Origin of the sequence: Cupriavidus yeoncheonensis, assembly GCF_905397275.1 — a bacterium.
GTDB lineage: Bacteria > Pseudomonadota > Gammaproteobacteria > Burkholderiales > Burkholderiaceae > Cupriavidus > Cupriavidus yeoncheonensis.
The window spans coordinates 171256-227396 of record NZ_CAJPUY010000007.1; the positions used below are offsets into that span (position 1 = coordinate 171256).

52 protein-coding genes (1 of these 52 running past the window's edge) are annotated in these 56141 nt (G+C 66.2%); 26 read left to right on the forward strand and 26 right to left on the reverse strand.

Annotation, left to right across the window (positions count from 1 at the left end; translation table 11 throughout):
• The 3 genes from KHO22_RS11635 to mltB all read right to left on the reverse strand — a co-directional run.
• Positions 1-825: the 5' portion of a glycosyltransferase family 8 protein gene (locus KHO22_RS11635; RefSeq protein WP_211947289.1), read on the reverse strand. It extends 171 nt beyond the left edge of the window; only the first 825 of its 996 coding nucleotides appear in the window; its start codon is at positions 823-825; its stop codon lies beyond the left edge, outside the window.
• Entirely contained in the window at positions 822-1931 is a 1110-nt protein-coding gene (locus tag KHO22_RS11640) for a glycosyltransferase family 9 protein (protein ID WP_211947290.1), read from the reverse strand. Before KHO22_RS11640 ends, KHO22_RS11635 begins: the two co-directional genes overlap by 4 nt.
• A 165-nt stretch (positions 1932-2096) precedes the next feature.
• Positions 2097-3203, reverse strand: a complete 1107-nt coding sequence (mltB, locus tag KHO22_RS11645) for a lytic murein transglycosylase B (protein WP_211947291.1) — start codon at positions 3201-3203, stop codon at positions 2097-2099.
• A 167-nt stretch (positions 3204-3370) separates the two neighbouring features.
• Between mltB and KHO22_RS11650 the strand changes: the two genes are divergently transcribed.
• From KHO22_RS11650 to KHO22_RS11685, 8 genes are all read left to right on the forward strand, one after another.
• Complete coding sequence (locus KHO22_RS11650) at positions 3371-4294, forward strand: histone deacetylase family protein (RefSeq protein ID WP_211947292.1); 924 nt, start codon at positions 3371-3373, stop codon at positions 4292-4294.
• Positions 4295-4308: 14 nt separating this feature from the next.
• Positions 4309-5112, forward strand: coding sequence for an enoyl-CoA hydratase (locus tag KHO22_RS11655; protein ID WP_211947293.1), 804 nt, complete (start codon positions 4309-4311; stop codon positions 5110-5112).
• Positions 5113-5276: 164 nt separating this feature from the next.
• Entirely contained in the window at positions 5277-6311 is a 1035-nt protein-coding gene (locus KHO22_RS11660) for a methionine ABC transporter ATP-binding protein (protein WP_211947294.1), read from the forward strand.
• Positions 6301-6954 carry a methionine ABC transporter permease gene (locus KHO22_RS11665; protein ID WP_211947295.1) on the forward strand — a complete coding sequence of 218 codons (654 nt, stop codon included), beginning with the start codon at positions 6301-6303 and terminating at the stop codon, positions 6952-6954. Before KHO22_RS11660 ends, KHO22_RS11665 begins: the two co-directional genes overlap by 11 nt.
• Positions 6955-7037: 83 nt before the next feature.
• A complete protein-coding gene (locus tag KHO22_RS11670) occupies positions 7038-7847 on the forward strand; it encodes a MetQ/NlpA family ABC transporter substrate-binding protein (RefSeq protein WP_211947296.1) in 810 nt (269 codons plus the stop codon).
• A 207-nt stretch (positions 7848-8054) separates the two neighbouring features.
• Positions 8055-8804 carry an electron transfer flavoprotein subunit beta/FixA family protein gene (locus tag KHO22_RS11675; RefSeq protein WP_211947297.1) on the forward strand — a complete coding sequence of 250 codons (750 nt, stop codon included), beginning with the start codon at positions 8055-8057 and terminating at the stop codon, positions 8802-8804.
• 17 nt (positions 8805-8821) lie between these two features.
• Positions 8822-9757, forward strand: coding sequence for an electron transfer flavoprotein subunit alpha/FixB family protein (locus KHO22_RS11680; protein ID WP_211947298.1), 936 nt, complete (start codon positions 8822-8824; stop codon positions 9755-9757).
• A gap of 101 nt (positions 9758-9858) precedes the next feature.
• A complete protein-coding gene (locus KHO22_RS11685) occupies positions 9859-11643 on the forward strand; it encodes an acyl-CoA dehydrogenase (RefSeq protein ID WP_211947299.1) in 1785 nt (594 codons plus the stop codon).
• A 78-nt stretch (positions 11644-11721) separates the two neighbouring features.
• Here KHO22_RS11685 and KHO22_RS11690 read toward each other — a convergent pair whose 3' ends face one another.
• On the reverse strand, positions 11722-13026 hold the full coding sequence (locus KHO22_RS11690) for a D-amino acid dehydrogenase (RefSeq protein ID WP_211947300.1): 1305 nt from the start codon (positions 13024-13026) through the stop codon (positions 11722-11724).
• 110 nt (positions 13027-13136) lie between these two features.
• Between KHO22_RS11690 and KHO22_RS11695 the strand changes: the two genes are divergently transcribed.
• Together KHO22_RS11695 and KHO22_RS11700 are read left to right on the forward strand one after the other, a co-directional pair.
• Positions 13137-13640 (forward strand): Lrp/AsnC ligand binding domain-containing protein, encoded by a 504-nt coding sequence (locus tag KHO22_RS11695; protein WP_211947301.1) that lies wholly within the window; start codon positions 13137-13139, stop codon positions 13638-13640.
• A gap of 2 nt (positions 13641-13642) precedes the next feature.
• Positions 13643-14914, forward strand: a complete 1272-nt coding sequence (locus tag KHO22_RS11700; RefSeq protein ID WP_211947302.1) for a PA0069 family radical SAM protein — start codon at positions 13643-13645, stop codon at positions 14912-14914.
• 336 nt (positions 14915-15250) lie between these two features.
• Here KHO22_RS11700 and KHO22_RS11705 read toward each other — a convergent pair whose 3' ends face one another.
• From KHO22_RS11705 to KHO22_RS11720, 4 genes are all read right to left on the reverse strand, one after another.
• On the reverse strand, positions 15251-16153 hold the full coding sequence (locus KHO22_RS11705; RefSeq protein ID WP_211947303.1) for a LysR family transcriptional regulator: 903 nt from the start codon (positions 16151-16153) through the stop codon (positions 15251-15253).
• Between the two features lie 24 nt (positions 16154-16177).
• Complete coding sequence (locus tag KHO22_RS11710; RefSeq protein ID WP_211947304.1) at positions 16178-16672, reverse strand: NINE protein; 495 nt, start codon at positions 16670-16672, stop codon at positions 16178-16180.
• A 341-nt stretch (positions 16673-17013) separates the two neighbouring features.
• Positions 17014-17409, reverse strand: coding sequence for a hypothetical protein (locus KHO22_RS11715; protein WP_211947305.1), 396 nt, complete (start codon positions 17407-17409; stop codon positions 17014-17016).
• Between the two features lie 144 nt (positions 17410-17553).
• Entirely contained in the window at positions 17554-18681 is a 1128-nt protein-coding gene (locus KHO22_RS11720; protein ID WP_211947306.1) for a PQQ-dependent sugar dehydrogenase, read from the reverse strand.
• Positions 18682-18823: 142 nt separating this feature from the next.
• On the opposite strand from KHO22_RS11720, the gene rpsP reads away from it, so the two are divergent.
• The 5 genes from rpsP to KHO22_RS11745 all read left to right on the forward strand — a co-directional run bounded on the left by rpsP (position 18824) and on the right by KHO22_RS11745 (position 21895).
• Positions 18824-19081: a 30S ribosomal protein S16 gene (gene rpsP / locus KHO22_RS11725; RefSeq protein ID WP_211947307.1), complete on the forward strand. Its 258-nt coding sequence runs from the start codon at positions 18824-18826 to the stop codon at positions 19079-19081.
• A 48-nt stretch (positions 19082-19129) separates the two neighbouring features.
• Positions 19130-19795 carry a ribosome maturation factor RimM gene (rimM, locus tag KHO22_RS11730; protein WP_211947308.1) on the forward strand — a complete coding sequence of 222 codons (666 nt, stop codon included), beginning with the start codon at positions 19130-19132 and terminating at the stop codon, positions 19793-19795.
• Positions 19796-19835: 40 nt separating this feature from the next.
• On the forward strand, positions 19836-20618 hold the full coding sequence (gene trmD / locus KHO22_RS11735; protein WP_211947309.1) for a tRNA (guanosine(37)-N1)-methyltransferase TrmD: 783 nt from the start codon (positions 19836-19838) through the stop codon (positions 20616-20618).
• Between the two features lie 75 nt (positions 20619-20693).
• Positions 20694-21077: a 50S ribosomal protein L19 gene (rplS, locus tag KHO22_RS11740; RefSeq protein ID WP_211947310.1), complete on the forward strand. Its 384-nt coding sequence runs from the start codon at positions 20694-20696 to the stop codon at positions 21075-21077.
• A gap of 137 nt (positions 21078-21214) precedes the next feature.
• The gene (locus tag KHO22_RS11745; RefSeq protein ID WP_211947311.1) at positions 21215-21895 is read left to right on the forward strand and encodes a CoA pyrophosphatase; all 681 of its coding nucleotides are present in this window, start codon (positions 21215-21217) and stop codon (positions 21893-21895) included.
• A 20-nt stretch (positions 21896-21915) separates the two neighbouring features.
• On the opposite strand, the gene KHO22_RS11750 is transcribed toward KHO22_RS11745, so the two are convergent.
• Entirely contained in the window at positions 21916-22764 is an 849-nt protein-coding gene (locus tag KHO22_RS11750; RefSeq protein WP_211947312.1) for a sulfurtransferase, read from the reverse strand.
• Between the two features lie 181 nt (positions 22765-22945).
• Here KHO22_RS11750 and dnaE point away from each other — a divergent pair, with 181 nt between their 5' ends.
• The 3 genes from dnaE (at position 22946) to KHO22_RS11765 (ending at position 29136) form a co-directional block, all read left to right on the forward strand.
• Positions 22946-26464: a DNA polymerase III subunit alpha gene (dnaE, locus tag KHO22_RS11755; protein WP_211947313.1), complete on the forward strand. Its 3519-nt coding sequence runs from the start codon at positions 22946-22948 to the stop codon at positions 26462-26464.
• Between the two features lie 287 nt (positions 26465-26751).
• The gene (gene msbA, locus KHO22_RS11760; RefSeq protein ID WP_230426851.1) at positions 26752-28461 is read left to right on the forward strand and encodes a lipid A export permease/ATP-binding protein MsbA; all 1710 of its coding nucleotides are present in this window, start codon (positions 26752-26754) and stop codon (positions 28459-28461) included.
• Between the two features lie 84 nt (positions 28462-28545).
• Positions 28546-29136, forward strand: a complete 591-nt coding sequence (locus tag KHO22_RS11765; RefSeq protein ID WP_211947315.1) for a peroxidase-related enzyme — start codon at positions 28546-28548, stop codon at positions 29134-29136.
• Between the two features lie 28 nt (positions 29137-29164).
• On the opposite strand, the gene KHO22_RS11770 is transcribed toward KHO22_RS11765, so the two are convergent.
• Positions 29165-29674 carry a hypothetical protein gene (locus KHO22_RS11770; RefSeq protein ID WP_211947316.1) on the reverse strand — a complete coding sequence of 170 codons (510 nt, stop codon included), beginning with the start codon at positions 29672-29674 and terminating at the stop codon, positions 29165-29167.
• 333 nt (positions 29675-30007) lie between these two features.
• Between KHO22_RS11770 and alr the strand changes: the two genes are divergently transcribed.
• Both alr and KHO22_RS11780 read left to right on the forward strand, forming a co-directional pair.
• Entirely contained in the window at positions 30008-31108 is a 1101-nt protein-coding gene (gene alr / locus KHO22_RS11775; RefSeq protein ID WP_211947406.1) for an alanine racemase, read from the forward strand.
• Positions 31109-31324: 216 nt separating this feature from the next.
• Entirely contained in the window at positions 31325-31546 is a 222-nt protein-coding gene (locus tag KHO22_RS11780; RefSeq protein ID WP_211947317.1) for a hypothetical protein, read from the forward strand.
• 151 nt (positions 31547-31697) lie between these two features.
• On the opposite strand, the gene rng is transcribed toward KHO22_RS11780, so the two are convergent.
• From rng to KHO22_RS11820, 8 genes are all read right to left on the reverse strand, one after another.
• A complete protein-coding gene (rng, locus tag KHO22_RS11785; protein ID WP_211947318.1) occupies positions 31698-33158 on the reverse strand; it encodes a ribonuclease G in 1461 nt (486 codons plus the stop codon).
• A 74-nt stretch (positions 33159-33232) separates the two neighbouring features.
• The gene (locus tag KHO22_RS11790; protein WP_211947319.1) at positions 33233-33835 is read right to left on the reverse strand and encodes a Maf family protein; all 603 of its coding nucleotides are present in this window, start codon (positions 33833-33835) and stop codon (positions 33233-33235) included.
• 96 nt (positions 33836-33931) lie between these two features.
• On the reverse strand, positions 33932-34411 hold the full coding sequence (gene rlmH, locus KHO22_RS11795; protein WP_211947320.1) for a 23S rRNA (pseudouridine(1915)-N(3))-methyltransferase RlmH: 480 nt from the start codon (positions 34409-34411) through the stop codon (positions 33932-33934).
• Between the two features lie 45 nt (positions 34412-34456).
• Positions 34457-35182, reverse strand: coding sequence for a ribosome silencing factor (gene rsfS / locus KHO22_RS11800; protein ID WP_211947321.1), 726 nt, complete (start codon positions 35180-35182; stop codon positions 34457-34459).
• A 41-nt stretch (positions 35183-35223) separates the two neighbouring features.
• A complete protein-coding gene (locus KHO22_RS11805; RefSeq protein WP_211947322.1) occupies positions 35224-35943 on the reverse strand; it encodes a nicotinate-nucleotide adenylyltransferase in 720 nt (239 codons plus the stop codon).
• A 10-nt stretch (positions 35944-35953) separates the two neighbouring features.
• Positions 35954-36865, reverse strand: coding sequence for an oxygen-dependent coproporphyrinogen oxidase (gene hemF / locus KHO22_RS11810; protein ID WP_211947323.1), 912 nt, complete (start codon positions 36863-36865; stop codon positions 35954-35956).
• A gap of 177 nt (positions 36866-37042) precedes the next feature.
• Positions 37043-38311: a phosphoribosylamine--glycine ligase gene (gene purD, locus KHO22_RS11815; RefSeq protein WP_211947324.1), complete on the reverse strand. Its 1269-nt coding sequence runs from the start codon at positions 38309-38311 to the stop codon at positions 37043-37045.
• A 79-nt stretch (positions 38312-38390) separates the two neighbouring features.
• Positions 38391-39116, reverse strand: a complete 726-nt coding sequence (locus tag KHO22_RS11820) for a YebC/PmpR family DNA-binding transcriptional regulator (protein WP_211947325.1) — start codon at positions 39114-39116, stop codon at positions 38391-38393.
• A 206-nt stretch (positions 39117-39322) separates the two neighbouring features.
• On the opposite strand from KHO22_RS11820, the gene KHO22_RS11825 reads away from it, so the two are divergent.
• On the forward strand, positions 39323-40861 hold the full coding sequence (locus tag KHO22_RS11825; RefSeq protein WP_211947326.1) for a helicase HerA-like C-terminal domain-containing protein: 1539 nt from the start codon (positions 39323-39325) through the stop codon (positions 40859-40861).
• A 7-nt stretch (positions 40862-40868) separates the two neighbouring features.
• Here KHO22_RS11825 and KHO22_RS11830 read toward each other — a convergent pair whose 3' ends face one another.
• From KHO22_RS11830 to KHO22_RS11855, 6 genes are all read right to left on the reverse strand, one after another.
• A complete protein-coding gene (locus KHO22_RS11830) occupies positions 40869-41051 on the reverse strand; it encodes a DUF3149 domain-containing protein (RefSeq protein ID WP_211947327.1) in 183 nt (60 codons plus the stop codon).
• 148 nt (positions 41052-41199) lie between these two features.
• On the reverse strand, positions 41200-41850 hold the full coding sequence (upp, locus tag KHO22_RS11835; protein ID WP_211947328.1) for a uracil phosphoribosyltransferase: 651 nt from the start codon (positions 41848-41850) through the stop codon (positions 41200-41202).
• Between the two features lie 169 nt (positions 41851-42019).
• A complete protein-coding gene (locus KHO22_RS11840; RefSeq protein WP_230426843.1) occupies positions 42020-43420 on the reverse strand; it encodes an MFS transporter in 1401 nt (466 codons plus the stop codon).
• Positions 43421-43976: 556 nt separating this feature from the next.
• On the reverse strand, positions 43977-46910 hold the full coding sequence (locus KHO22_RS11845) for a c-type cytochrome (protein WP_211947329.1): 2934 nt from the start codon (positions 46908-46910) through the stop codon (positions 43977-43979).
• On the reverse strand, positions 46907-47404 hold the full coding sequence (locus KHO22_RS11850; protein WP_211947330.1) for a (2Fe-2S)-binding protein: 498 nt from the start codon (positions 47402-47404) through the stop codon (positions 46907-46909). Before KHO22_RS11850 ends, KHO22_RS11845 begins: the two co-directional genes overlap by 4 nt.
• Positions 47405-47531: 127 nt before the next feature.
• Positions 47532-48692 carry an FAD-dependent oxidoreductase gene (locus KHO22_RS11855; protein ID WP_211947331.1) on the reverse strand — a complete coding sequence of 387 codons (1161 nt, stop codon included), beginning with the start codon at positions 48690-48692 and terminating at the stop codon, positions 47532-47534.
• Between the two features lie 367 nt (positions 48693-49059).
• On the opposite strand from KHO22_RS11855, the gene KHO22_RS11860 reads away from it, so the two are divergent.
• The 4 genes from KHO22_RS11860 to KHO22_RS11875 are packed head-to-tail and all read left to right on the forward strand — an operon-like array spanning position 49060 to position 52408.
• Positions 49060-49812, forward strand: a complete 753-nt coding sequence (locus KHO22_RS11860; protein WP_420839590.1) for a maleate cis-trans isomerase family protein — start codon at positions 49060-49062, stop codon at positions 49810-49812.
• Positions 49813-49822: 10 nt separating this feature from the next.
• The gene (locus KHO22_RS11865) at positions 49823-50656 is read left to right on the forward strand and encodes an alpha/beta fold hydrolase (protein WP_211947332.1); all 834 of its coding nucleotides are present in this window, start codon (positions 49823-49825) and stop codon (positions 50654-50656) included.
• Positions 50657-50679: 23 nt separating this feature from the next.
• Positions 50680-51759: a 2,5-dihydroxypyridine 5,6-dioxygenase NicX family protein gene (locus tag KHO22_RS11870; RefSeq protein ID WP_211947333.1), complete on the forward strand. Its 1080-nt coding sequence runs from the start codon at positions 50680-50682 to the stop codon at positions 51757-51759.
• Complete coding sequence (locus tag KHO22_RS11875; RefSeq protein ID WP_211947334.1) at positions 51752-52408, forward strand: N-carbamoylsarcosine amidohydrolase; 657 nt, start codon at positions 51752-51754, stop codon at positions 52406-52408. Before KHO22_RS11870 ends, KHO22_RS11875 begins: the two co-directional genes overlap by 8 nt.
• A 27-nt stretch (positions 52409-52435) precedes the next feature.
• Here KHO22_RS11875 and KHO22_RS11880 read toward each other — a convergent pair whose 3' ends face one another.
• Entirely contained in the window at positions 52436-53194 is a 759-nt protein-coding gene (locus tag KHO22_RS11880) for a TetR/AcrR family transcriptional regulator (RefSeq protein WP_211947335.1), read from the reverse strand.
• A gap of 94 nt (positions 53195-53288) precedes the next feature.
• Here KHO22_RS11880 and KHO22_RS11885 point away from each other — a divergent pair, with 94 nt between their 5' ends.
• Positions 53289-55577 carry a xanthine dehydrogenase family protein molybdopterin-binding subunit gene (locus KHO22_RS11885; protein ID WP_211947336.1) on the forward strand — a complete coding sequence of 763 codons (2289 nt, stop codon included), beginning with the start codon at positions 53289-53291 and terminating at the stop codon, positions 55575-55577.
• A 69-nt stretch (positions 55578-55646) separates the two neighbouring features.
• Here KHO22_RS11885 and KHO22_RS11890 read toward each other — a convergent pair whose 3' ends face one another.
• The gene (locus KHO22_RS11890; protein WP_211947337.1) at positions 55647-56126 is read right to left on the reverse strand and encodes a MarR family winged helix-turn-helix transcriptional regulator; all 480 of its coding nucleotides are present in this window, start codon (positions 56124-56126) and stop codon (positions 55647-55649) included.
• Positions 56127-56141: the final 15 nt, after the last annotated feature.

The window sequence follows — 56141 nt, forward strand, 5'->3', positions numbered from 1 at the left end:
TGTCCGGGCCTCATGTCCGCTCCAGTCGGCCCATGGTTTGACCGAGCCTGCGAAATGGATGAAGACCGCCTTGCCGACCGGACGCATCGCGAAGCTGTTGACGTTCAGGTCGTGGATCAGGTCGTACAGGTAGTTCCAGCGTGGCGATATGTACCTGGCGCGGCCATTGAGCACTTTATTGAGCGCGTCCTGGTCGTTGAAGCGCATGTCGGTGCTGGTATCGAGCAGGGCTTCCAGGGTTTGCGGCGTGATGTTTTCGGCCAGCCACTTCTCGATATTCATGAACAGCACGCCGCCGTTGAAGTACTCCTCACGGGCCAGGCCCAGTGCGGCAACGCGGCGGCGCAGCGTGACAGGCGCGTCAGGCACGACGACTGCAATGTCGTTGCTGATGTCCATGTCGACCAGCTCGTCGAGGCGGCCGACACACAGGATGTCCGCGTCGAGGTACAGCACACGCTCGGTCTGGCCGCGCAGCACTTCGGGAATCACCAGCCGCGTGAATATCGACAGCGAGTAGTGCGAGTGCCCGAGGAAATGCGAGAACTGCGTGAACGACGCCAGATCGAGCAGATGCAGCTGCGTGCTGACCGGGTACATCTCTTCCAGTTGCTTCAGGCGGCGTTGATTGTCTTCCAGCGCCGAGAACGTCAGCACGTGGAACGTGAAATGCTGCCCCGGGTTGTTGTCGATGATCGAAGCGATGGTCGCGCCCATCGGCCGGAAGTAGTTGTCATCGACGCAGAAGGCAATGTGGAACGACGGCTTGCCGTTGCTGCCCGTCATCGGAGCGGGCGCAGGGCTGGTGGACGAGGTCAGGTTCATGGCATGGCCTTCATGACTTGTTCGACGGTGACGGCCTTGACCCAGTCCCGTCGGTTTGCGGCGGTGATGACCGTGCTGTTGTCGCGGTCGATCGGCACCCATTCCGGGTTTTTCTGGCGCATCAGCGCAATGACGGGCACATGCACGGCATTGGCCAGGTGCATCACGGCCGTTTCCACCGAGATGATCAGGTCGCATTGCGCCAGGATGGCTGGCAGCTGGAAGAAGTTGTCTTCGGCGCTGAACAGCTCGGTGCGCGCGAGGCCGTATCCGCCGATGACCTCACGGGCATGGGCCAGCTCCTGCGGCACGGCATTGACAATAAAGCAGCTGTCGCGCCAGTGCGGCTGCTGCTGCATGCCCTGGATCAGGGCTGCGACCTGTTCCAGCGTCCAGCAGCGCTTTTTCGTCTTGGCATAGGGGTTGATGAAGACGAGCTTTCCCTGGCGCGGGACAAAGCCCCAGGCGGCCAGTGTGTCCTGCGCATACTGTTGCCATCGCGCGGGGATGTCGACAAACGGGAAGCGCTCAGCTGCGCCGACTTCCAGTCCGCTGATCTGTCGGAACCAGTGGGCGTACACGTCGCTGATGTGCTGCGGCGCGGACCGGTCGACCTTGTACGGCGGAATCGATGCGTTGAGCTTCCGGTAGGCAAACAGATGGTGCGGCTGATAGAAACGGACCGGCCGCGTCATGCCGACCACGAAGCCGTCAGGGCTGATCGCGCGCGCGAGGTTGGCGTACTGATGCGGGCGCAGCGTCGCCAGCGACACCACGATCGGGTAGTGCTCCTGCCGGGCCTCGCGAATGGATTCCTCGTAGAGTTCGGGGCTGTACGTGCGCGTATAGACCTTGCTGAAGAACGGGCACGCGGCGACCCAGTCATAGAGCGAGTACTTGCGGAGATATTCCCAGGCCTTGGCGTCGCTGGTGCGACGGACTTCATCGACCCAGAGATGGATTTCCAGGTGCGGGTTTGCCTGCGCGAAGGCCTTGAAGAAGTTTTGCAGATAGGTGAAGTCGCCCAGGGCAAGGTGGGCGATAAACAGTATTTTCTTTGACTGCTTCAGCAAATCTGCGGGAATCAGGGTCTGGGGTTGTGTCACGAATGGCTCGCGGGAAGTCACGTGGCGTCAGGCCGCTATTGTAAGGGAGGGCACCGATTGGTCCGGAAATTGCGGTGGCTTTTGGCGCACAATTGGCGCGCGCAATGACTCGGCCTGCCAGCCTAGAGGCTGGCAGGCGGCAAAGTGCGCCGTGATGGCCGGGCGTCAGCCCATTGCGGCCTTGACGGCCTCGCCCAGCTGGTACACCGCCAGCGCGTAGAAAAAGCTGCGGTTGTAGCGGGTCAGCACATAGAAATTGCGCAGGCCGATCATGTACTCGGTGGGCTGGTCGGGCGTCGGCAGGTCCACCACCAGGACGCCGGTTTCGCCTTCGCGCACCAGGTCGACGGGCTCATCGAGCTTCAGGCCGGCCCTGGTCAGCTGGTTCAGCGTCCGCGTCGGCCACGGTTCCCCGTCCGCGGCCGCGGCCGCGATGCCGCGGCTGCCTTCATCCGCGGCCAGGCGCCAGACCACGGGCCGGTTGGCCTCCCAGCCGTGCAGCTGGAGAAAGCGCCCGACGCTGCCGATGGCGTCGGCAGGGCTGTTGCGCAGGTCGATGCGCCCGTTGCCGTCATAGTCGACCGCGTACTCGCGCAGGCTGGTCGGCATGAACTGCGGGATGCCGATGGCGCCAGCGTAGGAGCCGAGCACCGAAAAGACGTCGGTGCGGGTGTCGCGGCACCACAGCAGGTAGTCCGCGAGCTGGTTGCGGAAAAGCGTGGTCCTGGCGTCGCGGTTGGGCGTGGACGGGTAGTCGAAGGCCAGCGTCGAGAGCGAGTCGATCACGCGGAACGTGCCCATGTCGCGCCCATAGATCGTCTCGACGCCGATGATGCCGACGATGACGGAGGCCGGCACGCCGAACTCCGCCTCGGCGCGGCGCAGGGTGTCGCGGTTCTCCTGCCAGAAGCGCACGCCCGCGTTGATGCGGATCGGCTCGATGAAGCGCGAGCGGTAGGCGCGCCAGCTTTTGCGCCCGGGCGTGGTCGGCGGCAGGATCAGGCGTGCCACGGTGGCGGAATAGACGGCTTGTCCGAACCAGCTTTCCAGCGTGCCGCGGTCGAAGCCGTGGCGGGTCACCATCTCGTCGATGAAGGCCCGCGTCTGTGCGTTGTCGCGATAGCGCCCGGGTTCGATTTCTTCTTCCCGTACGCTCACGCGGCGCTTGCCGGCGGCGAGGAGGTTGGGCGAGAGGCCGCAGAGTCCCAGTGCGGCAGCGGATAGCGCGGCGCCCAGCAACGGGCGACGCAATGAACGCTGGGTGTCGGTCATGGTGTCCTTAGCAAGTCGCAGCGAGTATAGCGGATGGCACTCCGCTATTCCCCTCGCCATTCCCCCGCTATTCCCCCGCGAATGCGGCACCGCGACAGGCCTGGCGCGGCGCTGGCGGCCTTGTCCTGTGCTAACGTAACGCTTGGAGACAAAAAGCGAAATAAGACATGCCGACGGGTTATTACACGCATCCGGAGTTTCTGCGGCACGAGATGGGCCATTTCCATCCCGAGTGCCCGGAACGCCTGCAGGCGATCGAGGATCACCTGATTTCCCACGGCATGGACGGCCTGCTGGAACGCCGCGAGGCGGCCCCGGCCACCCGCGAGCAGATCGAACGCGTGCACGGGGCCGACTATGTCGATTCGCTGGAGCGCGCCAGCCCTGCGAGCGGCTACTACCCGATCGACCCCGACACGTCGATGAATTCCCATACGCTGGCTGCCGCGAAGCTGGCGGCGGGTGCGGCGGTGGCGGCTACCGACGCCGTGATGGCCGGCGAGGTGGAAAACGCATTCTGCTGCGTGCGCCCGCCCGGACACCATGCCGAGCCCGACCGCGCCATGGGTTTCTGCTTCTTCAACAACGTGGCTGTCGCCGCGCGCCATGCGCTCGAGGCCCATGGGCTGGAACGCGTGGCCATCGTCGATTTCGATGTCCATCACGGCAACGGCACCGAGGCAGCGTTCCGCGGCGACCAGCGCGTGCTGATGTGCAGCTTCTTCCAGCACCCGTTCTATCCCTACAGCGGCACCGACCATATCGCCACCAATATGGCGAACATCCCGCTGCCGGCCTATACCAACGGGCTGGCCGTGCGTGAGGTCGTCGAGACCATCTGGCTGCCGCGCCTGAATGAGTTCCGTCCGCAGATGCTGTTCATCTCCGCGGGCTTCGACGCGCACCGCGAGGACGACCTGGGCCAGATGGGGCTGGTCGAGCAGGACTATGCCTGGATCACCGGCCAGCTTGTCGATGTGGCGCGCGCCCACGCGAACGGACGCATTGTCAGTTGCCTCGAGGGCGGCTACAACCTTAGCGCGCTGGGGCGCAGCGTGTTGGCGCACCTGAAAGTGCTGCTGGAAAGATAAGGAGGGAAGCCGGCATGGCCGACACCGATCCGCGCGCGAACGCGCCGCTGCTGACCGAATCGCGCGACGCCGCCGGCGTGGCCCGGCTGACCATGAATCGCCCGGAGGCGTTCAACGCGCTGTCCGAACGCCTGCTCGACGAACTGGCCGGTGCCTTCGCCCGATTGGCCGCCGACGACACGGTGCGGGTCGTGGTGCTGGCCGGCGCGGGAAAGGCCTTCTGTGCGGGGCACGACCTGCGCGAAATGCGCGCCGAGCCGTCGCACGATTACTACCGGCGCCTGTTCGACCGCTGCACGCGCATGATGATGGCGATCCAGAAGATGCCGCAGCCGGTCATTGCGCGGGTGCATGGCATCGCGACCGCGGCCGGTTGCCAGCTGGTGGCCATGTGCGACCTGGCCGTGGCCGCCGACGATGCGCGCTTTGCCGTCTCGGGCGTCAATCTCGGTTTGTTCTGTTCCACGCCCGGCGTGGCCCTGTCGCGCAACTTGTCGCGCAAGCAGGCCATGGAGATGCTGCTGACCGGCGACATGATCGACGCCGCGACCGCATGCGCCCGGGGCCTGATCAATCGTGTCGTGCCCCTGGCGCAGCTGGATGAGGAGGTGGCACGCCTGGCCGCCAGCATCTGCGCCAAGCCGGCGGCGGCGGTGGCGGCGGGCAAGGGGCTGTTCTACCGGCAGCTCGAAATGGGCATCGAGGCGGCCTACCAGCTGGCCGGACAGACCATGGCCTGCAACATGATGGACGATTCGGCGCTGGAGGGCGTCCAGGCCTTCATCGACAAGAGGCCGCCGAGCTGGCGTGCATCATGAGGCATATTGCGAGGCTCTATATGCCGTGAGCGCATAAGGGAATCGGTAAAAATTCGTTTAAGGTATGAAGCGAATCGCTTAAAATGCTCGCTTCATAAAAATAACGTGCGGCAACAGCGCTGGAGATTTTCTCGCCTGTTGCCGTTTTCTTTTGGTCACTTCTCATGATCGAACTGCAAGGACTCTCGCAGCGTTTCCCCGGCGGATCGGGTGAAGTGCATGCATTGCGGGACGTCAGCCTGTCCATCGGGGCGGGCGAGGTCTTCGGCATTATCGGCCGCAGCGGCGCCGGCAAGAGCACGCTCGTGCGGGCCATCAACCTGCTCAACCGCCCCACCGGCGGGCGCGTGATGGTTGCCGGGCAGGACCTGACCGCGCTGGACAACGGCGCGTTGCGCCTGGCGCGCCGCGACATCGGCATGATCTTCCAGCACTTCAACCTGCTGTCGTCGCGCACGGTATTCCAGAACGTGGCGCTGCCGCTGGAACTGGCGGGCAAGTCGAAGTCGGAAATCGAGGACACCGTGCTGCCGCTGCTCGAACTGGTCGGGCTGTCGGCGCTGAAGGACCGCTATCCGGCGCAGATTTCCGGTGGCCAGAAGCAGCGAGTGGGCATTGCGCGCGCGCTGGCAAGCAAGCCCAAGGTGCTGCTGTCGGACGAGGCGACCTCCGCGCTGGACCCGGAGACCACGCGCTCGATCCTTGAGTTGCTCAAGCAGATCAACCGGGAACTGGGCCTGACCATCGTAATGATCACGCACCAGATGGAGGTGATCAAACAGGTCTGCGATCGCGTGGCCGTGCTCGAAGCCGGCCGCGTGGTGGAGGAAGGGCGCGTGATCGACGTGTTCCTGCGTCCGCAGCATGAAGTCACGCGCGCCATGATCGGCGACGTGATTGCGCAGGAACTGCCCGAGAGCGTGCTCAAGCGCGTGGAAAGCCGCCTGGGCAATGGGCGCGACCATGTCTACCGGCTTGCCTTTACCGGCGAGGGCGTGGACCAGCCGGTGCTGGCCCAGGCGATCCGCCGCTATGGGCTCGACTTCAATATCCTGCATGGCCATATCGATGAAATCCAGGGTCAGGCCTTTGGCTCGCTGGCGATCATGGCGACTGGCGACCTGGCCGACGTGAAGGCGGCAATGGAATACCTGCAGCAACAAGGCGTGGTGGTGGAGGAGATCGAACATGTTGTCTGAAATGTTTGACCTGTTCCTCACGTCGTTCAACGAAACGCTGCTGATGGTGGCGATCTCGGGCGTGGTCGGCTCGCTGCTGGGCGTACCGCTGGGGGTGCTGCTGCACCTGACCAATCGTGGTGGGGTGCTGTCGCATCCGCTGTTCAACCGCACCATCGGCGTGGTCGTCAATGCGGTGCGTTCGATCCCGTTCATCATCCTGCTGGTGGTGGTGATCCCGTTCACGCGCTTTATCGTGGGTTCGTCGATCGGTACGACCGCGGCCATCGTCCCGCTGACCATCGCGGCGATCCCGTTCATTGCGCGCCTGGTGGAAAGCGCGCTGCGCGAGGTCGACAAGGGCCTGGTCGAGGCGGCGCAGTCGATGGGCGCCACCACCGGCCAGATCGTCTGGAAGGTGCTGCTGCCCGAGGCGATGCCTGGCATCGTGGCCGGCCTGACCATCACCTTCGTGAGCCTGGTCGGCTATTCGGCCATGGCGGGCGCGATTGGCGGTGGCGGCCTTGGCGACCTTGGCATCCGCTATGGCTATCAGCGCTACATCACCGAGGTGATGGTCGCCGTGGTCGTGATCCTGATCATCTTCGTGCAGGCCGTCCAGAGCTTTGGCGACTGGCTGGTCCGGCGCATCAGCCATCGCTGATCCTGGCGGACTGCGGTTCACCGACAACCAACCAGGCTGATCGCACATGCGGCCAGCCGGCTACTAGAGAAAGAAGGCAAGACATGCAACGTCGCAACCTGCTGCAATGGATTCTCGGCGCCGCGCTCGGCGCTACGCTGGCCACTGGCGCAATGGCCCAGGGAATGGCCCAGGACAAGCCGATCAAGATCGGCGTCACCGGCGGCCCGCACGCGCAGATCATGGAGCAGGTCAAGAAGGTCGCGGCCAGGGAAGGCCTGAACATCCAGGTGGTGGAGTTCAGCGACTACGTGCAGCCCAACGCCGCGCTGGCCGCCGGCGACCTGGATGCCAACAGCTACCAGCACCTGCCGTACCTGGAAGCCCAGATGAAGGACCGGGGCTACAAGTTCGCGCATATCGCCTTCACGGTCACGTTCCCGATGGGCGTGTATTCCAAGAAAATCAAGTCACTGGACCAGCTCAAGCCCGGCGCGCGCGTCGGCGTGCCGAACGATCCGACCAACGGCGGCCGCGGCCTGCTGCTGCTGCAGACCAAGGGTCTGATCAAGCTCAAGCCGAATGCCGGCCTGAAGGCGACGCCGCTGGATATCGTCGAGAACCCGAAGAAGCTCCGCATCGTCGAGTTGGACGCCGCGCAACTGCCGCGCTCGCTCGATGACCTGGATGCTGCGGCGATCAACGGCAACTATGCTGAATCGGCGGGTTTGTCGCCCACACGTGACGCAATCGCCATGGAAGGCCCGAAGGGCCCCTATGCGAACCTGATCGCGATCCGCGAAGCCGACAAGAACAAGCCATGGGTCGCCAAGCTGGTAAAGGCCTACCAGTCGCCGGAAATCAAGCAATACATCACTTCCACCTTCAAGGATTCGGTGATTACTGCCTGGTAAGTCGAGGATTTCATCCAAATCGACGATGTGCGTGCCGCTTGGGTGGCGGCACAATCACCAAAGCGCAAGAAGCCTGCCGGGCTATTCCCGGCATAATTTTGTCTATAAAATAGTACGATCGTTCGAAAAATATGAGAGCTGCCAACCCGGTGGTTATAATGACGAGCGGACAAATTTCTGACTATCAGCTATCAGTGGAGTGAGCGCATGAAAGTACTCGTCGCAGTCAAGCGGGTGGTGGATTACAACGTGAAGGTGCGGGTCAAGGCCGACGGCACCGGCGTGGATCTGGCCAACGTCAAGATGAGCATGAACCCGTTCGACGAAATCGCCGTCGAAGAAGCCGTCCGCCTGAAGGAAGCGGGTGTGGTCACCGAAGTCATCGCCGTGTCGTGCGGCGTGACGCAGTGCCAGGAAACCCTGCGCACCGCCATGGCCATCGGTGCCGACCGCGGCATCCTGGTGGAATCGAACGAAGACCTGCAGCCGCTGGCCGTGGCCAAGCTGCTCAAGGCCCTGATCGACAAGGAGCAGCCGCAACTGGTGATCCTGGGCAAGCAGGCCATCGACGACGACTCGAACCAGACCGGCCAGATGGTGGCCGCACTGGCCGGCCTGCCGCAGGCGACCTTCGCCTCGAAGGTGGTCGTGGCTGACGGCAAGGCGTCGGTGACCCGTGAAGTGGATGGCGGCCTGGAAACCCTGTCGCTGAAGTTGCCGGCCGTGGTGACGACCGACCTGCGCCTGAACGAGCCGCGCTACGTCACGCTGCCGAACATCATGAAGGCCAAGAAGAAGCAGCTCGATATCGTCAAGCCGGAAGACCTCGGCGTGGACGTCAAGCCGCGCCTGTCGACCGTGAAGGTGGTCGAGCCTGCCAAGCGCAGCGCGGGTGTGATGGTGCCGGACGTCGCGACGCTGGTGCAGAAGCTGAAAAACGAAGCCAAAGTTATCTGAGCGCGGGGAGATACGACATGACTGCACTCGTCATTGCTGAACACGACAATCAATCGATCAAGGCCGCCACGCTGAACACCGTGACGGCAGCTGCCCAATGCGGCGGCGATGTCCACGTGCTGGTGGCTGGCGCCAACGCCGCCGCTGCCGCCGCTGCCGCCGCGAAGATCGCCGGCGTGTCGAAGGTGCTGCTGGCTGACGCCGCCTATTTCGGCGACGGCCTGGCCGAGAACATCGCCGAGCAGGCGCTGGCCATCGCCAACGACTACAGCCACATCCTGGCCCCGGCCACCCCGTACGGCAAGAACATCCTGCCGCGCGTGGCCGCCAAGCTGGACGTGGCCCAGATCTCGGAAATCTCCAAGGTTGATGCCCCGGACACGTTCGAGCGTCCGATCTACGCCGGCAACGCCATCGCAACCGTGAAGTCCTCGGACAAGATCAAGGTCATCACCGTGCGTGGCACCGCGTTTGATGCGGCCGCCGCCGAAGGTGGTTCGGCCGCTGTGGAAAACCTGCCGGCCGTGGCCGACGCAGGCGTGTCGCAGTTCGTTTCGCGCGAAGTGGCCAAGAACGACCGTCCGGAACTGACCGCAGCCAAGGTCATCGTCTCGGGTGGCCGTGGCGTGGGCTCGGGCGAGAACTACACCAAGGTGCTGACCCCACTGGCCGACAAGCTGGGCGCCGCGCTGGGCGCATCGCGCGCGGCCGTGGACGCAGGCTTTGTGCCGAACGACTACCAGGTCGGCCAGACCGGCAAGATCGTCGCGCCGCAGCTGTACATCGCCGTCGGTATCTCGGGCGCGATCCAGCACCTGGCCGGCATGAAGGACTCCAAGGTGATCGTCGCGATCAACAAGGACGCCGAAGCCCCGATCTTCTCGGTGGCCGACTACGGCCTGGTTGGTGACCTGAACACCGTGGTGCCGGAGCTGGTCGCCGCACTGGGCTGATGCATCGCCGGCCGCCCCGCGGCCGGTCGTGCAGAGATGCTGCATAAGCCGTTCCGGGCCCGTCCCGCGAACGGCTTTTTCATACACGTTTGGAGACATCGATGACCTACCGCGCACCGCTCAAGGACATGCTGTTCGTGATGAACGAGCTGGCGGGGCTGGAAGCCGTTAGCCAGTTGCCGGGCTTTGAGGAGGCCACGCCGGAAACAGCTCAGGCTGTGCTGGAAGAGGCGGCCAAGTTCAACGAACAGGTGGTAGCGCCGCTGAACCGCGCAGGCGATCTAGAGCCGAGCAGCTGGAAAGACGGCGTGGTCACCACCACCCCGGGCTTCAAGGATGCGTTCCGCCAGTTCGCCGAGGGCGGCTGGCAAGGCGTGCAGCATCCGCAGGAATTCGAGGGCCAGGGCCTGCCCAAGCTGATTGGCACGGCCTGCAATGAAATGCTCAACAGCGCGAACCTGTCGTTCTCGCTGTGCCCGCTGCTGACTGACGGCGCGATCGAGGCGCTGCTGACGGCCGGATCCGAAGCGCAGAAGGCGACTTTCCTGCCCAAGCTGATCTCCGGCGCATGGACCGGCACCATGAACCTGACCGAGCCGCAGGCTGGTTCGGACCTGGCCGCGGTGCGCACGCGCGCCGAGCCGCAGGGCGATGGCACTTACAAGGTTTTCGGCACCAAGATCTTCATCACCTACGGCGAGCACGACATGGCGGACAACATTGTCCACCTGGTGCTGGCGCGCACGCCGAATGCGCCGGAAGGCGTGAAGGGCATCTCGCTCTTCATCGTGCCGAAGTTCCTGGTCAACGCGGACGGTTCAAACGGCGCGCGCAATGACGTGCATTGCGTGTCGATCGAACACAAGCTGGGCATCAAGGCCAGCCCCACCGCGGTGCTGCAGTTCGGCGACCACGGCGGTGCCATCGGCACGCTGGTGGGCGAAGAGAACCGCGGCCTCGAGTACATGTTCATCATGATGAACTCGGCACGATTCGCGGTGGGCATGCAGGGCATTGCCATTTCCGAGCGCGCCTACCAGCAGGCTGTGGGCTATGCGCGCGAGCGTGTGCAGAGCCGCCCGGTCGACGGTTCGGCGCGCGAGGCGGTGACGATCATCCACCACCCGGACGTCAAGCGCATGCTGATGACCATGCGCAGCCTGATCGAAGGCGCACGTTCCGTGGCGTACGTGGCCGCGGCCTTCAACGATGCCGCGCACAACCATCCGGACGAGGCCGTGCGCAAGCAGAACCAGGCCGTCTACGAGTTCCTGGTGCCAATCGTGAAGGGCTGGAGCACGGAACTGTCGATCGATGTGACGAGCCTTGGCGTGCAGGTGCACGGCGGCATGGGCTTCATCGAGGAAACCGGTGCGGCCCAGCATTACCGCGATTCGCGCATCCTGGCGATCTACGAGGGCACCACGGCCATCCAGGCGAACGATCTTGTTGGCCGCAAGACGGTGCGTGACGGTGGCGCGGTGGCGCGTGCCCTCTGCGCCAGCATCGCGGAAACCGAAGCCGCCCTGGGCAAGCACGGCGGTGCAGCATTTACGGCGGTGCAGGCGCAACTGGCCAAGGGTCGTGCGGCGCTGGAGGCCGTGGTCGAATTCGTCGTCGCCAATACCAAGTCGGACCCGAACGCCGTGTTCGCCGGCAGCGTGCCTTACCTGAAGTTGTGCGGCATCGTGTTCTCGGGCTGGCAGCTTGGCCGTGCGATGCTGGCTGCGGATGCAAAGCGTGCGGAAGATCCGGGCTTCCATGATGCCAAGATCGCTACGGCGCATTTCTTCGCCGAGCATGTCTTGTCGCAGGCTTCGGGGCTGCGCGATGCCGTCGTCGCGGGCTCCGCGCCGGTGAATGCGGTCGCGCCGGAACAGTTCTGATCTGGCAGAGACCGGCCAATAAAGAAGGGCGGCCCCTCGGGGCCGCCCTTTTTGCTTGTGGTCGCTGCAATCGTCCGGTCAGGCCACCGCGGGGCGCGGTACGCCGTGCGTGCGCGCGGGTTTCAGATAGCGTGCCACCGAAAGGTCGTCGGCGCGGATCGCGGGCGACTTGCCCGATACCAGGTCCGACAGCAGCTTGCCGGAGCCGCAGGCCATGGTCCAGCCAAGCGTGCCGTGGCCTGTGTTGAGCCACAGGCCGCGTACCTGCGTCGGACCGACGATCGGCGTGCCGTCCGGCGTCATCGGGCGCAGGCCGGTCCAGAAGGTCGCCTGGCTGACATCGCCGGCACCCGGGAAGAGGTCGGTCACTACGTGCTCCAGGGTGCGGCGCTTGGCCGGGTCGAGCGAACGGTCATAGCCGACGATCTGTGCCATGCCGCCGACGCGGATGCGATCCTCGAAACGCGTGATCGCGACCTTGTAGGTTTCATCCAGCACGGTCGACACGGGGCTGCGCGCGGCGTCGGTCATCGGCACCGTGATCGAGAAGCCCTTGAGCGGATAGACCGGCAGGTTCGACATGCCGTGCAGGAACGGCTTGACGAGCTGCGCCGACCAGCTGCCCAGCGCCACGACCACCAGATCGGCCGCCATCGGCTCGCCGTCCACCACGGCGCCAGTCACGGCGTCGCCCTGGGTCATCAGGTTGTTGATCGAGCGGTTGTACAGGAACTTCACGCCCAGCGTCTCGGCCATGGCTGCCAGCCGTCCGGTAAACAGCTGGCAGTCCCCGGTTTCATCGTTGGGCAGGCGCAGGCCGCCGGTCAGCTTGTGGCTGACGGCGGCCAGCGCCGGTTCGCTCGCGGCGAGTTCTTCGCGCGAAAGCAACTGGTAGGGCACGCCGGCTTCGTCGAGTACGGCGATATCCTTGGCCGCGCCATCGAGTTGGTCCTGCGTGCGGAATACTTGCAGCGTGCCTTGCTGGCGGCCTTCATAGGCGATACCGGTCTGGGCGCGCAGGTCGCGAATGCAATCGCGGCTGTATTCGGCCAGCCGCACCATGCGTTCCTTGTTGACGGCATAGCGCTCGGCACTGCAGTTCTGCAGCATTTGCCACATCCACTGCAACTGGAACAGGGTGCCGTCCGGGCGAATGCTCAGCGGCGCATGTTCCTGGAACATCCACTTGATGGCCTTGAGCGGCACGCCCGGAGCGGCCCACGGTGACGCGTAGCCAGGCGAGATCTGCCCGGCGTTGGCAAAGCTGGTGCCGAGCGCAGGGCCAGCCTCGCGGTCGACAACCGTCACTTCGTGACCGGCTTTGGCCAGATACCACGCACTGGTGACGCCGATGACGCCACTGCCAAGTACGAGAACGCGCATGTTTCGGGGGCTCCTAACCAGGATGTCAGGGTATCAAAGGATATACCTCTATACTATTGAAACTAATCCAGTCATAGTTATCGAATTTCTCGGAAAAACAGGAATAAGTCATGAGAACGAGTCGCCAGCCCGTACGTGCCCTCGACCGGCTCGACCGCAAGATCCTGATGCTGCTGCAGGCGGACGGCCGGATGTCGATGAAGGACCTGGCCGAGGCGGTCGGGTTGACCATTACGCCGTGCATCGAGCGGGTCAAGCGCCTCGAGCGCGATGGTGTCATCATGGGTTACTACGCGCGGCTCAATCCGGCAATGCTCGGCAGCGCGCTGCTGGTGTTCGTCGAGATCTCGCTCGGCAACAAGTCGGGCAATATGTTCGAGCAGTTCCGCCGCGAAGTCCTGCGGATTCCGGAGGTGCTGGAGTGCCATCTGGTCTCCGGCGATTTCGATTACCTGATCAAGGCGCGCATCCGCGAGATCGGCGAATACCGGCGTCTGCTCGGCGATATCCTGCTGCAGCTGCCGGGCGCCGCGCAGTCGAAGAGCTATGTGGTGATGGAAGAGATCAAGGAGACGCTGGCCATTTCCGTGGAGGAGAAGGCGCAGCCAGCCTGACGATGAGACGTTCGCTGCCGGATTCCGCCCCCGATCCTCACGGTGCGCTGCGCCGCCAACGCGATGCCGCCGACGCCGATGACGCTGGCGCCGCGGCCGGCGTTCGTCCACCCGTGGCGCGCAAGGGGCGGGGCGCAGTCAGCAATATCCAGGGCCGCTACGAGCGGGACCAGCGCGAGCCGTTTGATGACGGCTGGGGAGCGGCCGGCCACGACGAAAGCGCAGGCGCCGGCGAGTCCGGCAACGCGGGCGATGAGGTGCGCAGGCCGGTCATTCCGATCGTCCCGGCCGACACCGGGCCGATTGCTCCGCTGCGCACCGAGGTCACCATCGAGCGGGCGCGCTCCATCCTCACGCGCAATGCGTCACCGGATATCCCCTTCGATGTTTCGCTGAATCCATACCGGGGCTGCGAACATGGCTGCATCTATTGCTTTGCAAGGCCCACGCACGCCTACCTGGACCTGTCGCCAGGACTCGATTTCGAAACCCGCCTGTATGCCAAGACCAATGCCGCCGAGCGGCTGCGCGAGGCGCTGAGCCGGCCGGCTTACCGTTGCGAGACGATCGCGCTCGGCGTCAATACCGATGCCTACCAGCCGATCGAGCGCGAGCATCGTGTGACGCGCGGCATCCTTGAAGTGCTAAGCGCCTGCGATCATCCGGTAGCGCTGATCACGAAGTCCTCGCTGATCGAGCGCGATATCGACCTGCTGGCGCCCATGGCAGCCAAAGGGCTGGCCGTGGCGGCCGTCACGCTGACCACGCTGGATGCCGCCATCGCGCGAACCCTGGAGCCGCGCGCCGCAACGCCATCGCGCCGCCTGCGCACGATCCGCACCTTGTCGCAGGCAGGTATCCCGGTTGGCGTCAGTATTGCGCCGGTCATTCCGTTTATCACCGAGCCTGACCTGGAGCGCGTGCTGGAAGCCGCGCGCGAAGCCGGCGCCGTCTATGCCAACTACATCGTGCTGAGGCTGCCGTGGGAAGTGCGCCCGCTGTTCGAGGAGTGGCTGCAGGCCCATTTTCCGGACCGTGCCGAGCGGGTGATGAACCGCGTACGTGACATGCGCGAGGGCAAAGCCTATGACGCCAGCTTTGCCAAGCGCATGCGTGGAACAGGGGTGTGGGCCGATCTGATGCGCCAGCGCTTCTACAAGGCTGCAGACCGGCTGGGATACCGTTACAACCGATTCGAGCTCGATACTTCGCGATTCCGCGTGCCGCCCAGTTGGACAGCCGGTGCAGACGGCGCGCAGGGCACCTTGTTCTGAGTGCCGGCGGCCGTTTCCTGATCGCGGATCATGCTGCTTGCCAACTCCAGTGCGGCCCTGGCGCGGGCCGCAGGCAACCCCGAAGACAGCGCGAGCCTGACTGCGATGGCCGCCAGGCGTCCTTCTTCATACGTAGGCATGTCGGTCTTGCTCCTTTGCACGGTCGGTGTCAGGGCCGGCAGGACGGATTGCCGCCGGAGGCCGGCGGTCTTTCCAGTATGGGCGATTTGCCCGGAAGAGAAACCAGTCATTGGCCAGGCTTTGCGTGCGGACAAATCGGGCGCGGAGCGGCCTCCGGCCGGCGCCGGTGCCGCTTGCGTTTCATGAAGCGAAGCTTCAGGCGCGGTCCCAGTACGGTGGGTTGCCGAAGCGCGCGGCAAAGAAGTCGACAAAGGCGTGCGTCTTGGCAGGAACCAGATGGCGACTGGGATACACGGCCCAGATGGAGACAGCCGGCAAGACCGGGTATTCATCCAGCACGGTCACCAGCTCGCCACTGCGCAGCAAGGCACCGACATCCCAGGTCGACTTGAGGGCGATGCCCATGCCCGCCACCAGCGCGTCGCGGATGACTTCGCCGTTGTCGACACGCAGATTGCCGTGCACGGTGATCGCGGATTCCCCGATAGGCGTATCAAAGCGCCAGGCGGACTGGTCGCCAAGGACCAGGCAGTTGTGGGCACGCAGGTCATCCGGGTGCCTGGGCGTTCCATGTGCGGCGAGATACGCCGGAGCGGCACAGATCACGCGCCGGCTTGGGGCCAGCGGACGGGCCACCAGCGACGAATCCGGCAGTGCCCCCATGCGCAGGGCAACGTCGATGCCGGCGTCGACGAGCGGCACGATCTGGTCGCTCAGGCGCAGGTCAAGGCGGATATATGGGTAGGCCCCGAGGAAAGCCGGGATCGCCGGCGAGACATGCTGCCGCCCGAACGACGCCGGCGCGGTGACGCGCAACAGGCCGTATGGTTGCTGCGCGCCCTTGCCGACCGACTGCTCCGCGGCCTCGGCCGTAGCGAGCAGGTGCTGCGCGTGTTCGAGAAAGCGCTCGCCGTCGGCGGTCAGCGACAACCGGCGAGTGGTCCGGTGCAACAGGCGGGTGCCAAGCTTCTGCTCAAGCCGGGCCACGCGCGCACTGGCGGTGGAGGTGGAGAGCTGCAGGTCGCGCGCGGCTGCCGACAGGTTGCCCAGCAGCGCCGCGCGCGCAAAGACGGCGACATCGAGCAGGTCGAAGTACATGGCGGCCTGGCGCCGGCGGTCGGCTTACTGCGACAGCGCGCGCGCCGCCTCGACCTGCGACTCGAAAAAGGTCTGGAAGCTGATGGCAAGACCGGCCATCAGCAGCCCGGTGCCAATCAGCAGCGACAGGATCACCAGGATCACCACGGGCCACCCTGAGCGCGTGGGCGTGCCGCCCGGGTTGAAGCGGGCATCCCATTTGTCATCCGGGCGCAGGCCATAGACGATCGCGGCCAGGAAGGCGCCGATGACGGATGCGCCGCCCGCCACGGCGAACGCCCAGTTCAAGGCGGGCGATCCCGCGTCGGTCACCATCGAGGCTACGCCGACGACACCCGCCAGCATGGCCAGCAAGTGCAGCCAGCCATACTGGTCGCGCAGTCCGCCAAGGTAGAAGCGGTGCGCGCCAAGGCTGCCGAGCAGGAAGGCGAGCGCCACCGTCAGCAGCTTCGATCGGGACCGCGTGGACGGCACGGCGGCGGGCCGGGAGGCTTGTGACGCTTGGCTGGCTGCAGACATGGGGGCAACGTGGCGAAAGGGTGCCGGCGGCATGCTACCGGCAGCGGTCAATGGGACGCGGCGGCAGCGGGTGCCAGCCGGGACACATTGTACGATGCCGCCCCGTCGACTTGTGCAAGCGGTGCTCGGCAACGGAGCGCGGCCAAGGGTCTTTGCTGGGGAGGCTGTCGCCCGGCTGATCCCCCCGCTTTGCAGGAGGTGCCGGGCAGAGGCAGGTCAGTTTGGTATGCCGTCCGCGCGGGCGGTACGCTGCGAAGTGCAGGGCAGCGTGTAGGCGACAGCCTGTGCGCGCGTTGGAGGCGCACTCAAATAGTGACAGCAGTTCCGCGGATGAGTTCCGCTCAACGGCCGCCTTCGCGGCCGCGCGCCTGCCAGCCGGGACCTACGCTGGCCGGGCGGTTGTCGCTGCGGTTGGCGTCGTTCTGACTGTTGCGTTCCTGCGAACGGGGACGGTTGTCATCGCGGCCATTCGGGGCATTCGGCCGGCCGCTCAGGCGGTCATCGGCGCGGGCGCGTGCTTCCATGCGATCGATCTGCGCCTGGACATGGTCGCGGCTTTCGGCGCGCACGCTGGCGATCTGCCAGCCACCCGCCGCCTGAACGCGCGGCACGCGCGCATCGGCATGCAGTCGAGGCCAGAACGTGACTTGGGCATGACTTGCGGCGACGGCGCCGATCAAGCCCGCAGCTGCGAGGATGCCAGCCACCAAGTCGCGCAGGAGTGAGCGGGTGAACATGCGGAATCCCAGGATCCTGACGCGCAGCGTTGTGGTTTCAAAGTTGGGTTCATGGTACGCATGGGGCATCGGCCCGCCTATGCCAATCGCGTTACCGGTGTAACGGATTGTTTCGTTGCACTTTGGCGGTCCTGGTGATGGATTTCAGGGGGCGTAGCGGATGCGGTAGATCGAGCCCGCGTCGTCGTCGCTGACCAGCAGCGAGCCGTCCGGCGCGACCAGTACGTCCACCGGGCGGCCCCAGGGTTTGCCGTGCTGCAGCCATCCTTGCGCGAAGACTTCCTGATGTACCGCCTTGCCCTGGGCGTCCAGTGCCACGCGCACGATCCGGTAGCCGATCCGCTCGCTGCGGTTCCAGCTGCCGTGCTCGGCAATGAAGATGTTGTTGCGGTACTCGGCGGGAAACTGCGTGCCGGTGTAGAAGCGCATGCCCAGCGCGGCGACGTGCGGGCCGAGCTTGGCGACCGGCGGCACAAACTCGGAGCAGGGGCGCTGCTTGCCGAATTCGGGATCGGGGATGTTGCCGGCATGGCAGAAGGGGTAGCCGAAATGCTGGCCGGCCTGCGTGACGCGGTTGAGTTCGTCGTCGGGCTGGTCGTCGCCGAGGTAGTCGCGGCCGTTGTCGGTGAACCACAGTTCGTGCGTCGCCGGATGCCAGTCGAATCCGACCGAGTTGCGCACGCCGCGCGCCACCACCTGCAGGTCCGAACCGTCGGGCCTCAACTTCATGATGTTGGCGTAGCGGTTCTCGTCCGGCGCGCAGATATTGCAGGGGGCGCCGACGGGCACATAGAGGAAGCCGTCCGGGCCGAACGCGATGAATTTCCAGCCGTGGGTCGTTTCCTTGGGAAACCGGTCGGTGACGACCACTGGCTTCGGCGGGTTGTCCAGTCGCGCTTCGATGTTGTCGAGCCGGACGATGCGCGAGGTTGCCGACACGTAGAGGCTGCCATCGCGGAACGCCACGCCGACCGGCATGGCCAGGCCGCTGGCCACGACGCGCACTGTCGGCTTGTCGCCGAGCGCCGCGGGCAGTGCATAGACTTTACCCTCCGAGCGCGAGCCGACGAACAGTGTGCCGGCTGGCGTCAGCGCCATGCCCCGGGCGCCGGGCACGGCGTCGCTGAGGACTTCGATGTGGAATCCCGGCGGCAACTGGATCTGCGCCAGCGGCAAGGCCGCGAATGTGGTGGCCGGAGCGCTAAGCAGAGTGATGCAGGCCAGGGCCGCCAGACGCGCGGTGCGATCAACCAAGTGCCGGACGATTCCCATGGCGTGCCTCCAGTCGCGGATTTCGCCACGATGCCCTTGCGCACGCATCGCGTCAACTGCCTAAGTGTTTGTTTGACCACGGATATTGGGCTATACTCTTACGTTTCGTGTTCGAACACCAAGTTTTCTGAGGAATCATCTCATGGTCGTTATTCGTCTGGCTCGCGGCGGCAGCAAGAAGCGCCCCTTCTTCAATATCGTCGCGGCTGATTCGCGCAACCGCCGCGATGGCCGTTTCATCGAGCGCGTTGGCTTCTACAACCCGCTGGCTTCGGAAGGCGAAGAAGGTCTGCGCGTTGTGCAAGACCGTCTGGCCTACTGGCAAGGCGTTGGCGCCCAACTGTCGCCGACCGTTGCTCGCCTGGTCAAGCAGAACGCAGCCAAGGCCGTTGCTGCCTGATAGCAGTTTGCAGCGCGTTCCCGACTGGGGCGCGTTTTCATTGCACACGTGACTGAACGAAAGCAGGGCGCCGCTGCGCCAAGGCCTTTGAACCGGCCTCAAGGCGAGTCGTCAAAGGCGGTCAAGCTGCCGGCGACGCTTCTGTATGCCGATCCCCTCCCGGATGATCTGGTGGAGGTCGGCTATGTCGGTGCCGCCTATGGCATCCGTGGCTGGATCAAGGTCCAGCCCCATGCCGACGACGCGTCCGCGTTGCTGCATGCGGGTCGCTGGTGGCTGCTGATGCCCCCGCAGGCCGGCCTGGTGGCCGCGGCGGAGGCTTCGCGCGCCCAGGCGATTTGCGTCAGGATCGCGCAATCGCGCGAGCACAGCGGAACCGTTGTGGCGCAGGCAACCGGCGTATCGGACCGCAACCTGGCGGAAGCGCTCAGGGGGCGGCGCGTGTGGGTCCGGCGTGAGGATTTTCCGGCGCCGGACGAGAATGAGTTTTACTGGGTAGATCTGATCGGCTGCACCGTGAGCAACGAGCAAGGCGAGTTGCTGGGCGAGGTGTCCGGTCTGATCGATAACGGGGCTCACCAGATCCTGCAGGTGGCTTACGCACTGCCCGACGGTCAGGCCGGTGAGCGGCTCGTACCGTTTGTCGATGCGTTCCTGCGCACGGTCGACACCGCGGGCAAGCGCATCGTGGTGGACTGGGGGCTCGACTACTGAACTTGCGCCGGAGCCGGTGCGGTTCGGAGGGGGAAGGCGGATGCAGTTCGATGTAATCACGCTGTTTCCCGACATGTTTCGCGCGCTGACCGACTGGGGCATTACCAGCCGGGCAGCCAAGCAGCAACGGTACGCCCTGCGTACCTGGAATCCGCGGGATTTCACCACGGACAACTACCGTACCATCGATGATCGACCGTACGGCGGTGGTCCTGGCATGGTCATGCTCGCCAGGCCGCTGGAAGATGCGATCGATGCTGCCTCGGCGGCACAGTCGCAGGCAGGCGTCGAAGCGCCGCACGTGGTGCTGATGTCGCCCCAGGGCGCGCCGCTGACACACGAGAAGGTCATGTCGCTCGCGCAGCGGCCCGGACTGGTACTGTTGTGCGGCCGCTATGAGGCCATCGACCAGCGCCTGATCGACCGCCGCGTGCATGAGGAAATCAGCCTCGGCGATTTCGTGCTGTCCGGCGGCGAGCTGCCGGCGATGGCGTTGATCGATGCCGTGGTGCGGCACTTGCCCGGTGTGCTGGGCGATGCGCAGTCGGCGGTGCAGGACAGCTTCGTCAACGGGCTGCTCGATTGTCCGCATTACACGCGGCCGGAAGAGTATGACGGTGTGCGGGTACCCGAGATCCTGCTCGGAGGCCATCATGCCGAGATTGAAAAATGGCGGCGTCACCAGGCGCTGGCCAATACCGCGAGAAAGCGTCCCGACCTGATCGAGGCGGCTCGCGCGCAAGGTTTGCTGACCCGTTCCGACGAGAAGTTCCTGTCGGAATGGCTGGCGAAAGAAGGGCGGGAGAGTTCTCCCGCCAGGTAAAACCCCATCCTCTGCCGGGGCCCGGGCAATGCCCGGGGCATCCAACGCCGGCACGATGGTTACGGAGAAAGAACGATGAACATCATCGAGCAGATCGAGAAGGAAGAGATCGCGCGCCTGACCGCGAACAAGACCATCCCCGCATTCGCACCCGGCGACACCGTGATCGTCAGCGTGAACGTGGTGGAAGGCAACCGCAAGCGCGTGCAGGCTTACGAAGGCGTGGTGATCGCCAAGCGTAACCGTGGCCTGAATTCGTCCTTCATCGTGCGCAAGATCTCGTCGGGTGAAGGCGTGGAGCGTACGTTCCAGCTGTACTCGCCGCTGATCGCCGGCATCGAAGTGAAGCGTCGCGGCGACGTGCGTCGCGCGAAGCTGTACTACCTGCGCGAGCGCTCGGGCAAGTCCGCACGTATCAAGGAAAAGCTGGTTTCGAAGGCAGCCAAGGCTGCCCAGTAAGCCAGGCACGCCGGCCGGGCTTACCGGCCGGATGTTTCCTCGGGAAGGGCACCGCAAGGTGCCCTTTTTGCTTTTTGGCAACTGTGCCGGATTGCTGCGCTGCCGGAAGGCGTGCATCTGTCATACTTCAACCTGTTATGCGCCCCGCCTTCGACCCTGAATCCCTCCCCGTCATCGATGTCGACAAGCGCCGTCCGGCACTGAGCGCGCCGCGCCTGCGGGCGGATTTCATCCGCCACCGCTTGCTGGTGCCGCCAGCGTGGGCGCCGGAGTTGACCGACGAATCCCGTGTGTACGACCGCAACCGCAGCCTGCGCCAGGCTGCCGTGCTGGTGCCGATCGTCGAACGCCGTGATGGCCTGACGGTATTGCTCACCGAGCGCAATGCCAACCTGAGCGCGCACGCGGGGCAGATCAGTTTTCCCGGCGGCAGCCAGGAAGACTATGACACCAGCCGCATTGATACGGCCTTGCGGGAAACCGAAGAAGAGGTCGGCCTGCTGCGCGACTATGTGGAGGTGCTGGGGGCGCTGCCGGATTACATCACCGGCACCGGTTTCCATGTGAGTCCGGTGGTGGGCCTGGTGCGCGACGGCTTTACGTTGCAGCCCGACGCTTCAGAAGTGGCCGATGTGTTCGAGGTGCCGCTGGCTTTCCTGATGGATCCTTCGCATCATGAGCGGCGCCTGTTCCGCTGGGTCGATGGTGAACGGATGTTCTACGCCATGCCCTTCCCGCGCGAGGGCGGTGGCCACCGCTTCATCTGGGGCGCGACGGCGGGCATGCTGCGCAATCTCTACCACTTGCTGGCCGCCTGAATCCCGGGCGGCAAAGGCGCTCAGGCCGCTGCCTGACCATGTTGCCCGATGCAATGCGGGCAGCTCTTGCCGACGACGTACTGCGGGCTTTGCTGCTCTTGCGGCGTGACCACGGCGCGGCAGGCAAAGCACTGCCTGGGGCCCGCCGGTTCCAGGTTCGGGTTGAGCGCCGTGCGGTAGTCGAAGACGAAACAGTCGCCGCGATAGTGGCTGCCACCGACTTCCTCGAAATACTTGAGGATGCCGCCTTCGAGTTGGTAGACGTGATCGATGCCGACTTCCTGCATATGGATCGCGGCCTTCTCGCAGCGGATGCCGCCGGTGCAGAACGACACCACGGTCTTGCCCTCGAAATCCGCCTTGTGGGCTTCCACGGCTTCGGGGAATTCGCTGAACTTGGTGAGGTTGTATTCCATCACCGTGTCGAACGTCCCGACCGCCACTTCAAAATCGTTGCGCGTATCGAGCATCACTACCGGGCGGCCTTCGTCGTCATGGCCCTGGTCCAGCCAGCGCTTGAGGTCGACCGGGCGCACCGACGGCGCGCGCCCCTCCTCGGGCCGGATCAGCGGGCGCTTCATGGTGATGATTTCCTTCTTGGCGCGCACCAGCATGCGTTTGAAGGGCTGGTTCTCCGACAGGCTTTCCTTGGGCGCAATGTCCGCGAAGCGCGCGTCGGCGTGCAGCCACGCCATGAAGCCGTCGATGGCTTCGCGCGGACCGGCCAGGAACATATTGATCCCCTCCGGCGCCAGCAGGATGGTGCCCTTCAGGTCAAGCTCCTCGCAGCGCGAGCGCATTTCCGGCCGCAACGTCTCGATGTCGTTGAGCGAGACGAACTTGTAAGCGGAGATGTTGACGATCTGCATGATGGGCTGCGCTGCGGACGCGCGCAAAGGCGCGCGATAACTGCCTGATTGGAAAGACGAAATTATAGCGCGCCAGCCCGATGCGGGCCGGCATTTCCTAGCGTCGTCCTCAGCTATCGGGGCCCGTGAGCGATGTTCGCAGCGCGGCCGTTGGCCATGCCGAGCCGGTACAATGTCGCCCATGTCTGCCCCCCGTTTCGTACACCTTCGCGTCCATTCCGAATATTCCGTCGTCGACGGCATTGTCCGCCTGGATGATGCCGTCAAGGCCGCGGCCGGCGATGGCATGGGCGCGCTCGCTCTCACCGACCTTGCCAACGCCTTCGGCCTGATCCGCTTCTACAAGGAAGCGCGCGGCGGCGGCGTCAAGCCCGTGGTCGGCGCCGATGTCTGGCTGTCCAATGCGGACGACCGCGACAAGCCCGCGCGGCTGCTGTTGCTGGTGCAGGACCGCATCGGCTACCTGAACCTGTGCATGCTGCTGTCCCGCGCGTGGCTGTCGAACCAGCACCGTGGCCGTGCCGAAATCGAGCCCGGCTGGTTCGGCGAACCCGGTGAGGAGGGCCGGCCGCTGGCGACAGGGCTGATCGCGCTGTCGGGCGCGATGGGCGGTGACGTCGGCATGGCGCTGGCCAATGGCAATGTCGATGGCGCGCGCCGCGCCGCCGAGCATTGGGCGGCCGTCTTCCCGCAGCGTTTCTACATCGAGTTGCAGCGCGCCGGCCATCCCGGCACGGATGCCTATGTGCAGCAGGCCGTGCATCTGGCCGCCGAGATGCAGTTGCCCGTCGTGGCCACGCACCCGGTGCAATTCATGGCGCCGGACGAATTCACCGCGCACGAGGCGCGCGTCTGTATCGCCGAAGGCGAACTGCTGGCCAACCCGCGCCGCACGCGCCGTTTCACCACGGACCAGTACTTCAAGACGCAGGACGAGATGTGCGCGCTGTTCGCCGACATTCCGTCCGCGCTCGAGAACGCCGTGGAGATCGCGCGGCGCTGCAACCTGACGCTGGAACTGGGCAAGCCGCGCCTGCCGCTGTTCCCCACGCCCGACGGCATGTCGCTCGACGACTACCTCGTCTTCATGGCCAAGGACGGCCTGGAGAAGCGCCTGGCGGTCCTGTTCCCGGACGAGGCGCAGCGCGAGGCCAGGCGGCCCGAGTACTACGCACGGCTGGAGTTCGAGACCGGCACCATCATCAAGATGGGCTTCCCCGGCTACTTCCTGATCGTGGCGGACTTTATCAACTGGGCCAAGAACAATGGCGTGCCGGTGGGCCCGGGCCGCGGCTCCGGCGCCGGTTCGCTGGTGGCCTATGCGCTGGGCATTACCGACCTGGATCCGCTCAAGTACGCGCTGCTGTTCGAGCGTTTCCTGAACCCGGAGCGGGTGTCCATGCCCGACTTCGATATCGACTTCTGCCAGCACGGCCGTGACCGCGTGATCACGTATGTGAAGGAAAAGTACGGCAAGGACGCGGTATCGCAGATCGCCACCTTCGGCACCATGGCGGCCAAGGCCGCGGTGCGCGACGTGGGCCGCGTGCTCGACCTGGGCTACGGCTTCGTGGATGGCATCGCCAAGCTGATTCCGTTCAAGCCCGGCAAGCTCGTCACCATCGAAGAGGCCAAGAAGGAAGAGCCGCTGCTCACGGAGCGCGAGAACAACGAGGAAGAAGTGCGCCAGCTGCTGGAGCTGGCGCAGCGCGTCGAAGGCATGACCCGCAACGTCGGCATGCACGCCGGCGGCGTGCTGATCGCGCCGGGCCGCCTGACCGATTTCTGCCCGCTCTATACGCAGGGTGGGCAGAACGACGGCATGAGCGGCGTCGTCAGCCAGTACGACAAGGACGACGTGGAAGCGGCCGGCCTGGTCAAGTTCGACTTTCTGGGCCTGACCACGCTGACCATCCTCGACTGGGCCGAACGCTATATCCGCCGGCTGGACCCGGGCAAGGCGGACTGGAATTGCAGCCAGATCCCGCTGGACGACGGCCCGGCGTTCGACATTCTCAAGACCGCCAACACGGTCGCCGTGTTCCAGCTGGAAAGCCGCGGCATGCAGGGCATGCTGAAGGATGCCAAGCCCGACCGCTTCGAGGACATCATCGCGCTGGTGGCGCTGTACCGCCCGGGCCCGATGGACCTGATCCCCAGCTTCTGCGCGCGCAAGCACGGCCGCGAGAAGGTAGAGTATCCGGACGCGCGCGTCGAGCCGGTGCTCAAGGAGACCTACGGCATCATGGTCTACCAGGAGCAGGTGATGCAGATGGCGCAGATCATCGGCGGCTACTCGCTGGGTGGCGCCGACCTGCTGCGCCGTGCCATGGGCAAGAAGAAGCCCGAAGAGATGGCGCAACACCGCGTGATGTTCCGCGAAGGCGCGGACAAGAACGGGCTCTCCGCCGAGCAGGCCGACGATATCTTCGACCTGATGGAGAAGTTCGCGGGCTACGGCTTCAACAAGTCGCACGCGGCCGCGTATGCGCTGCTGGCGTACTACACCGCATGGCTCAAGGCGCATCATCCGGCGGAATTCATGGCAGCCAACATGTCGCTGGCCATGGACGACACCGACAAGGTCAAGATCCTCTACGAGGACTGCAAGCTCAACAAGCTCGCGGTGCTGCCGCCCGACGTCAACGCCAGCGAGTACCGCTTCGCACCGACCGATGCCAGGACCATCCGCTATGGACTGGGCGGCATCAAGGGTTCCGGCCAGGGCGCCATCGAAGACATCCTGCGCGCGCGCGAGGAACGGCCCTTCACGGACCTGTTCGACTTCTGCGAGCGCGTCGATCGCCGCCAGGTGAATCGCCGCACCATCGAGGCGCTGATCCGTGCCGGTGCGTTCGACAGCCTCAACGACAACCGTGCGCAATTGCTGGCCTCGGTATCCCTCGCCATGGAGGCGGCCGACCAGAAGGCCGAGTCGGCCAACCAGGTCTCGCTGTTCGACCTGATGGGCGATGCCGGCGATGCACACCGGCCTGAACTGATCGACGAGCCGCGCTGGACGCCCAAGCGCACGCTGCAGGAAGAAAAGCAGGCGCTGGGGTATTACTTCTCCGGGCACCTGTTCGATGCCTGCCGCGATGAGGTGCGCCGCTTCGTGAAGAGCACGCTGGCTGGCCTGGAGAAGGAAGTGCAGGGCAACGGCGGCGGTTTTGGCCGCGACGTGCGCGGCAAGACCATCGCCGGCGTCATCGCCGGGGTGCGCACGCAGATGACGCAGCGCGGCAAGATGATCATCGTGCAGCTCGACGACGGCACCGGGCTGGTGGAGATGACCGTCTTCAACGAGGTGTTCGATGCCAACCGGCACATGTTCCGCGAGGACGAGCTGCTGATCGCCACGGGCAACGCACGTCACGACACCTTCACCGGCGGCGTGCGCTTCACGGCGGAGTCGGTGATGGACTTGTCCACGGCCCGCAGCGCCTATGCCAGCGCGCTCAGCATTGCGCTCGCACCGGAAGACTCGACCATGGAGCGCTTGCGCACCGTGCTCACCCAATACCGTGCCAAGCCGCGCGACGCGGGTCCGACGGGCCTTGGCCTGCTGGTGCGCTACCGCAATCCGAGTGCCGCGTGCGACATCCATCTCGGGCCGAGCTGGCGCGTCGAGCCGGACGAAGCCCTGCTCGGCGAGCTGCGGCAGTGGCTTGGCAACGATGCGGTCGAGCTGATGTATTGAGGCCAGGGCGGGGCGCGCAACGCTGGCGCCTGCGCTGTCCCGTGCACTTTCCGGCGCACTTCCGGCGCGCCTGCCGCGCCAGTGAATGCGGTTACAATGGCTGCGTTTTTTGCGCCCGTCTGTGGCGTTTTCGCCATGCCGGGCTGCCAATCAGGTGACCTTCGGCGTTTCCCGTGCCACCCGTCAGACGGGTGCGCGTCGCATCTTTCAAATTAAGGGCGGTAGTGAGCAATCCAGCTAAGTCCGAACAGTCGGCCGGACAAGACGTAAAGGTAGGCAAGCGCATCATGGGCTATCTGCGGCCCGAGCTGCGCATCTTCATTGCCGCCGTCCTGGCCATGGCCGTGGTCGCCGCCAGCGAGGGCGTGATCCCGAAGGTCGTCAACGATCTGCTCGACAAGGGCTTTGGCGGCGATTACGCCGGCAAGCTCTGGCATGTCCCGGCAATCCTGACCGGCGTCGCGCTCATTCGCGGCGTGGCCCAGTTCGCGTCGGGGTACCTGCTGAGCCTGATTTCGAACCGCGTGCTGCTGAAGATGCGCATGCAGATGTTCGACCGCATGCTGCACGCGCCCGCCCGGTTCTACCACCACAACACGGCGGCTTCGCTGATCAACGCGGTGATCTTCGAAGTCAACCAGGTGCTGTCGATCCTGACGAGCGTGTTCATCACGCTGGTGCGGGATTCGCTGACCGTGGTGGCGCTGCTGATCTACCTGTTCTATACGAACTGGCGCCTGACGCTGATCGTGGCCGTGATCCTGCCCGTGATCGGCTACCTGATGTCGAAGATCAACCGGCGCCTGCGCCGCCTCAACCGCGACCACCAGACGCTGACCAACAGCGCGGCTTACGTGGTCGAGGAGGCCGCCGGCGGCTTCAAGGTCGTGAAGCTGCACGGCGGCGAGGCGTACGAGATGAACCGGTTCCGCAACATGGCGGAGCGGCTGAAGAACTATTCGATGCGCATGGCGGTGGCCGGTGGCCTGAACCAGCCCGTGACGGCTTTCCTGGCCGCGCTGGCGCTGTCGGTCATCATCACCATCGCCATGGTCCAGGCGCAGGGCAACCAGACCACGATCGGCGGCTTCACCGGTTTCGTGATGGCCATGCTGCTGCTGATCTCGCCGCTCAAGCACCTGACCGACATCAACCAGCCGCTCACGCGCGGCCTGACCGCGGCCGAGCTGATCTTCCGGCTGATCGACGAACCGGCGGAGCCGCAGGACGGCGGCGTGCGCATTGACCGGGCCAAGGGAGACCTGGTATTCGAGCGCGTTGGTTTCCACTACGGCGAAGGCACGCGGCCGGCGCTGGAGGGCATCGATATCCGTGTACCCGCGGGTGAGGTGGTGGCGCTGGTCGGTCCTTCGGGCAGTGGCAAGACCACGCTGGTCAACCTGGTGCCGCGCTTCTTCGACCCTAGCGGTGGCCGCATCCTGCTCGACGGCCACGCCATCGGCGATATCGCGCTGCGCGAGCTGCGCAACCAGATCGCCTTCGTGAGCCAGGATGTGGTGCTCTTCAATGACACCGTTGCCGCCAACGTGGCGTACGGGGTCGGACCCGATGACCAGATCGACATGGCCCGCGTCGAGCGTGCGTTGCAGGCCGCCTACCTGACCGACGTGGTGAAGAACCTGCCCGAAGGCGTCAATACGAACATTGGCGACAACGGCATGAAGCTCTCCGGCGGCCAGCGCCAGCGGCTGGCCATCGCCCGTGCGATCTACAAGGATGCGCCGATCCTGATCCTGGACGAAGCCACGTCGGCGCTCGATTCGGAATCCGAGCGCCAGGTCCAGGCCGCGCTTGAAGCGCTGATGGTCGGGCGCACGACGCTGGTGATCGCGCACCGCCTGTCGACGATCGAGAACGCAGACCGCATCGTCGTGCTCGATCACGGCCGCGTCGCAGAGCAGGGTACCCACGCCGAGCTGCTGGCCGCCAACGGCCTGTATGCCGGGCTGCACCGGATCCAGTTCGCCACGCACTGATTGCTGGCCGGGCCGGGGCTGCCGGCTTGCGGGTTGCGCCTTGGCTACAATGGGGCGACAACAACGACCGTGAGAGAGACAGCCATGACCCGCCCGGCCCATCCCATCAGCCGTTACCCCGTACCCGAACTGAAGGCGCTGCCCGACGATATCCGGCAGCGCATCCTTGAAGTCCAGGAGAAGGCCGGCTTCGTGCCCAACGTCTTCCTGACGCTGGCCCACCGGCCCGACGAGTTCCGCGCCTTCTTCGCCTATCACGACGCCCTGATGCTCAAGGACGGCGGCCTGACCAAGGGCGAGCGCGAGATGATCGTGGTGGCGACGTCGGCGGCCAACCAGTGCCTGTACTGCGTGGTGGCACATGGCGCCATCCTGCGCATCTACGAGAAAAAGCCGCTGGTGGCCGATCAGGTCGCCGTGAACTACCTGAAGGCCGACATCCCGCCGCGCCAGCGCGCCATGCTGGACTTTGCGCTAAAGGTCTGCCAGGCCTCGCACGAGGTGGAGGAGGCTGACTTTGCTGCGCTGCGCGAGCACGGATTCACGGACGAAGACGCATGGGACATCGCCGCCATCACCGCGTTCTTCGGTTTGTCGAACCGCATGGCCAACACCATCGGCATGCGCCCGAACGACGAGTTCTTCCTGATGGGCCGCGTGCCCAAGAGCAAGTAAGCGCGTCCTTTCGCGCCGGGGTGCATGGTCAGCGGATCTCGGCGCAGTTTCCGTTGTTCGGATTGAACAGCACCGGCCACGCCTGCTCATAGATGCCAGGCGTACAGCGCTGCTGGCAATTGGCGTGCGCGAGCGTGACGCGCCGCGGGTCCTGCCAGATCAGCAGCTTGCACTGGGTGCCGTCAGTGGCTTGCAGCACGATGTGCGGCGTTTTCTGGACCTGCTTGAAGTCCGCCAGGTCGAACTGGCAGCTGCCGCGCTTGGATACCCACAGCTTCCATTTCAGGGTCTTCACGTCATTGGAGACCACGCGCATCACCGCATCCTCGCGAAAGCCGTCATCCTCGGTCCGGCGACACGTGCCGGCCAGGCTGATATCGTGTGCCGCGATCGGCGTGGCGCGGGGCGCTTCGGCGACCGGGGCGGCGGCCTGGGGTGGCGGGGATGGCGGAGGTGCCCGCCGGGCGATCGGCAATTGCTCGCAGGCAGTGCACAAGAGCATGGCCAAGAAGCATGAGCCCAGTTGTGCGGCTTTCATCCGGGGTACCTCACTACAGAACGCCTCTAACTTGCGGGCTGACGCCCATGCTGGTGGATTGGATGGCGTTAACTGAGTTATAGCGGATCGCCATCAACGCGCAGGGTCATGAGGATCACTTGCGCGTAGGTAGAAACACCAGCCCTTGCGGCAGCGAAGCGAGCCGTTCGGTGACGCCGTTTCGGTCGCTTCGTGGCTTGCCCGGGCTTGAAAGCTGTTGCTGAAAACTACGGGAAATTCAGTAACAAAGCCTGCTGCAACGCCGATACGATAGTCGGCGCTCTGGGATCCGAGCGGATCACCAGTGACTCCTGCGGCCATCCCGACAACGACATGCCCCGTCCCATCTCCTTGACCATTCACCGGTCCGCACTGGCCGGCAACCTGGCCATTGCGCGCCGCCTCGCGCCTGCATCAAAAATCTGGGCCGTGGTAAAGGCCAATGCCTATGGCCACGGCATCGCCAGGGTCTACCCTGCGCTTGCATCGGCGGACGGCTTCGCCTTGCTGGACCTTGAGGAGGCAGCCCAGTTGCGCGACCTGGGCTGGGCTGGCCCGATCCTGCTGCTGGAGGGGTTCTTCGATGAAAGCGATATCGCGCTGCTCGCATCGCTGCGCCTGACCACGGCGGTACACGGAGAAGAGCAGTTGAGGATGCTGGAGGTGGCGTCTCGCGATGGCCGGCTGCCAGCGCGCTCGGTCGATGTCTGTCTGAAGCTGAATTCCGGCATGAATCGCCTGGGCTTCGGTCCGGCAGAGTACGGCGCGGCCTGGCGGCGCCTGAGCGACATCGCCGCGGTGGGGTCGGTGACCCACATGAGCCACTTCTCGGATGCCGATACCGGCAAGGGCGTCGCGGAACAGGCAGCAACGTTCCATGCCGCCACACGGGGCTTGCCGGGGCAGGTTTCGATCGCGAACTCCGCGGCGACCATGCGGCACGCCGATTGCCACGCGGACTGGGTGCGGGCGGGGATCATGCTCTACGGCGCCGCGCCGTCAGGCTGTGCCAACGATCTGGCCGGCACCGGGCTGCAGGCGGCTCAGACGCTGGCCAGCCGGATACTGGGCGTGCAGGACCTGCTGCCGGGCCAGTCCGTCGGCTATGGTTCGCACTATGTGGCCACGCGGCGCCAGCGCATCGGCATCGTCGCGTGCGGTTATGCCGACGGCTATCCGCGCACAAGCTCCTCGCATGCGGAGCATTTCGCGCCGGTGCGTGTGGGCAATCGCAACACACGCACCGTCGGGCGCATTTCCATGGACATGCTGGCGGTCGATCTCAGCGAATGCCCGGAAGCCAATGTCGGAGCGCCGGTAGAACTCTGGGGCCGGCATGTTCCGATTGACGACGTTGCCGCGGCGGCGGGCACGATCGGCTATGAGCTGATGTGCGCGGTGGCGCCACGCGTCCCGGCCGTCATTGACTTGTAGGGAAGCCACAGCCAGCGGCAACAAGGTACGGTCGGGCCAGGCGTGCAGTCCCGCAGACGGGCAGGGCCTGCGCAATCAATATTCCAAAAAATGCAACAGGCTGTTGTTGAGTTGGGGGTTGGTCACTTCGAGGGAAAACCCTTAGTATTCGGGTACGCGATGCCGCAATGCAGCAGACCCCCAAAAACAAGGGCGTCGCGACCCTAGAGGAAAATCATGAACGCGAGCCGCTACCTCCTGATCGTCATTACCGCCATCGCTGCCGCCATCTCGGCTGCCCCGGTTCTGGCCAAGAGTGGCAACTTCGATCCCCACACCGATGGCGCACGTACCGAAAAATACAGCGCCTACACCGACGGGGCGAAGAATGGCGGCAAGTACGACATCTATTCGGACGGCGCCCGGTACATTTTCTCGAGCGACCAGATGCCTCACTGAGGCGCTGCCCGGTCTACCGGGCGAGTCAATACAACAAAGGGTTGCAGGCAAAAGTCTGCAACCCTTTTTGCTTCAGGCCTTGCGCAGGCCTACGGCATTCGGTGCCGCCGGGAATGTGACGATCAGGTGTGGCTGATACGTCTCCAGGCGATCACATCAGGATAATGTCGTACTGCTCCTGGTGGAACGTCGATTCCACCTGCAGCGAAATCGGCTTGCCGATGAAGTCGCCCAGCATCGCCAGGTGCTGGCTTTCCTCTTCCAGGAACAGGTCGATGACTTCCTGCGACGCCAGGATGCGGAACTCGCGCGGGTTGAACTGGCGCGATTCGCGCATGATCTCGCGCAGGATGTCGTAGCACGCCGTACGCGGCGTCTTGACCTGGCCCTTGCCCTGGCACACCGGGCACTGTTCGCACAGCACGTGCGCGAGCGATTCGCGCGTGCGCTTGCGCGTCATCTCCACCAGGCCGAGCTGCGAGAAGTTGTTGACGGTGATGCGCGTGCGGTCGCGCGACAGCGCGCGCTTGAGTTCCGACAGCACCGCCTCGCGGTGCTCGACATTCTCCATGTCGATGAAGTCGATGATGATGATCCCGCCCAGGTTGCGCAGCCGCAGCTGGCGCGCGATGGTATGCGCGGCTTCGAGGTTGGTCTTGAAGATCGTGTCGTCGAAGTTGCGCGCGCCGACGTAGCCGCCGGTGTTGACGTCGATCGTCGTCATCGCCTCGGTCTGGTCGATCATCAGGTAGCCGCCGGACTTCAGGTCCACGCGCCGCGACAGCGCTTTCTCGATCTCCGCGTCGATATTGAACAGGTCGAAGATCGGCCGCTCGCCGGTGTAGTGCGACAGGCGCGCCAGCACCGCCGGCGTATATTCCTGCGCGAATTCGACGAGGCGCTGGTAGTTCTCGCGCGAGTCGATCTGGATCACGCCGGTGGCGTCGTTGATGAAGTCGCGCAGTACGCGCTGGGCCAGGTCCAGGTCCTGGTAGAGCAGGCTCGGCGCCGGCTGCGTGGTGGCGTTCTGGCGGATCGTCGCCCAGATCTTGCGCAGGTAGGCGATGTCGTTGCCGAGCTCTTCGTCGCTCGCTTCCTCGGCGATGGTGCGCACGATGAAGCCGCCGCGCTCGTCGGCCGGCACCAGGCCCTGCACGCGGCTGCGCAGCGCCTCGCGATCGACCTCGCCTTCGATGCGCTGCGAAATGCCGATATGCGGATCCTGCGGCAGGTACACGAGCGTGCGCCCGGCAATGCTGACCTGCGTGGACAGGCGCGCGCCCTTGGTGCCGATCGGGTCCTTGATGACCTGCACCATCAGCGCCTGGCCTTCGAACAGGGTCTTCTCGATGGCGAGCTGGGTGCCGTTCTTGTCGGGATCGCGCGGATGCCAGATATCGGCGACGTGCAGGAATGCCGCGCGTTCCAGGCCGATGTCGATGAAGGCCGACTGCATGCCCGGCAGCACGCGCACGACCTTGCCCAGGTAGATGTTCCCGACCAGTCCGCGCGTCAGGGTGCGCTCGACATGCAGTTCCTGGACGGCGGCCTGCTGCACGATGGCAACGCGCGTCTCTTGTGGCGTGATGTTGACGAGGATGTCTTCAGTCATGGCGGATGAAACGCGTTGCCGGTGTACCGGCGATGTATTGTCTGCCCGGGCTGGCAGGCTTTGGCAGATGCCGTTCAGAACCGCAGGCGGGCCTGTCTGAGTAACGCTGCCGTCTCAAACAGGGGTAGGCCCATGATACCTGAATAGCTGCCTTCGATCCGCTCGACGAACTCCGCCGCGCGGCCCTGGATGCCGTAGGCACCGGCCTTGCCGAGCGGCTCGCCGCTGGCGACGTAGCCCTCGATCTCGGGCGCGGACATCGCGCGAAACGTGACGCGGGAGATCGACAGCGCATGATGCATGCCCAGCGTCGAGACCACGGTGACGGCGGTCAGCACGCGGTGCGTCGAGCCGGACAGCGCGGCAAGCATGGCCGCGGCGTCGGCGCCATCGGCCGGCTTGCCGAGGATGTCGCCACCGAGGCACACGGTCGTGTCGGACGTGAGCACGGGGGCGTCGGGCAGCGCGCGCCGTTCGCGGCGCCGCAGCGCGGCTTCGGCCTTGAGCGCGCAGACGCGCTGGACATAGTCGTCGGGCGTCTCGCCGGGCTGTACGACTTCCAGCGCCTCTGCGTCTTCGTCATCATCGGCGAGCAGCAGTTCATAGCGTACGCCGAGCTGCGTCAGCAGTTCACGGCGGCGCGGGCTCTGGGAGGCGAGATAGAGGTAATCGTGCATCAGGGCGGGCGGGAGCGGAGATTCGGGAACAGGCAAGCGGGAACAGGCAAGCCTGAAGCGGCCGCCCAAGGCCCGCATTGTACTGCCGGCGCCGGCTCAGGCCCGGTGATAGGGGTGGTTCTGCGTGACCGACCAGGCGCGGTAGAGCTGTTCGGCCAGCAGCACCCGCACCATGCCGTGCGGCAGCGTAAGGCTGGACAGCCGCAGCAGCGTTTGCGCCCGCGCTTTCAACGCGGGATCGAGGCCGTCAGCCCCGCCGATCAGGAACGCGACGTCGCCGCCTTCGCGCTGCCAGTCGGTAAGCTGGCCGGCGAGCTGCACCGTCGTGAAGTCGCGCCCGCGCTCGTCCAGCGCCACGATGCGGCACTGCCGCGACAGCGACGACAGCACCGCGTCAATGCGCGCGGCTTCGCGCTGCATCACGGTAGCGGCGTTATTGGAGGAGGAGCGGGTTTCGGGCTTGACCTCGCGCAGTTCGATGCGCAACTCCGGCGGCATGCGCTTGGCATACTCGTTGAAGCCGGTTTCGATCCAGCCAGGCATCTTGTGGCCGACCGCCACGATGACCAGTTGCATGGGGAGCATTGCCGCGCGGCCGCAGCCGCGCGCGCAAGATCAGACTCAGGCCGAGCGCGTGGTGCGCTTGCGGGCAGCCGGCTTGGCGGCGCCGGTCTTGGCAGCAGCGGTCTTGGCCGCGGTGGTACGCGTGGCGGTCTTGCGTGCCGGGGTGCCGGCGGCTGTCTTGCGCGGCGCGGCGGCGCGCGTGGCGGGCGTCTTGGTGCCAGCGGTCTTGGCGGCAGCGGTCTTGCGGGCCGGCTTGCGGATGGTCGCGATGGCGTCCGGATCGGTGTCCTCGTGGCCCATCGGCGGCGAGGGTTCCTTCATGCCTTCGGGCAGGCGGGCCAGGGCCGGGCGCAGGTTGCTGGCGCGGCGCGCGCGCGGTGCCGGCGCTTCGTCGTCGTCCGCATCCATCGGCTCGCTGGCCTTGACCAGGCCCTTGGCGGCGGCGAGCCGCATGCGCACCGGCTTGTCGCCCCAGATCTCTTCGAGGTTGTAGTACAGGCGCAGCTGCGGCTGCAGGATGTGCACCACCGCGTCGCCGCAGTCGACCAGCACCCATTCGCCGGTTTCCAGGCCTTCCACTGCAATGATGTGGCCGCCGGCTTCCTTCACCGTGTCACGCACCGATGCTGCAAGCGCCTTGGTCTGGCGGTTGGATGTCCCGCTGGCAATCACCACCCGGTCGAACAGTTCGGTCAGGTGGCTGGTGTCATACACCTTGATGTCCTGCGCTTTGACATCCTCGAGGCCGTCGACGATGGCGCGTTGCAGTTTGCGAATATCCATGGTGCGTTCTTGTTCAGCTGAAATCATTGGAGGCGGCCGGTTCAGGCCTGGCCTGATGTGGGGCGGTAGAGCCCCTGGCTCGCGATGTAGTGTGCCACGCCGGCAGGCAGTTGGTCATCCGCCGGCAGGCCGGATGCCAGACGCTGGCGCAGGCCGGTGGAAGACAAATCGACAGCGAGGGTCTGGTCAATCCACATCCGGCCGGAGGGCGAACATTGTATCAGGTGCGTGTCAGCCTGGCGCGTGGCCAACGCTTCGCGCACCGGCCCTTCGAGCTCGGACAGGGCAAAGCCCGGGCGAGTAGCGGTGCACAAGTGCACGTGGGCGAACAATTGCTGCCAGCCGTGCCAGGTATGCAGGCGCAGGAGCTGGTCGGCGCCCATCAGCCAGCACAGCGAGGCTTGCGGGCCGTATTCGTCGCGCAGCTGGCGCACGGTGTCGATGGTATAGCTCGGGCCCTCGCGGTCGACCTCCATGCGGCTCACGCGGATCTTTGCGGGAGTGCCGGCCAGCGCGGCGGCCGCCAGCTCGGTCATGGCGAAGCGGTCCGCGGCAGGGGTCACGTCCGCGCCCTTTTGCCAGGACTGGCCGGTCGGGATCCACACCAGTTCATCGAGCGCCAGGTGGTCGATGCAAAGGCTGGCCAGCGCCAGGTGTCCGAGATGGGGAGGGTCGAAGGTGCCGCCCAGGATGCCCAGGCGATAGGGGCGGGCGTCTTTGCCGGCGGCGGCCGGCATGGCGTCTTGGTCGGGATGTGCCATAAGGTTGCCGTCAGGCCCAGTCGCGCGCCGGCAGGAAGTCGGTGTACAGCGCGTTTTCGGCGCTGCCCGGTTCCGGCTGCCAGTCGTAGCGCCATGTCACCTGCGGCGGCATCGACATCAGGATCGATTCGGCGCGGCCGCCGGACTGAAGTCCGAACAGCGTGCCGCGATCGAACACCAGGTTGAATTCGACATAGCGGCCACGGCGGTAGGCCTGGAAGTCGCGCTCGCGCTCGCCGTACGGCGTGTCCTTGCGGCGCTCCAGGATGGGCTGGTAGGCATCCAGGAAGGCATCGCCGACGCTGCGCATCATCTCGAAGCTGCGCTCGAAGCCCTGCGTCGAGAAGTCGTCGAAAAAGATCCCGCCAATGCCGCGCGCCTCGCCGCGGTGCTTCAGGAAGAAATACTCGTCGCACCACTGCTTGAAGCGCGGATACAGCTCATCGCCAAACGGCGCCAGCGATGCCTTGCAGGTACGGTGGAAATGCGCGCAGTCGTCGGCATTGCCATAGTACGGCGTCAGGTCCATGCCGCCGCCGAACCACCAGACCGGATCGGCACCGGGCTTGGTGGCGATAAAGCAGCGCACGTTCATGTGCACGGTGGGCACGTACGGATTGCGCGGATGGAAGACCAGCGACACGCCCATCGCCTCGAAGCTGCGCCCGGCCAGTTCGGGCCGGTTGGCGCTGGCCGACGGGGGCAGGGTGTCGCCGCTCACGTGCGAAAAGCCCACGCCGGCACGCTCCATCACGGCGCCGCCCTCCAGGATGCGGGTGCGGCCACTGCCGCGCAGGCGCTCGGTGGGCGGTTTTTCCCAGGCGTCAGTCAGGAAGGGCTGTCCGTCAAGGGCGGCGACGGCGTCGGTGATGCGGTCTTGCAGACCGAGCAGGTAGGCACGGACTGCCTGGGAATCGATCATGGCGTGTAGGGGCGCGGGCCCCGGATGCAAGGGCGGCCGTGCCGGCGTCTGGCCGGCACGGCCGTCATGTGGGTGTCACGATTGTAACGGCTGGCGCGCCACTTGCCCGCGCGCGCCGTCCGAACGTGACGGGCCGCCAGGGGCCGGTCCGGCCCGTTGGCGGCACCAGTTCGGCGCTCAGCGCTTGATGGCGCGGTAGCCGATGTCGGTACGATATTGCATGCCATCGAACTGGATCTGCTCCACGGCGGCGTAGGCGGCGCGTTGCGCGGCCTTGACGGTATCGGCCAGGCCCACCACGCAGAGCACGCGCCCGCCCGTGGTCAGCAGCGTGCCGTCCTTGAGCGTGGTGCCGGCGTGGAACGTCACGCTGTCATCGGTTTCGGCCGGGATCCCGGTGATGGCATCGCCCTTGCGCGGCGCGTCGGGATAGCCGTAGGCCGCCATCACGACACCCAGCGCGGTGCGGCGGTCCCAGTCCAGTTCGACTTCGTCGAGCTTGCCCGACACCGCGGCGTCCATCACGTCGACCAGGTCGGTCTTCAGGCGCGCCATGATCGGCTGGGTTTCCGGGTCGCCCATGCGGCAGTTGAATTCCAGCGTCTTCGGGTTGCCGTCCTTGTCGATCATCAGGCCGGCGTACAGGAAGCCCGTGTACGGAATGCCGTCCTTTTCCATGCCGCGCACGGTCGGCAGGATGATTTCGCGCAGCGCGCGCGCATGCAGGGCGGGCGTGACCACCGGCGCGGGCGAGTAGGCGCCCATGCCGCCGGTGTTGGGGCCGGCGTCGGCGTCCAGCAGGCGCTTGTGGTCCTGGCTGGTGGCCAGCGCCAGCACGTTCTTGCCGTCGACCAGCACGATGAAGCTGGCTTCCTCGCCGTCCAGGAACTCCTCGACCACCACGCGTGCACCGGCGTCGCCGAGCTTGTTGTCGGCCAGCATCATGTCGACGGCGGCGTGCGCTTCTTCCAGGCTCATGGCGACGACCACGCCCTTGCCGGCAGCCAGTCCGTCCGCCTTGATCACGATCGGCGCGCCTTGCGCGTCGATGTAGGCGTGCGCCTGGGCGGCGTCGGAGAAGGTCTGGTAGGCGGCCGTCGGAATGCCGTGGCGGTGCATGAAGGCCTTGGCGAAGTCCTTCGACGACTCAAGCTGCGCCGCGGCCCGGGTCGGGCCGAAGATGCGCAGGCCCTTGGCACGGAACACGTCCACGATGCCGGCGGCCAGCGGCGCTTCGGGGCCGACCACGGTGAAGGCCACGCCTTCGCGCTCGGCAAAGGCGGCCAGTACTTCCGGATCCGTCAGCGGAACATTCTGCAGGCGCTTGTCGAGCGCGGTCCCGCCATTGCCCGGTGCCACGTACACCACCTGCAACTTCGGGGATTGGGCCAATTTCCAGGCCAGCGCGTGTTCACGTCCACCCGAGCCGACAACCAATACTTTCATGATCCACTGCCAGAAAAGAAACGCATGCAAAAAGGCGGCAGCCTGTTCGTGCTGCCGCCCGAGGGCTAACTAAGTCTACTTACTCTTCGATGACCGCGTTGGTGAAGACTTCCTGCACGTCATCGAGGTTTTCCAGGGCGTCCAGCAGCTTCTGCATCTTCGCCGCGTCGTCGCCCGCGAAGTCGACTTCGTTCTGCGGCTTCATCACCACGTCGGCCACCTCGGCCTTGAAGCCGGCGGCTTCCAGGGCCGCCTTGACCGCGGAAAAATCGTTCGGCGGGCAGGTGACTTCGATCGAGCCGTCGTCATTGGTGACCACGTCGTCGGCGCCGGCTTCCAGTGCGGCGTCCATCAGCTTGTCTTCCGGCGTGCCCGGCGCAAACAGGAACTGGCCGCAATGGGTGAACATGAATGCCACCGAGCCTTCGGTCCCCATATTGCCGCCGTGCTTGGAAAACGCGTGGCGCACTTCGGCCACGGTGCGCGTGCGGTTGTCGGTCAGGCAGTCGACAATGATCGCGGCGCCGCTCAGGCCGTAGCCCTCATAGCGGATTTCCTCGTAGTTCACGCCTTCCAGGCCACCCACGCCGCGCTGGATCGCGCGCTGGATGTTGTCCTTGGGCATATTGGCGTCCATCGCCTTGTCCATGGACAGGCGCAGGCGCGGGTTGGAATCGGGATCGCCGCCGCCGAGCTTGGCGGCAACGGTGATTTCCTTGATCAGGCGGGTCCAGATCTTGCCGCGCTTGGCGTCAGCGGCGGCCTTCTTGTGCTTGATATTGGCCCATTTCGAGTGACCGGCCATGATTCTCTCCGAAGCGGAAAACGTGAGGTTGTGCGGGAAGGCTGCAGCTTGCGCGCGCGGTACAGCGCGGCACAAACGGGCGCGCGGAGTGACGCGGGGTGACGGATAGGCCCGGCTGCTGGCTATAATCAGCCGGTGATTTTATCACGCGGCCCTGTCCGCGCCGCGCCTGTGGCCGCCCGCCACGCTTCCTGATCCGAGACACCATGGCCGAACCCATCCTGATCGCCAAGAACGCCGAGCTCGAACTGGCCTTGCTCCCGCAAATGGGCAACCGGCACGGACTGATCACCGGCGCCACCGGTACCGGCAAGACCGTGACCCTGCAGACGCTGGCGCAGGGGTTTTCGCGGCTGGGCGTGCCGGTCTTCATGGCCGACGTCAAAGGTGACCTGACCGGCATTTCCATGCCGGGCCAGCCCACCGACAAGCTCAAGGCGCGCCTGGCGGAACTGAACCTGCCGGAGCCGGCATGGGGCGGTTGCCCGACCACGCTGTGGGACGTATTCGGCCAGAAGGGGCATCCGGTGCGGGCCACCGTCTCGCACATGGGGCCGCTGCTGCTGTCACGCATGCTGGAGCTGAACGACACCCAGCAGGGCGTGCTCAACCTCGTGTTCCGCATTGCCGATGCCAACGGCCTGCTGCTGCTCGACGCCAAGGACCTGCGCGCCATGCTCCAGCACGTGGGCGATAACGCGGCGCAGTACACCACCGAGTACGGCAATATCTCCGCGGCCTCGATCGGTGCCATCCAGCGCGGCCTGGTCGCGCTGGAGTCGCAGGGCGCGGACATGTTCTTCGGCGAGCCGATGCTCAACCTGGAGGACTTCCTCCAGACCGACAAGGGCCAGGGCGTGGTCAACATCCTGGCGGCCGACCAGCTGATGAACTCGCCCAAGCTCTATGCCACGTTCCTGCTGTGGATGCTGTCCGAGCTGTTCGAGAAGCTGCCCGAGGCCGGCGACCTCGACAAGCCCAAGCTTGTCTTCTTCTTCGACGAGGCGCACCTGCTGTTCAGCGATGCGCCCAAGGCGCTGCTCGACAAGATCGAACAGGTGGTGCGGCTGATCCGCTCCAAGGGCGTCGGAGTGTACTTCGTCACGCAGAATCCGGCCGATATCCCCGACACCGTGCTGGGGCAACTCGGCAACCGCGTGCAGCATGCCTTGCGCGCCTTCACGCCGCGCGACCAGAAGGCCGTGAAGGTGGCGGCTACCACCATGCGCGCCAACCCGAAGCTCGACGTCGAGAAGGTCATCGGCGAACTGGGCGTGGGCGAGGCACTGGTGTCGCTGCTCGATGCCAAGGGCACGCCGGGCGTGACCGAGCGCGCGTGGGTGCTGGCGCCGGGCAGCCGCATCGGCCCGGTCACCGACGACGAGCGCAAGCAGCTGATCGCGACGTCGCTGGTGGCGGGGACTTACGAAAAGACGATCGACCGCGAATCGGCCTACGAGAAGCTGCGCGGCAGCGTGGCGCCGGCGGGCAACGGTGGCGGAGCCACGGCGCAGAAGCCGACCGCCGATGCTCCGGCCGATACACCGGGCCAAGAGGGCGGCTGGCTGGGCACCGCCGGCGAGATCTTCGGCTCGCTGACCAAGGGTACCGGCAAGAGCGGCCGCGGCGACTCCATCCTGGAGTCGATGGCCAAGTCGGCCGCGCGTACCGTTGGTTCCCAGGTCGGCCGCGAACTGATCCGCGGCGTGCTGGGCAGCCTGCTGGGCGGCGGCAAGAAAAAGTAGGCGCCGCTCAGTGCGAACCGGTCCGCGATGCTGGCCGGTCTCGCGCGGCGGCCTTGGCGGCTGCCGCGTCTTCGCGCATCTTGCGGCTGAACATGCGCGCGAAGAACCACGCCATGCCGATGATAAAGACGATGACCCCGAGGCTCATCAGCCCGGTGCCGGTCGTAAAGAGGATCTTGAAGGCTTCCATGCGGATCTCCCTGTGAGATGTCGACGGGTTGCAAGCATTCGCTGTGCGATGTCGAGTGTAGGGAGCCGCGCTGCGCGAGCCATTGAGCAGGATCAAGCACGCGCCAGCCGGAAAGAGATGGCGAGCGGGCGGCACGCCCGCCGCGGTATCAATTCTTGGTGCCGAACAGCCGGTCGCCCGCGTCGCCGAGGCCCGGCACGATGTACGCGTGTTCGTCCAGGTGGCTGTCTAGCGATGCCACGAACAGCTTCACGTTCGGATGCGCCTTGTGGAACACCTCGACGCCCTCGGGCGCCGCCACCAGCGCGACGAAAGTGATAGCCTCATCCTTCACGCCGCGGCGCTTCAGTACATCCACGGCATGCGCGGCCGAGTAGCCGGTGGCGACCATCGGATCGCACAGGATGAAGCTGCGGTCTTCCACGTCAGGCAGGCGCACCAGGTACTCCACCGGGCGGTGCTGCTCGTCCCGATACACACCGATATGCCCGATCCGCGCCGACGGAATCAGTTCGACCAGGCCATCGCTCATGCCCACGCCGGCGCGCAGCACCGGCACGATGGTCAGCTTCTTGCCGGCGATGACCGGGGCTTCCAGCGGTACCAGCGGCGTTTCGATATGCCGCGTGGTCAGCGGCAAGTGGCGCGTGATCTCATAGCCCATCAGCAGCGTGATCTCGCGCAGCAGTTCGCGGAAGGTGCGCGTGGACGTGTCCCGGTCGCGCATATGCGAGAGCTTGTGCTGGATCAGCGGGTGGTCGAGGATGTACAGGCTGGGGAAACGCGGATCTTGTTTCATGGCGGCGGCGAAGGCTCGGCGGGAGAGGGTGAAGCGGGCGGCCCCGGTCTCGTGGATCGGGGCGCCGCGCCGTTGTAGCGGAATTGTAATGGAAGCGGGCCGCCGCGCGGCCGCGGCGGATCCCGCCTGTCGCTACGTTTCCGAACCTGCCGTGCCGGCAGGCCTGGCGTCAGTCGAGCGCGCGGTTCTTCGACTCGATATCGACCATGTAGATCGCGAGCGCCGCCACGGCCAGGAACGAAGAGAGCAGCACCAGGGCCAGCGTGAAGTGCGTGGCCATGACCGGGGCAATGATGGCCGGCGCGAACAGGCCGCCGAAGCGGGCCATGGCGCCCGCCGTACCCATCCCGCTCGCCCGCAGGTCGGTCGGATACACCTCCGGCGTGAAGGCGTAGAGCGCGCCCCAGGTGCCGAGTAGCGAGAAGCTCATCAGCAGGGTGGAGCCGACTACCAGCGTCGGCGACTGGCCCAGGCTGTAGAGCATGCAGCCTGCGGCGCTGAGAAGCAGGAAGCCGATCAGCGTCGGCTTCCGGCCCCAGCGCTCGACGCCATGCGCGGCAAGCGCGAAGCCCGGCAGCTGCACCAGCGCAAGCAGGATCAGGAAGACCTGGCCACGCATGAAGCCGAAGCCCTGGCCGGCCAGCTTCACCGGCAGGTAGACGAAGACACCGTAGTAGGCGATCGAGATCAGCGCCCACGCCACCAAGAGGCTGATGCTGCGGCGGCGAAAGCCCGTCGCGAACAGCGCCAGCACCGACTTGCGCTCCATCTTCTGGGGTTCCAGCGTGCCGATTTCAGCCGACACGCGGTTGGCAGCCGCTACGCGCTGCAGCACCGCGCGTGCCTCGGCCGAGCGTCCCGACTTGTTCAGGTAGAGCGGAGACTCGGGCACGAAGAAGCGGCAGACCACGCCGACCAGCGCGGGGATGCCGGTGACGAGGAAGATCAGGCGCCAGGCGGCATCCCCGTGCGAAACGGCGACCAGCGCCAGGATGGCGAGAAGGATCGTGCCAACGGCCCAGAACGACTCCAGCAGAACCAGCCAGCGGCCGCGACGGTCGGAGGGCAGGAACTCGGCCATCATGGTGTAGTCGACCGGCAGCGTGCCGCCAACGCCGATGCCGGTCAGGAAACGCAGCACCAGCAGCCACTGGAAATCCGGTGCGAACGAGGACGCGACACCGCAGATGGCGTCGATGACCACCGCCATCATGAGCACGGGCCGGCGGCCGATCCGGTCGGCAAGCCGGCCGAACATGAACGCGCCGATCAGCATCCCGACAAAGAACAGCGTACCGCTTTGCAGCGCTGTCGGAACCGGAATGCCGAAGGTCTTGGCAATCGAGGGCGCGGTGAATCCGATCGACAGCACCTGCATCGCGTCAGCGAGCCAGACCAGGCCGAAGATGACGAACAGCCGGTACTGGAAGCGGCCGACGCCCGCGGCGCGAATGCCTTCCTCGATCGTGATGGTCTGCGACGTCGCCGCCCGCGCGTTCGACGGCGGGGCCGCGCTGATCGACGCTTCGGCGATGGTCGTGGATGGCATGGATGAAATGGATGACGACATTTTGTCTACCTGTCTAACTGTCTATTAGAGAGCTGGTTCCGAACCCGGTAGCACATGTCTGTCGATGCAGGGGCGGACAGTGCGCTGGTCCAGAACGCCGCGTGATGCTGTCGCGCCGCCGATTGCAGCCTGCCGTTGGGCGACTTCAATCTGGCGAAGCGAGAACTATGCCGGGAGCACTCTTGCCATGCGTGGGTGATGCGGATACGTCATCGTGACTCCTTATTGTCTACCCTTGGTGGTTTTCTGGTCTTGTATTTATCGTGGCACGCCATCGCGGTGCGCGGTCCTTGTGCCGCAGTGCACCGCTGGATGCTGTTCGCACTCATGTAGTGCGTGCTACATGATCGTTCAGCGTAAGCTACATGAAATGGGCCGGCAAGGCCGATCTGCGGTTTTCTCCTCGGGGTTTTCCCGCGCGCCGCGGTGCGTGCGCAGGCAGGGTCTCCTGTGGGGCGGTACACCGCCGTCATCGATGCGGCCGGACGCGGCACATCCCTGTCCGGCGGGTGAAAAAGGTGTGCGGCGAGCGCCGCCGCACAGGTCTGTCGTCAGGTCAGTGCGCAGGTGCCGCGCGCAGGCGCGCGACGGTGGCTTCCACGTCCTGCCACGCGGGTTTGTCGGGGGCGAAGCGCGCACGCAGGTATTGCGTAAGTGCGGCGACTTGCTTGTCGTCGAGACTGTCCGCATAGGACGGCATGGCGCCCAGCGTGCTGTTCGGCGGTGCCGGCATGCCTTGCAGCAGCACCTGGATCACGTTGTCGGGCCGATCGCCGTGCAGGTTCGTGTTCAGTGCCAGCGAAGGCTTCACACCGAACTGGCGCATGCCCTGCTCGGACTGATGGCACACGGCGCACGCGCTTTGGTACAGGCGTGCAGCGGGGCCGCCCAGCGAGCCGGCGGCCTCGGCGCTGCGCCGCTCGTACTGCGCGGCCTGCGCGGTGATCTGCGCGGGCGACGGTGGCGGGGCGCTGAACGACGCGACGTAGTGCGCGATGGCGCGCACGTCGGATTCCGGCAGCAGCGCAAGCTCTTCGACCACCGGGGCCATTGGCCCGGCGGCGGCGCCGTGATGCACCGCGTAGCCGCCGCGCAGATAGGTGAACAAGGCGTCTTCGGTCCACGGTACCGGCGCACGCGACAGCGCGGTCAGTGCGGGCGCATCCCAGCCTTCCGCGGTGCCGCCGGTCAGGTAGTGGCGTCCGCCTTTCTCGCCGCCCAGCGCATTGCGCGGCGAATGGCAGGCGCTGCAGTGGCCCAGGCCTTCGGCCAGGTAAGCGCCACGGTTCCATTGCGCCGAGCGCGTGGTATCCGGCTGGAACGGTGCGTTGCGGTGGAACAGCAGGTTCCAGCCAGCCAGCAGCGGGCGCATATTGAACGGGAAGGCCAGTTCGGTGCGCGGCACGCTCGTCTTCACGGGCTCGGCCGACATCAGGTAGGCGTACAGGGACTGCATGTCGGCGTCGCTGATCTTCGCGAAGGCCGTATAGGGAAACGCCGGATACAGGCGGCGGCCATCGCGATGGATGCCTTCGCGCATGGCGCGCTCGAACGCGGCGAACGACCAGGTACCGATGCCGGTCTCGGCATCGGGCGTGATGTTGGTGCTGTAGACCGTGCCGAACGGCGTTTCCAGCGCCAGGCCGCCGGCATTCTTCACGCCGCCGGGCGTGGTATGGCAGACCGCGCAGTCGCCCGCGGCCGCCACCAGCCGTCCGCGTTCCAGCGTGGCGGCCGAATAGAAGCCAGGCTCAGTCGGCGCCACGGGCGCGATGGGCGCGCGCCATGGCAACACCGTGGCGCACAGGCCGGCCGCCGCTGCCGCGGCAGCTGCAAGCCAGCCAAGCTTGCTGCGCCGCTTCTCTGGCTGTTGCGAGTCCAGTGCCAGCCGGATGCGCTCGGCGCTGAATGGCGGTTCGCGCAGCCGTACACCGGTCGCATCGAAGATTGCGTTAGCGACGGCCGCCGCGGCCGGCAGCGTCGCGGCGGGGCCGGCGGCCAGCGTATTGCGCGTGGCGAGGGACCCAGCCATGCGGACTTCCGGCACTGCAGCGCCAGTGACCGCGGGCAGGCTGCTGCCGGAGGTCTCGGGCTGCCCGGCGGGCCACGCATCGAAGCCCGACGATTGCGCGGTCAGCTGCCGCGCGGTCTGCGCGACCATCTGTTCCAGCGCGGGCGCTGCCGGCGTCGCGCGCTGTGGCACCGTCGATTCGCTGTCGTGTCCGACGGTCACGCGCGTGACGGCGAGTTCGCCGGTGGTGCCGTCGACTTCCACTTCCGCGACCCACGCCGACCAGCTTTGCGCGGCGTCGCTCTCCACGGCATGCGCATACGCGAAGCCGCGGCCACGGCGCACGTTGGCGCCGCGCGCGGCGCCTGGGCGCTGTGCCGACGGGTTCCACCCCGCGCGCTCGGCCACGTCGCGGACCAGCGCCGCGCCGCGCGCATCGTCAAGGTGTCCGAGCCGCAGCGCGACCGGATCGGTGCCTGCGCTGGCGGCAATCTCGTCGAGGTGTGATTCCTGCGCGAAGACCTGCGCGCGGGCATAAGCCAGAGGCGTGTCTGGCGAGCTGGCAGTCGGGCCGGCGGCGCAGATGTCGATGTTGGTGATGCGGTAGGGCGGCAATGCGCCGTCGCCGGCTTCCGCGTCGATGGCCACATCCGCCACCGGCGCCACCGTGTGCGTCAGCCACAGTGCCAACGGTACGGCCGGCGCGCAGGTGCCGCCGAGCGTGGCGGCGTATGCGTCGATCACGGCGCCGGCGTGCGCGCTGTCGATCTGCCAGTCCAGCGTTGCCTCGGCCAGCCCAACGTCGTCAGCGGTAATGGTGCGCCGCACGCAGCCGCCCGCGGCGTGCGCCATCAGGGCTGCATCGGCGGCGGCATGGTGTGCGAGCAGGCCCGGGTCGCCGCTGTCGTCGGCGCTTTGCCAGCACACCAGCGAAACCTGATGTTCGGCAATGCCAAGCAGTGTGGCCAGTTCCTCGCGCAGTGCGCCAGGGCGCGCACTGGGCAGCCAGACGCGCAGCGCACCATCGCGCCAGTCGGCGATGGCCGTGCAGGTGGCCGTCGTCGCCTGCATGCCGGCCAGCGGCCACTGGTAACGCTGCGCCTGGCGGGCGTGCGATTGTGCGAGGGCGCCGGCAGCATTGCCAAGCTGCGCCAGCGCGCGCCGCCGCACGGGCACCGTCCCCGGTGCGGGCGGTTGGGCCCAGCGCGCCCGCAGCGCGGCCGCCGCGTGCGCGGCCTGTTCATCGGAGTCAGCCACCACGCCGGCGAAGTTGTTGCGGACAATCACGGCTCGCACGCCCGGCGTCGCGGCCGCAGCGTCCCGGTCCGCGCCGAGCAGGCGTGCAACGAGAGGCTGGCCGCCGGCCCAGTGGAGTCCCGGCGGACGCAACACATGCGCGGCAAGGCACTGCGGGATCGGGGGAGGACTGCCGGCTGCCGTGGCGACGGCGGCCGCGCGGGGCGCCAGCGTATCGTTCACGACTGTGCTCCCTGCGCGCCTTCGCGCTGCAGGACCGCCGCGCGCTGCACGGCGCGCACGATCTCGACATGCGTGCCGCAGCGGCACAGGTTGAAGCGCAGCGCCTCGCGGATCTCCGCCTCGCTCGGGTCCGGGTTCTCCGCAAGCAGGGCCTTCGCGGTCATGATCATGCCGTTGAGGCAGTAGCCGCACTGCGCGGCCTGCTCGTCGATAAATGCCTGCTGCACCGGGTCGGGATGCGCAGGCGTGCCCAGTCCCTCCAGCGTGGTCACGTCATGGCCGAGTACCGCCTTCACCGGCAGCACGCACGAGCGCGCGACGGTGCCGTCCACCAGCACGGTGCAGGCGCCGCACTGGCCCAGTCCGCAACCGTACTTCGGGCCATTGCAGGCCAGGTCGTTGCGCAGGACATAGAGCAGCGGCGTATCAGGCGCCACGCAGACCGTATGGTCGGCGTGGTTGACATGAAGCGTCAGGGGGCGGGGCGCGTTCATCGGGGGCAGGTGGCGGTTTGAACATCACGCATCGCTGCGCCGCGCCCCTTCATGGCGAGGGGCTGTGGCGCGTCGGGCCCGTACGGTGGCCAGGCCGGCCGTACGGGCAGGTCGGCTCAGGCGGACATCATGCAGCCGCCGACAGCGGCGGGCGTCCGGCCGAGACCAGCGGCACGTTGTACACATCGTAGCCGAAACACCAGTCGGGGTTCTCGTTGGTGCGCAGCCACGTATTGTTGTGCGAGACCAGCTGGACCTTGCTGGCGCGCTCGGCGCGGTTGGCTTCGTACAGCGCGAAGGTGGCGGCGAAGTCGTCCGTGCCGGCCTCGGTGAAGCAGCGCGTGAGCATGGCGGCGTCCTCGATCGCCATCGCGGCACCCTGGGCCATGTGCGGCTTCATCGGGTGGCAGGCGTCGCCGAGCAGCACCAGGCGGCCGCGGCTCCATACCGGCAGCGGATCACGCTCCAGCAGCGGCCACTTGGTCACTTCCACGGTACCTTCGATCAGCGACTGCACGCCCTGGTGCCAGCCGTCGAACGCGGCGCGCATCTCTTCGATGCTGCTGGGAACCCAGCTCTTGCTCATGTCCCACTCGGGCTCGGGCACGCCGGTCACGTAGTAGATCTCGTCGAGCTTGCTGGTGTCGAAGTACACCATCATGTGGCGATCGTCCGACCACCACTTGGTGCAGCGGTCATGCGTAAAGCCCTTGACGCGTGAGATCGGGAACACCGCGCGGTGCGCGACATAGCCCGTGTACTTGGGCGGCTCCGCGCCGAGCAGCGTTTCACGGATGCGCGAGTTCACGCCGTCCGCGCCGATCACGATGTCGGCCTCGTCGACCGTGCCGTCGGTGAAGCGCAGCTGCACCACATCGCCCTGGTCGGTCACGCTTTCGAGCTTCTTGTTGAAGAACAGCGTGCCAGGTGCCACGGAATCGGTGAGCAGCTTGTGGAAGTCGCCACGGTGCACGGTCAGGTAGCTGGCACCGTAGTGCTTCAGTGCGTAGTCGCCCAGCGGAATCTGCGCGACCACTTCGCCGCTGTCCCAGTCGCGGCTGTACCAGTAGTCGGGGTGGCAACCCATGTCATTGAGCGCGTCCTCGATGCCGATGCGCCGCATGATCTTCATCACATTCGGCCCCACGTGGATGCCGGCACCCAGGCGCGAGAACGCCGGCGCCTGTTCATAGAGCCTGACCTGGAGGCCGGCGCGCTGCATCAGGGCGGCTGCGGCCGTCCCTCCGAGTCCTGCGCCGATGATTGCGATTCGCGGTTTGCCTTGCACGTTATTTCTCCTGGCGGTGACACATGGGTCGATGAGTGTGGGGGCCGACTCGGCGGCCTTTGTTGAAAACGAGTGTACACACTCAAAAATCCAAGGTAAAGACAGATTTGCATGAACCTATGGAAAACCCTGATGCTAATGTGACCGTCTTCGCATTCCGCCCATTTATGGCGAATTAACGCGCAAATATAGGGAGAATGCTGTTCAGTGCGCACTGAATGAGTGCCGTCTGAGCTGCGCAGAATCTGTTTGCGCATATAAAGTGTGTACACTACAATCAATCGCAACCGCGGACGCCTGGCACGACTGGCCTGGAGCGGACGGGTAGACAGGGCATTCCCCAGACAAACAGATGACGGAGTCGACAGTGCAGAAAGTTTTCCGAATCGGCCAGATCGTGCCGAGCTCCAACACCACGATGGAAACCGAGATCCCGGCCATGCTGAGCGCGCGCCAGCAGATCCGCCCCGAACGGTTCACGTTCCATTCGAGCCGCATGCGCATGAAGAAGGTGGTCAAGGAAGAACTGGCCGCCATGGATGCCGAGTCCGACCGCTGTGCCGTCGAACTTTCCGACGCACGCGTGGATGTGCTTGGCTATGCCTGCCTGGTCGCGATCATGGCGATGGGCCATGGCTACCACCGCAAGTCGGAACAGCGCCTGAAGGCCCACACCGTCGAGAACGGCGGCGATGCGCCGGTGATCACGAGTGCTGGCGCGCTGGTTGACGCCCTCAAGGTGATCGGCGCGAAGCGCATCGCCGTGGTCGCCCCGTACATGAAGCCGCTGACCGAGCTGGTGGTGGACTACATCCGCAACGAAGGCTACGAAGTCGTCGACTACCGCGCGCTGGAGATCCCGGACAACCTCGAAGTGGGTCGCCACGATCCGGCCAGGCTGCCGGCCATCGTCGCGCAGATGAATATCGCCGACGTCGATGCCATCGTGCTGTCGGCCTGCGTGCAGATGCCGTCGCTGCCCGCCGTGGCCAAGGTCGAGGCGATGACCGGCAAGCCGGTGATCACGGCGGCCATCGCCACCACCTACGCCATGCTGCGCGCACTGGACCTGGAGCCGGTCGTGCCGGGCGCGGGCGCGCTGCTGTCGGGCGCCTACTGAGGGCCGCGGCATGAGCACCTTCCTCTATGGCGGCAACGTCCACGCCAACAACATCCGCCAGCACTACCTGCGCTATGGCGGCAACGATGGCGAACGCGCGTCGCGCGATGCCGTGATCATCGTGCCTGGCATCACGAGCCCGGCCATTACGTGGGGCTTCGTCGGCGAGCAGTTCGGCCAGCGCTTTGACACGTATGTGCTGGACGTGCGCGGCCGCGGCCTGTCCGAAGCCAGCGACACGCTGGACTACAGCCTGGATGCGCAGGCCGCCGACGTGATCGCGTTCGCGCAGGCGCTGGGCCTGCGGCGCTATGCCATCGTCGGCCACTCGATGGGCGGGCGCATCGGCGTTCGCGCCGCGCGGCAACGCCCCGCGGGCCTGACGCGCCTGGTGATGGTCGATCCGCCGGTCTCCGGCCCCGGCCGCCGCGCCTATCCCGCGCAACTGCCGTGGTACATCGATTCGATCCGCCTCGCGCGCGCCGGCATCGACGCCGAGGGCATGCGCCGCTTCTGCCCGACCTGGACGGACGAGCAACTGCGCCTGCGCGCCGAATGGCTGCACACCTGCGACGAGCGCGCGATCCTGGCGAGCTTCAACGGCTTCCATGAAGACGACATCCACGCCGACCTGCCGCACGTGTCGGTGCCCACGCTGCTGATGCGCGCCGGCCGCGGCGACGTGGTGCGCGACGAGGACGAGCAGGAGATCCGCGCGCTGCTGCCGGGCGTGCTGGTGAGCCACGTGGCCGATGCCGGCCACATGATCCCGTGGGACGACGAGGGCGGCTTCTATCGTGCCTTCGGCGATTTCCTCGGTGCCGCGCTGCCCGCGTTGGCCTGATATCCGCGATCGGAGGAGCAAACATGCCCGTAAGCGATTACGACCTGACCCAGGCGTGGAAGCAGGTGCTCACGCTGTCGAAGCTGGAAGCCGGCCAGACCGTCACCGTGCTGACCGGCGCCGCCACGCATCCGCAGACCCTGCGCACGGCCTTGGTGGCCGCAGCGTCGATGGGCGCCATCGTCAACCGGCTCGACCTGCCGCCCGTCAACGGCGAGAAGGCGCTGAGCCGCGACGCGCTGGCCTATCTCGGCACCACGCCGCTGACCGGCAATCCGGCCGCCATCGCCGCGCTCAAGGCGAGCGACCTTGTGCTCGACCTGATGACGCTGCTGTTCTCGCCCGAGCAGCATGACATCCTGAGCGGCGGCACCAAGATCCTGCTCGCGGTGGAGCCGCCCGAGGTGCTGGCGCGCATGGTTCCGGCCGAGGCCGACCGCAAGCGCGTGAAGGCCGCCACGGCGCGGCTGTCGCGCGCGCGGGAAATGCACATCGTCTCCGACGCGGGCATGGACCTGCGCTGCCGCCTCGGCGAGTTCCCGGCGATCAGCGAGTACGGCTTCGTCGACGAGCCCGGCCGCTGGGACCACTGGCCCAGCGGCTTCGTGCTGACCTGGCCGGACGAAGGCGGCACCAACGGCACCATCGTGCTGGACCGCGGCGACATCCTGCTGCCGATGAAGTCGTATATCCAGGAGCCGATCCGCGTCACGGTCGAGTCGGGTTATGTGAAGGCGATCGAAGGCGGGCTCGATGCCGAGCTGCTGGCCGACTACATGGCGTCGTTCAACGATCCGGAAGCGTATGCGATGTCGCACATCGGCTGGGGCCTGCAGCCGCGCGCGAGCTGGTCGGCGCTGGCCATGTATGACCGGGAAGCCACCATCGGCATGGATGCGCGCGCGTACGAAGGCAACTTCCTGTGCTCGTTCGGTCCCAACAACGAGGCCGGCGGCAGCCGGACCACCGCCTGCCATATCGATATCCCGGTGCGCCACTGCACGGTCAGCCTCGATGGCGAACCCGTGGTGGTGCGCGGCAAGGTGACGGACGGCCATCACGCGCCCGTCAATACACTATTCAAGGAAGCCAGCCATGCATGAAGAAGTCCAGACCTACCAGCGGCAAGGCTTTGGCACCGCCATGGAGATCCGGCCGCCGTACGGGCTGCTGATCATCGATTTCGTCAACGGCTTTGCCGATCCGGCGGTCTTTGGCGGCGGCAATATCCCGGAGGCCATCCGCAACACGCAGCCGCTGCTGCGCGCGGCGCGCGAGCAGGGCTGGCCGGTGGCGCACAGCCGCATCGTGTTTGCCGATGACGACGCCGACCACAACATCTTCACGCTGAAGGTGCCCGGCATGCTGACGCTGAAGCAAGACAGCCACAACAGCGCGATCGTGCCGGAACTCGCGCCGGCGGCCGGCGAGCTGGTGGTGCGCAAGACCGTGCCGTCGGCGTTCTTCGGCACGTCGCTGGCGGCGTGGCTCACGCAGCGCGGCGTGCAGACGCTGCTGGTGGCGGGCTGCGTCACCAGCGGCTGCGTGCGCGCGAGCGTGGTCGACGCGATGTCGCTCGGCTTCCGGCCGCTGGTGCTGTCGGACTGCGTCGGTGACCGCGCGCTCGGCCCGCACGCGGCGAACCTGTTCGACATGGAGCAGAAGTACGCCACCGTGCTGACCCGCGACGAAGCGCTCGCGCAGATTGCGCAGATTGCGCAGCGCGTGCCGGGCGTGCGCGCGGCGGCCTGAGGCGCGCCGGTGCGACCGATGCGCCGCTCAGCCGGCCATTGCGCTGCGGGTCGTCGTGCTGCGCTTTCGGGCAGGCTTGCCGGAAGGCCTGGCCGGCGCGGGCGGGGCGTCGGGGATGGAGCCGGGCACCGCCACGGCGCGCAGCACCGTCTGCTGCATCACATCGCGCCAGTGCGAGACCGCGGCCGGGCTCATCATGGGTTCGCCGAGGAAGGCACTGAGCGTATGATGGTTCGAGTTGTAGAAGTAGCCGAGCGAGGCGATGACCATGTAGACATCGCGCGCGCCGGCGTCGGGCCGGAACAGGCCCGCCGCCTTGCCGCGCGACAGGATGCCGTCGAGCACGGACAGCGCGTAGCTGGAGATATCGCGCAGCCGCACCGACTTGCGCGCGTGCTTGCCTTGGCTCATGTTCTCGCTGGTCAGGATCGCGACGAACTCCGGATGCTCCAGGTAGTAGTGCCAGACGAAGTCGATCAGTTGCGAGAGCGCGCGCACCGGATCGGCCGCGTCGAGCTCGCCTTCGAGTTTCTGCTCGGCTTCATTGAGCTGCAGGTAGATGGTCTCCAGGACTTCGACGAACAGCTTTTCCTTGCTGCCGAAGTAGTAGTAGATCATCCGGTCGTAGGTCTTGGCGAGCGAGGATATGCGTTCGATGCGCCCGCCATCGTAGCCGCGCTGCGCGAAGACCTTGACCGCCGCCTTCAGGATCCGGTCGCGGCTGTCCTGCGCCTGCCGGGCGCGCGTCCCGACTGCCGCGCGCTGGGTTGCGGTCTTGATGGTCATGTTGGATGGCTCGGCATGAGATCTGTGTCTGGCAGGCAGTATAACGGCGGCATCGAGGGTGCCGCCTGAAGCGAAGCGGCAAAATTCACGAGCTATGACTGCGACAATCCTCGATACCGTTCCCGAGGCGGAGGCCTCCACCCCGCGCGCGCAGCGCCTGGCGCTGCTGCAGGCCAGCGGCGTGCTGCTGGTGACGCGCGCCCCGCAGGCGGCGGCGCGTCCCGCGCCGGGCCAGCCGGGCGCCGCCTCCGACTATGTGCCGGCGTTGCCGGACATCTTCGTCGCCGTGCGCGATACCGGCGAGGTGCTGGCCTTCAATGGCCACGTCGACCTGGGCACCGGCATCCGCACCGCGCTGGCGCAGATCGTCGCGGAAGAACTGGATGTGCCGCTCGCGCGCGTGCGCATGGTGCTCGGCCATACGGAGGCCACGCCCAACCAGGGCCCGACCATCGCCAGCGCGTCGATCCAGATCTCCGCGATTCCGCTGCGGCGCGCGGCCGCGCAGGCCCGCGCGTGGCTGCAGGCGCGCGCGGCGCAGCAACTGGGCGTGGCGCCGGAAACGCTGGAGGCCGACGATGGCGTCTTCCGCGTGAAAGGGGCGCAGCAGGGCATCGGCTACGGCGCGCTGGTGGCCGAGGCGCATGTCGAGCTGCCGCTGGCCGACGACGTGCAGACCAAGCCGGTCGAGGCCTACCGCATCGTTGGCCGCGGCGCGGGCCGCGTGGACATACCCGACAAGGCGCGCGGCGTGCTGACCTTCGTGCATGACGTGCGCGTGCCCGGCATGCTGCACGGGCGCGTGGTACGGCCGCCGTATGCCGGCCGGGATGCCGGCGAGTTTGTCGGAACCAGCCTGCTGGAAGTCGATCGCGATTCGGTGCGTGATGTACCGGGACTCATCGACGTTGTCGTGCAGGGCGATTTCGTCGGCGTGGTTGCCGAGCGCGAGGAGTATGCGGTGTTGGCGGCGCGCCGCCTGCGCGTGCGCTGGAAGCCGGTGCCGCCGCTGGTGGCGCTCGATGATCCGGAGCCCGCGTTGCGCGCCAGTCCGGCCAGGCGCCGCGACCTGCTCGACGATGGCGAAATGCCGGCGCCGGCTGCCGGTACCACGCTGGAACGCCATTTCGTCTGGCCCTACCAGATGCACGGCTCCATCGGACCGTCCTGCGCCGTGGCGGACTGGCGCGCGGATGGCCTCACCGTATGGTCGGGCACGCAGAACCCGCATGTGCTGCGGATCGACCTGGCGCGCTTGTCGGGGCTTGGCGAAGACGGCATCGAGATCGTGCGCATGGAGGCCGCCGGTTGCTATGGCCGCAACTGCGCGGATGATGTCTGCGCCGACGCCGTGCTGCTGTCGCGCGCGGTGGGCCGTCCGGTGCGCGTGCAACTCTCGCGCGAGCAGGAGCACCTGTGGGAGCCCAAGGGCGCGGCGCAGCTGATGGACGTCAGCGCCAAGCTCGGCGCCGGCGGCGAGTTGCTCGGCTATGACTTCGTCAGCCGCTATCCGTCCAACGATGCGCCGACGCTGGCGCTGCTGCTGACCGGCCAGGTGCCCAATGCACCGCGCATGCTCGAGATGGGCGACCGTACCGCCGTGCCGCCATACGCTTACACGGGCCGCCGCATCGGCTGCGACGATACGCCCGCCATCGTGCGCGCGTCATGGTTGCGCGGGGTCTCGGCACTGCCGAATACGTTCGCCCATGAATGCATGATCGACGAGCTGGCGGCCGAGGCGGGCACGGATCCGGTCGACTTCCGGCTGCGGCACCTGCCGGACGAGCGCGCGGCCGACCTGCTGCGCGCCGTGGCGGATGCTTCAGGCTGGCAGCGCGGCGCACAGGGTTCACGCGGCGTACCGGATGCGGACGGCAGGCTGCGCGGCCGCGGCGTGGCCTACGCGCGCTATATCCACAGCCGCTTTCCGGGCTTCGGCGCGGCGTGGGCAGCTTGGATCCTCGATGTTTCGGTAGACGTCGCCACGGGCCAGATTGAAGTCGAGAAGATCGTCGTGGGCCAGGACACCGGCATGATGGTCAACCCCGACGGCGTGCGCCACCAGATCCACGGCAACGTGGTGCAGACGCTGAGCCGCGTGCTCAAGGAGCAGGTGCGCTTTGACGCCGCGGGCGTGGCCAGTCGCGAGTGGGGCGGCTATCCGCTGCTGACGTTCCCGGAGATCCCGCCGATCGAGGTGGTGCTGATGCCGCGGCAGTCGGAGCCGCCGCTGGGCGCGGGTGAGTCGGCGTCGTTGCCGGGCGCGCCGGCGATCGCCAACGCGTTGTTCGATGCGATGGGCGTGCGGTTGCGGCGGCCGCCGTTTGTACCGGAGACGGTGCTGGCGGCGTTGCGCAATCAGCCCAATCGCCAGCCCTAGCAAACCGATTGTCGGCGCCCTCTCCCTCAAGCGGGAGAGGGATAGCAAACCTGTGACGTGCCTGGCGTGTCAGCCCGCGCCGTTGCCCTCGTCGATCTCGCTCATCTTGCGCAGCAGGTAAGTCACCGCCACGCGCTCGGCCGGATTCAGGTTGCCAAACGTCTGTTCGGAAATCTGCTTCGCAAACGGCACCGTCTCGTCGATCAATGCCAGCCCGGCATCCGTCACCGTCACCACCACCTTGCGCCGGTCATTCGGGTCGTGCGATACCGCGATCAGCTGGCGTGCCTTCAATCGTTCGATGATGCCCCGCACCGTGGCCTGGTCGATCGCCGTGGCCCGCACCACTTCATTGAGCGAACATGGCTGCCGGTCCCTGACCGCGCACAGCACCACGAACTGCGCGGCCGTGAGCTGCGAATCGGGAATCGTCTGCTGGAAGATGGCCACGTGGCGCTGGTACGCGCGGCGCAGCAGGTGGCCCACCTGTTCGGTGAAATCGTAGCCGGGTTCGAGCTTGCCGGCAGGCTGGTCGGAAGAGGAGGGCACGTCGATCGTGGTGCG

Excerpts from the sequence above, each read along its gene's own strand:
- mltB (WP_211947291.1), bottom strand. The coding sequence starts at position 3,203 with ATGACCGACACCCAGCGTTCATTGCGTCGCCCGTTGCTGGGCGCCGCG.
- KHO22_RS11650 (WP_211947292.1), top strand. The coding sequence starts at position 3,371 with ATGCCGACGGGTTATTACACGCATCCGGAGTTTCTGCGGCACGAGATG.
- KHO22_RS11655 (WP_211947293.1), top strand. The coding sequence starts at position 4,309 with ATGGCCGACACCGATCCGCGCGCGAACGCGCCGCTGCTGACCGAATCG.
- KHO22_RS11660 (WP_211947294.1), top strand. The coding sequence starts at position 5,277 with ATGATCGAACTGCAAGGACTCTCGCAGCGTTTCCCCGGCGGATCGGGT.
- KHO22_RS11665 (WP_211947295.1), top strand. The coding sequence starts at position 6,301 with ATGTTGTCTGAAATGTTTGACCTGTTCCTCACGTCGTTCAACGAAACG.
- KHO22_RS11670 (WP_211947296.1), top strand. The coding sequence starts at position 7,038 with ATGCAACGTCGCAACCTGCTGCAATGGATTCTCGGCGCCGCGCTCGGC.
- KHO22_RS11675 (WP_211947297.1), top strand. The coding sequence starts at position 8,055 with ATGAAAGTACTCGTCGCAGTCAAGCGGGTGGTGGATTACAACGTGAAG.
- KHO22_RS11680 (WP_211947298.1), top strand. The coding sequence starts at position 8,822 with ATGACTGCACTCGTCATTGCTGAACACGACAATCAATCGATCAAGGCC.
- KHO22_RS11685 (WP_211947299.1), top strand. The coding sequence starts at position 9,859 with ATGACCTACCGCGCACCGCTCAAGGACATGCTGTTCGTGATGAACGAG.
- KHO22_RS11690 (WP_211947300.1), bottom strand. The coding sequence starts at position 13,026 with ATGCGCGTTCTCGTACTTGGCAGTGGCGTCATCGGCGTCACCAGTGCG.
- KHO22_RS11695 (WP_211947301.1), top strand. The coding sequence starts at position 13,137 with ATGAGAACGAGTCGCCAGCCCGTACGTGCCCTCGACCGGCTCGACCGC.
- KHO22_RS11700 (WP_211947302.1), top strand. The coding sequence starts at position 13,643 with ATGAGACGTTCGCTGCCGGATTCCGCCCCCGATCCTCACGGTGCGCTG.
- KHO22_RS11705 (WP_211947303.1), bottom strand. The coding sequence starts at position 16,153 with ATGTACTTCGACCTGCTCGATGTCGCCGTCTTTGCGCGCGCGGCGCTG.
- KHO22_RS11710 (WP_211947304.1), bottom strand. The coding sequence starts at position 16,672 with ATGTCTGCAGCCAGCCAAGCGTCACAAGCCTCCCGGCCCGCCGCCGTG.
- KHO22_RS11715 (WP_211947305.1), bottom strand. The coding sequence starts at position 17,409 with ATGTTCACCCGCTCACTCCTGCGCGACTTGGTGGCTGGCATCCTCGCA.
- KHO22_RS11720 (WP_211947306.1), bottom strand. The coding sequence starts at position 18,681 with ATGGGAATCGTCCGGCACTTGGTTGATCGCACCGCGCGTCTGGCGGCC.
- rpsP (WP_211947307.1), top strand. The coding sequence starts at position 18,824 with ATGGTCGTTATTCGTCTGGCTCGCGGCGGCAGCAAGAAGCGCCCCTTC.
- trmD (WP_211947309.1), top strand. The coding sequence starts at position 19,836 with ATGCAGTTCGATGTAATCACGCTGTTTCCCGACATGTTTCGCGCGCTG.
- rplS (WP_211947310.1), top strand. The coding sequence starts at position 20,694 with ATGAACATCATCGAGCAGATCGAGAAGGAAGAGATCGCGCGCCTGACC.
- KHO22_RS11745 (WP_211947311.1), top strand. The coding sequence starts at position 21,215 with ATGCGCCCCGCCTTCGACCCTGAATCCCTCCCCGTCATCGATGTCGAC.
- KHO22_RS11750 (WP_211947312.1), bottom strand. The coding sequence starts at position 22,764 with ATGCAGATCGTCAACATCTCCGCTTACAAGTTCGTCTCGCTCAACGAC.
- dnaE (WP_211947313.1), top strand. The coding sequence starts at position 22,946 with ATGTCTGCCCCCCGTTTCGTACACCTTCGCGTCCATTCCGAATATTCC.
- msbA (WP_230426851.1), top strand. The coding sequence starts at position 26,752 with ATGGGCTATCTGCGGCCCGAGCTGCGCATCTTCATTGCCGCCGTCCTG.
- KHO22_RS11765 (WP_211947315.1), top strand. The coding sequence starts at position 28,546 with ATGACCCGCCCGGCCCATCCCATCAGCCGTTACCCCGTACCCGAACTG.
- KHO22_RS11770 (WP_211947316.1), bottom strand. The coding sequence starts at position 29,674 with ATGAAAGCCGCACAACTGGGCTCATGCTTCTTGGCCATGCTCTTGTGC.
- alr (WP_211947406.1), top strand. The coding sequence starts at position 30,008 with ATGCCCCGTCCCATCTCCTTGACCATTCACCGGTCCGCACTGGCCGGC.
- KHO22_RS11780 (WP_211947317.1), top strand. The coding sequence starts at position 31,325 with ATGAACGCGAGCCGCTACCTCCTGATCGTCATTACCGCCATCGCTGCC.
- rng (WP_211947318.1), bottom strand. The coding sequence starts at position 33,158 with ATGACTGAAGACATCCTCGTCAACATCACGCCACAAGAGACGCGCGTT.
- KHO22_RS11790 (WP_211947319.1), bottom strand. The coding sequence starts at position 33,835 with ATGCACGATTACCTCTATCTCGCCTCCCAGAGCCCGCGCCGCCGTGAA.
- rlmH (WP_211947320.1), bottom strand. The coding sequence starts at position 34,411 with ATGCAACTGGTCATCGTGGCGGTCGGCCACAAGATGCCTGGCTGGATC.
- rsfS (WP_211947321.1), bottom strand. The coding sequence starts at position 35,182 with ATGGATATTCGCAAACTGCAACGCGCCATCGTCGACGGCCTCGAGGAT.
- KHO22_RS11805 (WP_211947322.1), bottom strand. The coding sequence starts at position 35,943 with ATGGCACATCCCGACCAAGACGCCATGCCGGCCGCCGCCGGCAAAGAC.
- hemF (WP_211947323.1), bottom strand. The coding sequence starts at position 36,865 with ATGATCGATTCCCAGGCAGTCCGTGCCTACCTGCTCGGTCTGCAAGAC.
- purD (WP_211947324.1), bottom strand. The coding sequence starts at position 38,311 with ATGAAAGTATTGGTTGTCGGCTCGGGTGGACGTGAACACGCGCTGGCC.
- KHO22_RS11820 (WP_211947325.1), bottom strand. The coding sequence starts at position 39,116 with ATGGCCGGTCACTCGAAATGGGCCAATATCAAGCACAAGAAGGCCGCC.
- KHO22_RS11825 (WP_211947326.1), top strand. The coding sequence starts at position 39,323 with ATGGCCGAACCCATCCTGATCGCCAAGAACGCCGAGCTCGAACTGGCC.
- KHO22_RS11830 (WP_211947327.1), bottom strand. The coding sequence starts at position 41,051 with ATGGAAGCCTTCAAGATCCTCTTTACGACCGGCACCGGGCTGATGAGC.
- upp (WP_211947328.1), bottom strand. The coding sequence starts at position 41,850 with ATGAAACAAGATCCGCGTTTCCCCAGCCTGTACATCCTCGACCACCCG.
- KHO22_RS11840 (WP_230426843.1), bottom strand. The coding sequence starts at position 43,420 with ATGTCGTCATCCATTTCATCCATGCCATCCACGACCATCGCCGAAGCG.
- KHO22_RS11850 (WP_211947330.1), bottom strand. The coding sequence starts at position 47,404 with ATGAACGCGCCCCGCCCCCTGACGCTTCATGTCAACCACGCCGACCAT.
- KHO22_RS11865 (WP_211947332.1), top strand. The coding sequence starts at position 49,823 with ATGAGCACCTTCCTCTATGGCGGCAACGTCCACGCCAACAACATCCGC.
- KHO22_RS11870 (WP_211947333.1), top strand. The coding sequence starts at position 50,680 with ATGCCCGTAAGCGATTACGACCTGACCCAGGCGTGGAAGCAGGTGCTC.
- KHO22_RS11875 (WP_211947334.1), top strand. The coding sequence starts at position 51,752 with ATGCATGAAGAAGTCCAGACCTACCAGCGGCAAGGCTTTGGCACCGCC.
- KHO22_RS11880 (WP_211947335.1), bottom strand. The coding sequence starts at position 53,194 with ATGACCATCAAGACCGCAACCCAGCGCGCGGCAGTCGGGACGCGCGCC.
- KHO22_RS11885 (WP_211947336.1), top strand. The coding sequence starts at position 53,289 with ATGACTGCGACAATCCTCGATACCGTTCCCGAGGCGGAGGCCTCCACC.